The organism is Pseudoalteromonas lipolytica (assembly GCF_003515105.1).
Taxonomy (GTDB): Bacteria; Pseudomonadota; Gammaproteobacteria; order Enterobacterales; family Alteromonadaceae; genus Pseudoalteromonas; species Pseudoalteromonas lipolytica.
In genome coordinates, this window is the sequence record NZ_CP032090.1 from 1,477,501 (window position 1) to 1,535,171 (window position 57,671).

The following is a 57,671-nucleotide window of genomic DNA, read 5'->3' on the forward strand; positions in this document are numbered from 1 at the left end:
AAATCTATTTAGGTAGAGCCTCGGACGAATACTTACGGGGGTAGAGCACTGTTAAGGCTAGGGGGTCATCCCGACTTACCAACCCTTTGCAAACTCCGAATACCGTAAAGTACTATCCGGGAGACACACGGCGGGTGCTAACGTCCGTCGTGAAGAGGGAAACAACCCAGACCGCCAGCTAAGGTCCCAAAGTCATAGTTAAGTGGGAAACGATGTGGAAAGGCCCAGACAGCCAGGAGGTTGGCTTAGAAGCAGCCACCCTTTAAAGAAAGCGTAATAGCTCACTGGTCGAGTCGGTCTGCGCGGAAGATGTAACGGGGCTAAACTATGCACCGAAGCTGCGGATTCAAAATTTATTTTGAGTGGTAGGGGAGCGTTCTGTAAGCCGTTGAAGGTGACCCGGGAGGGTTGCTGGAGGTATCAGAAGTGCGAATGCTGACATGAGTAACGATAATGCGGGTGAAAAACCCGCACGCCGGAAGACCAAGGGTTCCTATCCCATGTTAATCAGGGTAGGGTAAGTCGACCCCTAAGGCGAGGCCGAAAGGCGTAGTCGATGGGAAACGGGTTAATATTCCCGTACTTGGTATAATTGCGATGGGGGGACGGAGCAGGCTAAGCAAGCATGGCGTTGGTTGTCCATGTGAAAGTGAGTAGGTTGAGAGTTTAGGAAAATCCGGACTCTTAAGACTGAGACACGAGACGAGCCACTAAGGTGGTGAAGTTGTTGATGCCATACTTCCAGGAAAAGCCTCTAAGCTTCAGATTATACCGAATCGTACCCCAAACCGACACAGGTGGTCAGGTAGAGAATACTAAGGCGCTTGAGAGAACTCGGGTGAAGGAACTAGGCAAAATCGTACCGTAACTTCGGGAGAAGGTACGCTCCGATTGGTGATGAGACTTGCTCTTTAAGCTGATTGGAGCCGCAGTGACCAGGTGGCTGGGACTGTTTATTAAAAACACAGCACTGTGCAAAATCGCAAGATGACGTATACGGTGTGACACCTGCCCGGTGCCGGAAGGTTAATTGATGGGGTTAGTTTTCGGACGAAGCTCTTGATCGAAGCCCCGGTAAACGGCGGCCGTAACTATAACGGTCCTAAGGTAGCGAAATTCCTTGTCGGGTAAGTTCCGACCTGCACGAATGGTGTAACCATGGCCACGCTGTCTCCACCCGAGACTCAGTGAAATTGAAATCGCAGTGAAGATGCTGTGTACCCGCGGCTAGACGGAAAGACCCCGTGAACCTTTACTACAGCTTGGCACTGAACATTGAACCTACATGTGTAGGATAGGTGGGAGGCTTTGAAGCACAGACGCTAGTTTGTGTGGAGCCGTCCTTGAAATACCACCCTTGTAGTTTTGATGTTCTAACGTTGGCCCCTAATCGGGGTTACGGACAGTGCCTGGTGGGTAGTTTGACTGGGGCGGTCTCCTCCCAAAGAGTAACGGAGGAGCACGAAGGTTGGCTAAGTACGGTCGGACATCGTACGGTTAGTGTAATGGTAGAAGCCAGCTTAACTGCGAGACAGACACGTCGAGCAGGTACGAAAGTAGGTCATAGTGATCCGGTGGTTCTGAATGGAAGGGCCATCGCTCAACGGATAAAAGGTACTCCGGGGATAACAGGCTGATACCGCCCAAGAGTTCATATCGACGGCGGTGTTTGGCACCTCGATGTCGGCTCATCACATCCTGGGGCTGAAGTCGGTCCCAAGGGTATGGCTGTTCGCCATTTAAAGTGGTACGCGAGCTGGGTTTAGAACGTCGTGAGACAGTTCGGTCCCTATCTGCCGTGGGCGTTTGAGAATTGAGAGGGGTTGCTCCTAGTACGAGAGGACCGGAGTGAACGAACCGCTGGTGTTCGGGTTGTCATGCCAATGGCATTGCCCGGTAGCTACGTTCGGAACTGATAAGCGCTGAAAGCATCTAAGCGCGAAGCAGGCCTCGAGATGAGTTCTCACTAGACTTTTAAAGTCTCTGAAGGGCCGTTGAAGACTACAACGTTGATAGGCAGGATGTGGAAGTGGTGTGAGCCATTAAGCTAACCTGTACTAATTACCCGTGAGGCTTAACCATACAACGCCAAACGCGTTTTATGACAGCGTAACAGACAGAAGTTAGTATACTAAAGTAGATTTACGATTATCAGAATTCCGAATTTTATGTAGGGTGAACCGCAGCGCTTAATGCGAAATCAGTTCACCTTGCGCAAAGGACTCGTAAGCGCGATGCGCTTTGTCGAGAATCCTTTCCACGCATTTTGCTTGGTGACAATAGCGTTTTGGACCCACCTGACTCCATGCCGAACTCAGTAGTGAAACGAAACAGCGCCGATGATAGTGTGGCATTTGCCATGTGAAAGTAGGACATCGCCAGGCTCCTAATTAGAAAAACCCGATTCGAAAGAGTCGGGTTTTTTGTTGCCTGTAGAAAAATAAAATACCCAACCAAGACCCCTACGACCTATATCTTTGTAAGCATCGTGTGGCATTGACCATGTGAAAGTAGGACATCCTACTGCGTAGCGCACCATGGCTCCTAATTAGAGAAACCCGTTGCAGCAATGCAGCGGGTTTTTTGCGTTCAGGGCTAAATCGTCCAGCACTATGCCGAGATTGCATACAGAGATAAAAGGCGCATAAGCGCAAGGTGAAGAGACGTAGGAGATGTATGGACTCCTCCCCTAAATAGGGTAAGTACGGTATAAAGAAATTGCAAAACCACTTTTACCAATAAGGAATCCATACATGTCAAAATTTAACTTAATTTGTATCGACTTGGCAAAAAATGTTTTTCAAGTCGGTCAATTTTTTCATCAAAAACTACAAAGTAATAAAGCGGTAAGCAGAAAAGAGCTACTGTCGATACTCACCACGTCTCCTCGTTGTAAAGTTGTTATGGAATCATGTGGCGGTGCTCATTATTGGGCACGCAAAGCGCGTAGTGTTGGTCATGAAGTCGTGATTCTAGACCCTCGATTTGTCAAAGCATTTAGGATTGGCCAGAAAACAGATGCAAACGATGTTATTGCAATAGCTGCGGCTTCTTTCTCACCCAATGTTCGCCCGTGTAAATCACTGACACAAGCACAGCAAAGCCTACAGTCGATAGAGCGAATGCGTGCGTTAGCTGAAAAGCAGAAACGGCAGTTGGCGAATCAAATCAGAGGCTTGTTACTTGAATTTGGAATTGTAATCAAGCAATCAGAATGCGCGTTTAGGCAGGCTATCCCTGAGATTTTAGAAGATAGCGATAATGGGTTAACCGCTGGTTTAAGGCAGTGTATAGCGCAGTGCTATGAATTATTTAAAGCCCAATCAACATTAAAAGAAACATTAAATGAGTTACTGACAGGCTTAGTAAAACAAGATGAGCAATGTGAACGCTTACTGGCTCTTGAGGGCGTAGGGCCTATCACTGCGGTTGGTTTATTAATTAGCTTAAGTGACACAACCCATTTTACGAGCGGACGTAATGCAGCAGCCAATATTGGCGTCACCCCACGTCAGCACTCAAGTGGTGGAAAAGTGCGAATAGGCCATATAGCCAAATACCGCGGAGAGATGATATTACGAAGTCACTTATTTCTGGGGGCCAGAGCGGTCATCAATCAGTTAAAGCATCGCGAGCCAAAAACGAAAAAAGAGCAATGGCTCAAAGCATTAGTTGAAAGACGCGGTGTGAAGTGCGCCGCCATTGCGTTAGCAAATAAAACAGTTCGGACGGCGTATGCCATGCTGAAAAAGGGCACGCGTTATGAACCAAGCCTACTAGCAAATTAACATTTAGTCTTCGATAACAGAAATAACTGTATTGACCAAGAACCTGCGTTAAGCGGTTAGACCCACCCTTGATAGCCTGTAAAGTGATTAGTGTGTTAAAACACCGAGTAGGAGAAGAGGCACAAGGGCGCGAAAACATCATAGGGCCGAGGTAGCTCCTCATTATGAGCCCGCATATAAGTACGCAGTCTAACAAAATTAACGAAGGGTATTGTGCAATAGGAGGAGTCCATATAAGGCACTTTAGTGCCGAAAGTGTCTGATATGCCCTTCATACAACACCCCTGACATTCACGGCTAAAGCCGTTCCCACGCTTTGTAATCAGATGTTTAATAACGATTCCCATGTTGTTTAATCATGATGACAAAAATGAAGGGGTTTATTGAATCACTCACTTTACGCTAAACTAATACCATTCCGCTTAAATATCTGATCTAATATAGGCTATATAAAATCACCGGTTAATAACATTGAACCAAAACATAGCTGAACAGCTTTTAGCGCTTTCGCGAAAAGAACCAAACGCACGAAAACGCATACGATTACTCGCAGTGTCATTATTTTATGGGAGTCCATAAATCTCCTACGGTGTTTAATCACGATGTATCGATCAAAGGGGAAGAGTGGGCTGAAATCTTTAAAGCTGTCTACTTCGCCTAGCGCTGATTCGTCCTTTATTAATGAGTCTTCTAACAGCGTTGTGCACGATGAATCACCTTATGATCAGCGACCGTTCAGTAAATTAACTTTGCTTTGTTTATGGCTTTGATTTAGGATCAAATGAGTTTAAAAGCAAGAACTAATAGCCAGTGTCTAGATTACTTATTTGTTTATTATTATTTTTTTCGAGTGCGTCAGTATTTGCAGTTGAAGTAACCAACTTATACCAAGATACCCTTAAAGTGGCTGATAAATCACGCGATGCTCGCCTAGCAGCAAGCCGTGAAGCGCTTCTGAATGTATTGGTTAAAGTGAGTGGCGACACGAGTGCGGATCAAAATCCAACCGCGAAAGAGCGCACGAAAGACATTTCAGATTACATGCTTAAATTCGAATACGACGAAAAAGCAGATGGCACTTTAAATCTCGTCGTAAAATTTGAAGCGAATAAAATCAATGCGTTAATTAAAGATTTAAATCTCCCACTTTGGGGGACTCGTCGTCCATTGGTGGCAATTTGGCTTGCAATTGAAGATAACTGGCGTCGCGAACTTGTGACACAAGAAAGTTACCCTCAGCTTGAACAGCTTATATATGATAAAGCAGGTCGCCGCGGTTTACCCGTTGTTGTGCCATTGCTTGATTTAGAAGATCGAGCCATTGTCGGTATACCAGAAGTATGGGGGAACTTTTCAGACCCTGTAGAGCGAGCTTCAAGTCGTTACAGTGCTGAAAGAAGTATTACTGCGCGCATGTATAAACAGCAGGATTCTGAAACGTGGGTGCTTGATTGGCGGTTTACCAATGATGAATTGTTTGAATCGAATCGCTTGGTGGGTGATAAGCAACAAATTGTGGCTGATATGGTAGATAGCCTAGCAGGCGGCTTAGCGCTTGAGTACGCCATTGATCCTACCATGATTGGGCAACTCGCAACCGCAACCTTTCATTTAAAAGGAATTACGAACTTTGTTGATATTGAGTTTGCAAAACGTCGCTTAGAAAGTTTAAGTGTTGTTACACAAGCACAAATTGCTGTTCGTACTCCTGACTCCGTACAATTTGTTGTGAACCACACTGGCAGTATGAATGATTTTAGAAAAGCATTAGAACTTGATAGTGCTTTTAAAGCCTACCAAAACCCAAGAGATTTTTATCAAGTCGTCAACAACGATGAACTAGAGTATCAATGGCAGGGGCTTTAACACTCGTGCAAGAACCTATGCAAATGGCATTGCCAGTAACGTTGCCTGATGATGAAACATTTACATCGTATTTTGGTGGTGAAAACTCGCTTGAAGTCAGCCACTTGAAAGATGCTTTTACTAAGTTAAATAGCAAGTTTCAATACACATATTTGTGTGGTTTAGGTGACTCAGGCAAGTCACACTTACTTTATGCAACCTGTATTCACGCGCAAGAACTGGGTCTATCAACGATGTTGTTATCGATGCGAGAGGTCATTGATTTTGGTCCAGTTGTGCTCGAAGGATTAGAAACGCTCGATGTTCTATGTATTGATGACTTGCACCTTATTGCAGGGAATGATGCGTGGGAAAAAGGCCTTTTTAACTTTTTTAATCGCTTTAACGAGCCGAGCAAGTTTTTAGTGGTAACGGCTGATTTGCTTCCAGACATGTTGCATATTAATTTGCCCGACTTGGAGTCGCGTTTAAAGTGGGGCACAACGTTGCAAATTCGTTCTATGAGCGATGATGATAAAGCAGAAGCGCTAGTACGTCGTGCTCATATGCGTGGCCTTGAATTAACCGATGAGTGTGCCCGCTTTTTATTAACCCGATTAAGTCGTGATATGCGAGCATTATTGGATGTATTGGACAAACTTGACCATGCATCGATGGCTGCACAAAGAAAATTAACTATTCCTTTCATAAAATCAACGTTAAAGCTTTAGTAGGGCTAGAATCTAGTCCTTGCTTTCAGTTATCATTAGCTATTACAAAATCCTCTGTGAAAAACCAGGTACTCAATGAACTTAGAAAATATTTTAGCGCAAGCACTTGAGGCTGTAGCCAGTGCGAGTGAAATCGCGCAATTAGAAGATATCAGGGTTAATTACCTTGGTAAAAAGGGTGAAATCACCAACTTACTTAAAACGCTTGGCAAGATTGCCCCTGAAGAGCGTAAAGAAGCGGGTCAAGTGATTAACCAAGCAAAACAAGAAGTACAAACAGCAATCAACGAAAAGCGTGAGTTACTAGCAAGTAAGGCTCTTGAAGAAAAGCTAGCCGCAGAAACGATCGACGTAACATTACCCGGTCGTGTCATGCCAACAGGTGGCTTACACCCAGTAACTCGTACAATTGAGCGAATTGAGAGCTTTTTCGGCGAATTAGGTTTTGCGGTTAAATCAGGTCCTGAAGTTGAAGACGATTTTCATAACTTCGACGCATTAAATATTCCTGAGCATCATCCAGCGCGTGCGGATCACGATACTTTCTATTTTAATCCTAAGCTTGTGCTACGTACGCAAACAAGTGGTGTGCAAATTCGTACTATGGAAACGGAACAGCCGCCATTGCGTATTATCTCTCCTGGTCGTGTATACCGTAACGATTATGACCAAACGCACACGCCGATGTTCCACCAAGTGGAAGGCTTGATGGTTGATACAGATGTTAGTTTCACAGAGTTAAAAGGTATTCTTCACGATTTTCTACGTAACTTCTTTGAAGAAGATATGGAAATTCGTTTCCGTCCATCTTACTTCCCATTTACTGAGCCATCAGCAGAGGTTGACGTAATGGGTAAAAACGGTAAATGGTTAGAAGTACTTGGTTGTGGCATGGTACACCCTAACGTTCTTAAATCAGTAGGTATCGATCCTGAAAAATACACCGGCTTTGCATTCGGTATGGGTGTAGAGCGCTTAACAATGTTACGTTATGGCGTAAATGACTTACGTGCATTTTTCGAAAACGATTTAAAATTCCTAAACCAGTTCCGTTAAGAGTGAAGAAATAAAATGAAATTTAGTGAAAAGTGGTTAAGAGAGTGGGTTAACCCAGCAATCGACACGCAGGCTCTTTCGGAACAGTTATCAATGGCTGGTCTTGAAGTGGATGGCGTGGAGCCCGCAGCGGCAGAATTTACCGGTGTTGTCGTTGGTGAAGTTGTTGAATGCGGTCAGCACCCAGATGCAGACAAACTACGTGTGACTAAAGTAAATGTTGGCGGTGATGAGCTTCTTGATATCGTGTGTGGTGCACCAAACTGCCGTCAAGGACTAAAAGTAGCTGTCGCCACGGTTGGTGCAGTTTTACCTGGCGACTTTAAAATTAAAAAAGCCAAGCTTCGTGGTCAACCCTCACATGGTATGCTGTGTGCATTCGTTGAATTAGGGATCAGCGAAGAAGGCGACGGCATCATGGAATTGCCAGCTGATGCACCAATCGGTACAGATTTACGCGAGTATTTAAACCTAGATGACAACATCATTGATGTTGACCTTACACCAAACCGTGGTGACTGTTTAGGCATAAAAGGTCTTGCCCGTGAAGTGGGTGTTCTAAACAGTATTGATGTTAATACACTTGATATTGCGCCAGTTGCTGCAACGATCGACGACAAAGTTTCAATTGAACTTGTTAACGATGATGCCTGTCCTCGTTATTTAGGTCGTGTAATCAAGGGAATTAACTTAGATGCACAGACACCACTTTGGATGGTAGAAAAGCTGCGCCGCAGTGGTATTCGTTCAATCGACCCAGTGGTTGATGTAACAAACTACGTGTTATTAGAGCTTGGCCACCCAATGCACGCATTTGACTTAAATGCGATTGAAGGCGGCATTAAAGTTCGCAGCGCTCATGCGGGCGAAGAGTTGGTCCTTCTTGATGGCAACACAGCTAAACTGAATGAGTCTACGCTTGTTATTGCAGATCACAACAAAGCGCTTGCTATTGCAGGTATTTTTGGTGGCGAAAAGTCAGGTGTGACAGAATCAACCTCTGATATTTTATTAGAAAGTGCGTTTTTCAACCCAGTTGCTATTGCGGGCCAAGCACGTAGTTACGGTCTTCACACAGATGCATCACATCGCTATGAGCGCGGTGTTGACTTTGCCTTGCAAAAAGATGCAATGGAGCGTGCAACAGCACTGTTACTTGATATTGTAGGTGGCGAAGCAGGTCCAGTCGTTGAAGCGGTTGCAAATGATAAATTGCCAAAAGTAACTGAAGTGCGTTTACGCCGTGAGCGTTTAGACCGTGTCATTGGTTATCACATTGATGATGCAAAAGTTACTGATATCCTAACGCGTTTAGGCTTAGACGTGAAAATTGTCGATGGTGTATGGAGCGCTGATGTACCTAGTTACCGCTTTGATATCCGTATCGAAGAAGACTTAATTGAAGAAGTGGCGCGTGTGTTTGGTTATAACAGCATTCCAAACGTAGCGCCGACAGCTAAGCTAAAAATGACTAACCACAATGAATCACATGTTGCGGTTACTAAATTCCGTAATACTTTAGTGACACGTGGTTATCAAGAAGCTATCACATACAGCTTCGTAGACCCTAAAGCACAAGCAATTCTGCATCCGCAAAGTGATGCATTGATATTACCTCACCCAATTTCAGTTGAAATGTCAGCGATGCGTGTAAGCTTAATGCCTGGCTTGTTGGCATCATTGGTGTATAACCAAAATCGTCAGCAACCGCGTGTTCGTTTGTTTGAACATGGCTTAAAATTCTTACGTGACGAACAGGCCGAAAATGGGGTAAACCAAGTTGCGGTAATCGGTGGTGTGATTTCGGGTCTTGCTCACGGTGAACATTGGGTTCAAGAAAAGCGTCCTGTTGATTTTTATGACTTAAAGGGCGATGTTGAGGCACTTTTAGCTATTAGCAACGATATGTCACGTTTTGAGATAAAAGCAGAACAGTCAGATGGCTTACACCCTGGTCAATCTGCCGTTATTTATGCTGATGGTAAAAAGGTTGGTTTCTTTGGTGCGGTTCATCCACAAGTACAAAAGTCGCTAGATATCAATAACACAGCATTCGTGTTTGAAATTGAAATGTCGGCTCTTGAAAAAAGAAAATTACCTGAAGCAGTTGCAGTGTCGAAATTCCCGTCAAACCGCCGTGATATCGCGATTTTAGTGGAAGATCACGTGAAATCGGGTGATATTTTTAAGGTCATAGAAAAAGTTGGCGGAAATCAATTGGTTGACCTAAACTTATTCGATGTGTATAAGGGCAAAGGTATTGAGCCAAATTATAAGAGTTTGGCGATTGCTCTAACACTGCAAGCGGTTGATAGAACGCTCGAAGAGAAAGATATCAATCAAGTAGTTGATAATGTGGTGGCCGCATTGGCCGAACAATTTAACGCATCGTTGAGGGACTAGATATGGCGCTTACTAAAGCCGACATAGCTGAACACCTATTTGAAAAACTCGGGATCAATAAAAAAGATGCCAAAGATTTAGTTGAAGCGTTTTTTGAAGAAATCCGCTCAGCGCTAGAAAAAGGCGAGCAGGTTAAGCTCTCTGGATTTGGTAACTTTGATCTTCGAGATAAAAAAGAACGTCCAGGCCGTAATCCGAAAACAGGCGAAGACATCCCTATTTCGGCACGCCGAGTTGTGACCTTTAGACCAGGTCAGAAGCTTAAAACTCGTGTGGAAGTTGGTACAAGCAAATCAAAATAAGAAAAGGCAGCATTCGCTGCCTTTTTTATTTTTAAAAGCCTCGGGGCGAGACAAATTCGCCAGCTTGAATGCTGTCGTAAGTTTTTTGTGCGAGCTCATTGAGGCTGTCGAGACTTTTACCAGAAACGGTGAGCTTGTGCTCAATCGGCAAAATATCAACATTTTCAAACCCTGATAATTGTGCAACACGTGCGAATGTGTAAGCGTGCTTATATTTTTCGTGTTTGTAAAATAAGCTTACAAGTGTTGGATAAATTTCTGGGTTAGGTGTTTGACCCGCCTTATTAAGCTCTAATGTTTTGTAGAGCAGATCAATGGTTTTTTCATCGTCAAACTTGACATAGTAACTGGCTAAGAAAAATTGTATTTCTGCATTTTCTGTTACGCGTTTATCTTGTTTGTTCTCTAAAGCAAGTAATTTTGATAACGCTGATTGGTCGTTATTACGTGACCAATGGTAATAGAGTAGCCCTGGATGATTGGTATCTTTAGTGTCTTGGAAGATACGTGTCATTTCTTTAATACTGGTTAAATGACCTTCCACACGAGATGTGGTTTTTTCTTTTAATTTAATATGCTCAATTTTTGCTGCCAAAGACACACATTGATTATATTTTTCAAAGTCTTTCAATAATTGATATTTGTTTTCGTCAGTGGGTGACTTATATTCAACATAACGTTGAATTATCACATCGGCACGTTGTTCTTTGCAGTGGCTATCTTTGTTTAGATCACTACAAAAACCCGGTGTTTCGTCGCACACTTTAGCCAGTGTAAGCGGATCTTCACACCCTGTTAATGCCAATAAACCAAGCAAAACGCTTGCTCTTAGTAACATTCCTTAACCTCGAGTTAATAAATACGACTTTATTCTAGCGCAATGAATTGTTCTGTAACAGTGGAGAATCATTTGAGTTTAAATTAGAATACCCCTGCCTGAGATGTGTTGCTCTCAAATCACAGCATATTTTTAAGGCTATCCGTTCAAAATTGTTTAATTAGGTAAAAAAAATGACCTCATCTCACGAGTTAGAATACACAAACAGCTGGCAAGAACGCCAAGATTACGCAGAAAGCATGCAACCAATTATTGGTCGCCTATACCGTAACCGCGGTATCGAAATTGCTGTTTATGGCCGCCCGCTTGTTAATGCTAGCCCTATCGATATCATCAAAGCCCACAAAACTGTTGCTCAGTTTGAAGGCACTAAATTACGTTTGCGCGAGAGCTTCCCATTTTTAGAAGCCATCAGCAAAATGGATTTAAACTCAGCACGCATCGATATTGGTAAATTAGCATACGGTTATTTATATAACGATGCCGCTAAAGGCCGTTCTGTTGAAGAGTATTTAACTGAAGAGCTTGCTGAAATTGCGAATGCAGAGCGTAAAGAGCCACGTGACGTTGTTTTATATGGTTTTGGCCGAATTGGTCGTTTGTTAGCTCGTTTATTAATTGAAAAATCAGGTCCTTATGCAGACTTACGCTTACGCGCGATAGTTGTACGTGGCGGTAAAGACGGTGACCTTGAAAAGCGTGCAAGTTTATTGCGTCGTGACTCAATCCATGGTCCTTTCAATGGTTCTATTACGATTGATAAAGAGCGCAATGCAATTAAAGCGAACGGTAGCTACATCCAAGTTATCTATGCTAACTCACCTAACGAAATTGATTACACTGCATACGGTATCGACAACGCGCTTATCGTTGATAATACTGGTATCTGGAAAGACGAAGCAGGTCTTGGACTTCACCTAGAATCAAAAGGCGCTTCAAAAGTACTTTTAACTGCGCCTGCGAAAGGTAATATTAAAAATATCGTTTACGGTGTAAATAACAAAGATATCAAACCTGAAGATAAAATTGTCTGTGCAGCAAGCTGTACAACAAATGCAATCACACCAACGCTTAAAGCATTAAACGATAAGTTTGGTATTAAGAATGGCCACGTTGAAACGGTTCACTCTTATACAAATGACCAAAACTTAATCGACAACTACCACAGTGCTGAGCGTCGTGGTCGTGCTGCGGCACTTAACATGGTTATCACTTCGACAGGTGCAGCTAAAGCTGTATCAAAAGCATTACCTGAACTTGAAGGTAAACTGACGGGTAACGCTATCCGTGTACCTACACCTAACGTATCAATGGCTATCTTAAACCTTAACCTTGAAAAAGGCACAACCGTTGAAGAGTTAAATGCTTTCTTACGTGATACTGCGCTGCATTCAGATTTACGTGACCAAATCGATTACACTGCATCAACAGAAATCGTATCTACAGACTTAGTGGGCAGCCGCTATGCAGGTGTTGTAGATTCACAAGCGACGATTGTTGATGACAACCGTGTTGTACTTTACGTTTGGTACGATAACGAGTTTGGTTATAGCTGCCAAGTAGTACGTTGTATGCGTGATATGGCTGAAGTAACGTTCCCAAGCTTACCTCGCTAATACCTAACGTGATAAATTTAAAAGCCAGCATATTGCTGGCTTTTTTAGTCGTGAAAGTTTTTGCAAATTTTCTGCATGTGGTAGGCTGTATTTAGTCTGCTACATATTACTAACAAAACGTCCTAATCGGTGCGTTGACTTAATTCTTATCGAATGACTACGCCGTTAAGAATTATTTTTAAGCAATAGGTTTATAGAATGAAAATTACCAGCAATTTTGACAGTGGTAACATCAAGGTTATTGAAGCCGTTGACCCGCTGAATATTCAATTAGAAATCAATAAAGATAATCAGTCTGATTTTTTCCAGTGGTTTCACTTTCGTCTAGAAACAACCCCATTTCAAAACCACAAGTTACATATCAACAACTTAGAAAATTCAGCCTACCCAGATGGTTGGGAAGGTTACCATGCTGTTGCGTCTTACGACCGTCAAACGTGGTTCCGTGTCCCTTCAGAGTACGCAAATGGCACACTATCATTTGAAATGGAACCAGAGTGTGGCTGCGTGTATTTCGCGTATTTTGCGCCATACAGCTATGACCGTCATTTAGATTTATTAGCATGGGCACAAAGCCAGCACGCTTGTGAGCTTGAAACACTCGGCGAAACGTTAGATGGTCGTGACATGAGTGTGCTACGTGTTGGTATTCCAAGCAGTGATAAGAAAACAATTTGGATTACTGCACGCCAACACCCAGGCGAAACGATGGCTGAGTGGTACGTTGAAGGTTTACTACATAAATTACTTGATGATGAAGACCCACATGCCGCTGCACTTTTATCAAAAGCGGTGTTCTACATTGTGCCAAACATGAACCCAGATGGCAGCGTTCGTGGTCATCTGCGTACCAATGCTAAAGGCGTGAACTTAAATCGTGAATGGCAAACGCCAAGCATGGAAAATAGCCCTGAAGTATTCTTAGTGCTAAATAAAATGCGTGAAACAGGCCTTGATATGCACCTAGATATTCATGGTGACGAAGCTATTCCATATAACTTTGTTGCGGGCAGCGAAGGTATTCCGGGATACGATGACCGCTTAAAAGAGCTTGAAGACAGCTTCAAAGCAGCGCTATTAACAGTGACACCTGAATTTCAAGATGAGCACGGTTATCCGAAAGATGAACCAGGCCAAGCGAACTTAACGGTTGGTTCTTCTGCAGTTGCTCATGAGTTTAATGCTTTGGCGTACACTGTCGAAATGCCATTTAAAGATAATAACGATTTACCAGATCCTGACTATGGCTGGTCAGATCGTCGCTCGTATCAATTTGGTCAAGATACACTAGCGGCCATTGTTAACGTTGTCGATAAATTACGATAACGAGTCTAATCCAATGACGGGCATCAGCGAATACTGATGCCCGTCCTTGTTTCTGCTACATATCACGTAATTAGATTTGTTATATTGAAAATTAACTGTTAACAAGGTTGGTTGATTTAAGTTAATATTCAATACGTTTAGCTGAGAAGTAAATTAATCTTAGTATTTATTTCTCGCATCTATATGTATGTCGCGCATTCTCACAAGCTAACGCCGAGTATCGTAACTAACAATAAAAAATATAATCATAGAGGATATCCATGGAAGCTTTTGTAAGCGCCGTTAATGACGTAGTCTGGAGTAGTGCACTCATTTATTTATGTCTTGGCGCAGGTCTGTTTTATTCCGTTTTAACCCGTTTTGCTCAAGTTAGACATTTCAAAGAAATGTGTAAGTTGCTACTAAGCTCAAACAGTTCTAATACCGGTATTTCATCATTTCAAGCTTTGGCAGTTTCGTTATCAGGCCGTGTTGGTGTTGGTAACATCGCAGGTGTAGCTGCAGCAATTGGTTTTGGTGGCCCCGGTGCTATTTTTTGGATGTGGGTCGTGGCATTTTTAGGAGCCAGTACCGCGTATGCAGAATCAACACTAGGTCAAATTTATAAATCAGAAGAAGATGGCCAGTATCGCGGTGGCCCTGCTTATTACTTTGATCGTTGCTTACAACAAAAGTGGTTAGCAGTGCTATTTGCTGTGTCGGCAATTATCGCATGCGGTGTATTTTTACCAGGTGTACAAGCGAATGCGGTAGGTAACGCATTTACCCAAGTGTTTGGCGAAGGTACATTAGTGAGCACAAGTTTTGGTGATGTTGGTAGCTTTAAACTGGTTGCACTTGCGATCATTTTGATTGTGTTAGCGTTCATTATTTTTGGTGGCATTAAACGTATTGCCAACTTTACTCAAATCGTTGTGCCATTTATGGCTCTTGGTTACATTGTTCTTGCTTTAATCGTGGTATTTATAAACCTTGATAAAGTACCGGGTATTTTTTCACTTATTATTACTGATGCATTTACGGCTCAAGCGGGCTTTGGTGCAGCGATAGGTTGGGGTGTAAAACGTGGTATATACTCAAATGAAGCGGGTCAGGGTACGGGGCCGCATGCTGCTTCAGCCGCTGAGGTTGATCACCCAGCACAACAAGGATTAGTGCAAGCTTTTTCAGTCTATGTTGATACTATCTTTGTATGTACAGCAACGGCATTAATGATTTTAATTACTCAACAATATAATATCGTAGGTGAATTACCTGAAGGGCAATTCATTGTTCAAAACGTTGATGCAGCAACTGAAATTGGCTCAGCAGCCTTTACGCAAATGGCATTATTTAGTGTGTTTGGTGGTTTTGGCCAGGCGTTTGTTGGTATTGCGTTATTTTTCTTTGCATTTACGACAATTCTTGCTTATTACTATATCGCAGAGACAAACGTTGCTTACTTAAATCGTTACTTCAAGGGGAGCATTCCACTTGTTCTTGTAAAGCTCGTTATTATGTTTATGGTGGCATACGGTATGGTTAATAGCTCTGGGTATATCTGGGCTATTGGTGATATCGGTGTTGGCTTAATGGCGTGGATTAATATTGTGGGCATTTTAGCTATCTTTTTCGTGGCTAAGCCTGCGCTTAATTGTTTACGCGATTATGAAGAGCAAAAGAAAGCCGGTGGCGAAATTACATTCGACCCTATTAAGTTAGGGATTAAAAATGCCACATTCTGGGAAAAACGCCTTGAACAAAAGGCAAAAGATAAATTATAAGTTGCTAAAGCAATAAACTTAAAGTGTGGGTTAGAGCGTCTTAGTTATTACTATTTTCGAATCTTCACGATTGAATGCAATTCGAAAAAGACATCGACTCATAAAACAAGTACAATAAAGGGCGCCTAAAGGCGCCTTTTTTATGCGTAGTATGGAGAAAGATATGGCGATTATTAGTTGCCCGCAATGTGCAAAATCAATATCTGACAAACATAAACAATGTCCTCATTGTGAGTGCCAAGTCACTGAGCTGAGCAATGAGCAGTTGCAGCAAATGCAAAAAGAAACGCGCATTCGTAAACAGCAAAAGTTTATGAATCATTCTTTCCTCGCACTGATTTTATTTTTAGGGGGCTTTTTCTGTTATTACTTTATTCACCCTGAAGCAGAATCTTTAGAGTGGTATGCCTATTCGGCAGCCATGGCAGTAGGCTTTGTATGGTATATTGTAAGCCGTATCTATTTAGTTGTTTTAAAAAAGAAAAAGTAACATGAATATTGATCACATCGTTAAGAATATCACCCCAGAAGTATTTGAACGTCTTCAGTATGGCGCATCAACAGGCAAATGGCCTGATGGCACGGTATTGACTGAAGAGCAAAAACAACAAACCGTTCAACTCGTGATGCTTTATCAAGCTAAAGTTTCGCAGACCAATGAGCAGTTTACCATTGGTGCCAATGGTGAAATGGTGCAAAAGAGCAAAGCTCAATTGCAAAAAGAATTCGCATCTGAAAATGAAATAGCTAGGTTTAGTGAAAATGATCTTTAAACACCTATTTACACCGAAATGGAAACACCCTAAGAGCCAAGTTCGTTTGGCTGCTGTTGAACGCCTTGACTCAGAACGTGATGTCAACATTTTGAATAGCATCGCGCTTGAAGACAGTTCAGCAGAAATCCGTAAAAAAGCATTGAATAAAGTAAATGATATTGTTTTATGGTGGCAAGTATATAAACAAGATCAGGCATTAAAAGAGATTGCCGAACAGCATATAAATCAAGCGGTGTTAAACACCGACAGTCAGCTTGATGAGAGCATAAAAAACGAATTCATTGAACGTTTTGCACCCGTTAAAACACTTGAAAAACTCGCGTTTGCAGAAAAAGAAATTCAAGTGCGTGTTAAGTTACTAAAACGCTTAGCTAACCCAAACCTAGTTGATAAAGCTTTCAAAGAAGGAAGCGAAGAGTTACAGCTCAAATTAGTTGAACTTGTAATTCAACACCAACTGTCTAAACCACTTTTGAAACATGCTAAAGGTGAAGCGCATACGCAACTTGCTGCCCATTTAGAAAATGAGCGTTTAGCCGCTGAAATGCCGGCTAAAGTTGAAGCTGATACCCGAATTGTACTTGCTAAACTTAATGCACTGCGTGAAAAAAGTGATTTCAACCTAGTATCTCAGCAACATGCTGATTTACTACAGCAATGGCAGGCCATCGAGTTAAAGTGGCTAACGGATGAACAAGTCAACTTATTAGATAAAAAATACTCAGCCATTATCGCAAAGTTAGATACACATCTTGCGGTGCTTAGCAAAGAGCATGAGGCGCAGCAGCAAAAGCTTGCAGAGCAACAGCGTCAAGTGTTGGCACTGGCTACTTTAGAAGCGCTAGGCGAAGAAATTGAAAATGCATTACAGCTCGGTCTAGAGACCCCAGAACAAATACAGCAAGATTGGCTTGAAGCGAAAGTAAGTCAAGCAAAAGAGGCTCTTGCTGAGACTGAGCTTGCTGACAATCAAAATGTACGTGATGTGAAACAGCATTTAGCGAATTTGTTTAAACAAGTGGAGCAGTTACCACAGTTAGTTGCTGCGATTGCTGACTATAAAGCGGCATTCGATGCTTTATCTGCGGTTACGACAAGCGACGATGAAACACAGTTTGATACGCTAAATAAAGAGTTTGAGCAGAAAAGCAAATTCGCGCGAAAAAAACTCTCGCATATCCCGTCTCGCCTACAAGGGCGCTTTAAAGCTAACTTAACGGAATGTGTGAAAGCGTGGCAACATGCTATGTTGCCATTAACGAGTAAGTTTGACAAAAACCAACAAGCCGCGAAGCGCAAAGCACGTGATGTTAAACGTTTGATTGATCAAGGTCGTTTTAATGTTGCCTTTGGTGTTTTTAAAGGATTTGAAGAGTTATATGAGACATTAACCGAGTCTTATAAGCAGCCATTAAATACATTAAAAGCAGAGCTTGAGGCACAGCTAGCAGAAGCGAAAGACTGGCAAAAATATGCATCGGCGCCGAAGCGCGACGCTATTTTACAAGAGGTCAGTGAGCTTGTTGCAACGCCATGTACCGATCCTAAACAGCGTGCTGAGCAAGTTAAACAATTACGCCGTCGTTGGAATGAATTAGGTCGTTTAGATACTGATGCCGAAAAACAGCAGGGTGAACTTTTTGATCAACACATTGAAGTGTTGTTCACGCCTTGTCGTGAGTATTTTGCAGAGCAAGAGCAGTTGCGCGAGCACGCAAAAACACAGCGTTTAGATATTATTGCACAAATGCAGCAATTAGCTGAGCTTGATGCACAGACCGATGATTTTGACTGGAAACAGTTTGAAAGTAAGTATAACCGCATCAGTAAATCATGGCGTTCTGCGGGTAATGTAGACCCTAAAACGTATCGTGAATTACACAGCGAGTTCAAAACGGTTCAGTCGCAAGTGAATGCGAAGTTAGCTGCATTTCACAAAGCCAATGCGGAACAGAAAAGTGCCCTCGTTGAGCAGGCAACACTACTTTCTCAATCTGACGACCTTGCAACCGCATGCCAGCAATTAAAGGCATTGCAACAAACATGGCAAACAATTGGTTTTGCTGGCATGAAAGCAGAAAACACGTTATGGCAGCAATTTAGACGTGTCAACGATGAGACATTTGCAAAGCGTAGCGCAGAGTTTGAAATACAAAAGCAAGCTCAACAGCAGAATGATGAAGTCGCTGCAGTGGAATTAACCGAGCTTGAGTCTGCGTTAGGCAGTGTGGTTCACTTAGCACAACTTAAAGACTTAGCGGCTAAATTATCGGCATTAGACTACTCTAAATCACTTAGTGGTCGAGTTGCGCAATTAGAAAGTGCCATCGCGGCGAAAACAGAGGTGCTTGGTAAACAAGCTGAACAATCAAAGCTAGCTGCTTTGTTTAGTGCCCTAGAAGAGGGCAGTACTATACCGGCTCAATTTCAGGCTTCGTTAACAACAGCATTAACTGCGCAGCAGTTGTTGACACGTATTGAAATTTTAGCAGGGGTTGAATCAGCCGATAGCCAATTACGTATGACAGAGCAAGTTGCAATGCTTGATGATAAGCATCGTGGCGAACAGGCTGATGTTTACTACTATCTAAAACAACTTTTAGCGGTCAGTGAAGGTTCAGTTTCACCTGACACACTAGCTAGGCTTAAAGTTATATTCGCAATTTAACGATTAATAGCAATCGATTAAGGTATTTAGTTTTCTCTCAAGATAAGTGGGGTGTCATATCCTACTTATCTTGATTATTGAAAGATTAAATAAGTTAACATGGTTGATTTAAGCCGCTTTTAAAGCGGCTTTTTTGAGGAAAAAAATGAGAATTTTAATATTACTTACGTGTTTATTTTTAGGGGCGTGTAAGAGCACAGATCAAGGTGTCTCTGTTTATTCATTTACAAATTCAGAAATAGAAACTGCACTTGCAAATCAGTTACCAAAACTCAGTGAACAAATTAAGTTGATGGGTTTGCCAGTTGATTTTTCAGTAAATGACTTAAGTGTTAACGTTGGTCCAGATAAACGCGACGTAGTCGTTTTAGGCGCAGACTCAAGTGCAGTGATTAAAGCGTTTGCACTTAAATACCCAGTAAGATTAAAACTAAAAATCGAAGGCAGTCCTTTCTATGACAGTGAGAAAAAAGCGGTGTTTCTTCGTAATGTGAAATTAATAGACACCACGGTCGATACTGCTGGGTTTAAAGGTAATTTAAACTTACTAGATGAGCAAGCGATGCAAGTTATAAATAGCTTTTTAGCCGTTAATCCAGTTTATAAACTAAATATAAATGACCCTAAAGTGGCACTACTAAGTAAGTTACCTTTGGATATGAAAGTATCACAGGGTGAAATTCTCTTAGTACCTACTCTCTAGAAAGGGTATCAGCAAGCAGTGTAAAAAGCGGCAAAATGCCGCTTTTTTAATGTATTTAGTGCGTCAATTTAAAAATAGTTAAGTCGTTTTTCTGAAAACGTCAGTGTAATTTTGTAAACGTCAAACTTAGTCGCCAACTGACTATCACCAATCCGTAAAAATAGATAATCATTTTGAGTGATAAAACCTGTGCCACCTGCGACAAAAATGCCTGATTTACGACTGCATGGATGCAGGGGGGAGAGCAATGCAGGAGCAATTGCCGAAAACAACTAAATAGCGACATTTTTACCTTATTATTGACGCGGTTTTATTGCCTAAACATAGACCACTTAATTAAGCCAATTGGTATAACAGTCCTTTATTACTTTACTTGTTTGCTAATTAAAAGCTTGTCATAATGCTCGTGATATTTCGCGAGTGGAGCCTATGTATGATTAAGGAATTTTTAAACGACCCAACATTATTACTCAATGCGGTAGGTGAAGGGATTTATGGCTTTGACTTATCGGGCAATGCGGTGTTTGTTAACCCTGCCGCAGAGCGCATGACGGGGTGGCATGCCGATGAGTTATTAGGTAAAAAAATTCACCAATATCATCATCATACTAGAAAAGATGGCTCGCCTTATCCTGCCGACGAATGTCAGATATATTGCACCATGTTTGATGGCAAGCATCGGCATGTAACCGATGAGGTGTTTTGGCGCAAAGATGGAAGCCATTTTGCAGTAGAATACACCTCAACACCTGTCTATAAGAATGGTGAGCTGATAGGGGCTGTCGCGATTTTTCGCGACGTTTCAAAACAACAGCAAACCGAACTCGCTTTGCGTGATGCATTGGCGCAAGTACAGCATTTATCTGAACAATTACAAGAAGAGAATGCTTATCTTATTTCTGAGTTAAATGAAGATTGGCAAGATTCGGGTCTTGTTGGAAAAAGTCACTCATTTCAGACGATGCTTGAACAAATTACCCTTGTCAGCCAAACAAACAGCACAGTGCTTATTTTGGGGGAGAATGGCACAGGTAAAGAACTTGTCGCACGTAACTTACATCGTTTGAGTACGAGAGCTGAGCAACCTTTTATCAAAGTAAATTGTGCTGCATTCTCAGCAAATTTGATCGAATCTGAATTATTTGGTCATGAAAAAGGGGCGTTTACAGGCGCGAATGAACGCAGGAAAGGTCGCTTTGAGTTAGCTGATAACGGAACGCTTTTTTTAGACGAAATAGCAGAGCTACCGCTTGAATTACAGAGTAAACTTTTGAGAGTATTACAAGAACATGAGTTTGAGCGCGTAGGGGGAACACACACTTTAACTGTGAATATTCGTGTTATTGCAGCCACAAATCGAAACTTATGGCAGATGGTAGAGCAGGGAAGTTTCCGTATGGATCTCTATTACCGATTAAATGTATTTCCTATTCGCGTACCAGCATTGCGTGAGCGAAAAGAAGATATCCCCTTGCTTGCTGCTAATATTATTAACCAGCTTAATAAGCGTCTTGGCAAACACTTTAAAGGTCTTACAAAAACAACCTTGGCACAGCTTGCTAACTACGAGTGGCCTGGCAACATTCGTGAATTACAAAACATACTTGAGCGTGAAGCAATTCTATCAAAACAAAATGTTCTGCAATTATCATCTGCGTTGAGTGATAAAGACCCTGCTTCTGGTGTGGTACTTTCACTCGATGCCGCGCAAAAACAGCATATTTGTACTGTACTCAAGCAGTGTCATGGCAAAATTTCTGGTGAGGATGGTGCTGCGACATTACTTGAGTTGCCAGAAAGTACTCTGCGCTCAAAAATGAAAAAGCTAGGTATTAAATACTAAGGCGCGAAATATCACGCAAGCTCGCGGTATTTCACGAAATTAAGGCGTCCTATATATTTAATATCGTTATTTTTCAATGTGTTATGTGTGTTTTGTTGTTGGCCTGATTGTTGCTCTTACTTGTTAGAACCGAGACTAACAGTAAGTAGCAAAATGAAATTAGAAATCAAAGAGCAAGACCTAATCATCAAGCCCTATAATCAAGAGGGTCCCATTTATATTCGTGAGCAAAAAGGCCGTTTTCAACGTATTCGTCGATACCTTGGATGGGTTTTAATGCTTATATTTATAGCGATTCCATGGATACCTTATAAAGGTCACCAAGCAGTGCTATTAGACGTTGCGAGTCAAAAGTTTAGCTTGTTTGGCCTAACGCTATTACCCCAAGACTTTATGATTTTAGCTATGTTATTTATGACTGGTGCATTTGCCTTGTTTTTCGTTACGAATTGGTTAGGGCGAGTATGGTGTGGCTACACCTGTCCGCAAACAATCTGGATGTTAATGTTTACATGGGTTGAGCAAAAAATAGAAGGATCGAGAAACCAACGTATAAAAATGGATAAGGCACCTTGGTCGGCAACAAAAGTACAAAAAAAAGTGATTAAACATGCTGCGTGGTTACTTATTTCATTAATCACATCGATGTCTTTTATGGCGTACTTTATTCCTGCAAAGTCGTTATACATGAGTTTATTTACGCTTGAAATGTCAGGTATTGTAAGCTTCTGGGTGTTTTTATTTGCATTTTGTACGTATGGCAATGCGGGTTTTTTACGTGAAAAAATGTGTACTGTCGCCTGTCCTTACTCTCGTTTTCAATCAGTGATGTTTGATAAAGACACGTTAGTGGTAACTTATGACCAACAAAGGGGAGAAACACGTGGTGCACGTAAACGTAAAGCCGACCCTAAAGCACTTGGGCTAGGTGACTGTGTTGACTGTAATTTATGTGTTGAAGTTTGCCCTGCTGGCATCGATATTCGTAATGGCTTGCAATACGAGTGCATCAACTGTGGGTTATGTATTGATGCTTGTGATAGTACTATGGAAAAATTTAACTATCCAAAAGGGTTAATAAAATATGCTTCTGAAAAGCAAATGGATGGTGAAACGACAAATCCATTTAGGTTGAAGCTACTTGGTTATGGTGGTCTAACAGCTTTGTTTATTTTAGCTATGGTTGTATGGACAGCAATGCGTACGCCAATCGAAGCATCAGTGATAAGGGATAGAAACGCTTTATATCGGGTTAACTTTGAAGGGCTAGTTGAGAATCCTTACACGTTGTCGATTATCAATAAAACACAGCAGCCGTTAAATTATACGATTGGCATTTCAGGAATTGATGGGGCAGTGTTGCAAGTACCAGAGTCAATTTTAATTGAAGCCGGTAAAATGAAGCGAGTGCCAGTGACCGTTGTTGCAGATGGCTATGGGTTAAAATCAAAAGTGACATCAATTCGTTTTCATATACAAGCACTGGAAGATGCGAGTATTGGCATAACGAAAGAAAGTAAATTCTACAGAGATTAAACAGTGGCTACCAATACCATTGTGCTTAATTAAGTGGTCTATTTTGAGGCAATAAAACCGCGTTGATAACAAGGCAAAAATTTAGTTATTTAGTTGTTTGAAACCAGACATTTTTAACGCAGGTAGCGACTGGTTTAATCACTCAAAAAGATTAAGTATTTTTGCACATTGGTATTAAATGGCTTGTTTTTAACAAGCCATTTCTGCTAACTCTAGTTGTTTTAGAACATAGGCCTTTGCACTGTCTAAATCATCATATAAACAGTCTAGAATTTGAATCGGTGATTGTGCTTGCGCAATTACACGCTTCATTTGGTTTAGCACAATGGATGAGCTAAATATAAACGCGGTGGCTTTACAATTGGTATCTTTCAACTCTTTTAATAAGCTGACAAAACCGTGCTCAGCATCTGGGGTAGTTGCATATAAATTTGTTGAATGACTAATGTATGCCCACGGTTTTCCAGCTAAATCGCAAATATGTTTTTTTAATCCAGCCGCGAAGTCGTTGACCAAACGTGCATTAATATTACCAGAAAATTGCCCAATAATAATGGGGCCATCAGTGATTATAGCGACACTGCCATAGTGATTCTTAAAATTCAATTTGCTTCCCTATCTAATTAAAAGAGCGCGAATTTTATACAATCTGCAGTGCGTGTCTAGCGATTTTTTGAACAATAGCGAAAAAGCATAACTTTTTCGCTATTGTTTATTTTAATTAATAATTTACCTGCATTACGTCCGTATGTGTATAATTTATATGCAACATAATTGATTTATAACTAACTAATTATTAACAACGTAATCAAGTGCTCCGGTAATAGAAGCGACTTGAGCATTGATGCAAATTGTATCGTTAGCGTGTGGGCTGTCAGGGTATACCTCTGTGGTAGTAACATATTTTGCATTGGTTAAACCCATGCATAAACCCAATTTTTTCGCCTCGTAATTTATGACGCCAAATTGAGTTTGTACAACACCAATGAGCTGGTTGTTTTCATCGCTTGGAGCAATATGTGTTACCTTTTCAACGGCTTTAATGATTGCGGTTTGAAAGGCATCCTGCGGTCGTTCACTGTCTGCAACAAGGTAAAAACCATCAGGAATGTTCCAATTATCGTGGGTTTTTGCATCTCGGGCTGCCAGCGCTGGACGAAACTCACTGTTATCGGTATCGGTTGTTTCATGCAAATCAACATGCACTAACGGCGCGATATCATGCTCTGCTAAAAAAGACATAATAGCTGCTGATTCTTCTGCGGGGCTATTTTTATAAAATGAACGATTAGGATCTGTTGCGTTCGGATTCCAGCGGTTGATTGTTTCATAACCCCATGGGCTAATACACGGCGCAACCAATATATTAAAATGTTCAAGGTAGTCAGCTGCTTTTGTTTTAGCAAAGGCTAGTGCACCATGAACGCCACTTGTCTCATAGCCATGAACACCTCCGGTTATCAGCACACACGGTTTATCTGCTTGCCAATGCTTACTTTTTAGAATGTAAAGAGGGTAGTTTTCGGTGTCATAACTTAGTGCACCATACTGCTCAATATCGAAGTGAGCTGATAAGGCGTCTAATTGTGAAACAACATCATCTTGGTAGCTTCGCTTGACAGATTGTAACTCAAGCCATGCTTTTTTATCTGCGTCGTTCCATGGCTTACCAGGGGTTCCGATAGGATAATTCATAAAATACCTTTTTGGATTTAGGTGCAAAAAAGCCAAGCTTAACGAAGCTCAGCATAGCCTGCAACTAGATAAGGTCAGTGGAAATATTTTCCTCTTCATACAGTTTTGCATGATGATGCTTATGAATATCAAACAAGTATTGACGCATAGCGTCTTCACCTTCGCAAATTTTTTCTATTTTAGCTGCAACGCCATTACTTGTGACACGCACAGGTTTTGCACTAATGACGACATGCTCATTATTCGGCAGATTAAAAGCGAGTAAAATTTCTTTATCGAGCGTTTCCTCAGCATTTTTGGGTTGCAACAATACGCCCGTGCTAGACAGTGAAATAATCAGGTATTGTTCTGTTTGCAATTCTAGGTTGGGGGTACGCCAGCTGCGTTCAATTCCTTTTGTATCGATCACTTCGGGGGCACTTAACGTGGGGGTAACTTGCCCTTTGTCGTCAACAATAAACTCAAGTGGAAACCACAATTGATAAATACCCACTTCAGCAAGTAAGGTTAGCTTGGCATTGTTTAACAGACCATTCAGCTTGTCGGGTAAATTAAAGTTAACAGATATTTTAGTGTCGGTTGTTAAATCTTTTACACCGTGTTCTGCCTCAAATAGGCTGTTGAAAAAAGAGAGCTCTTGTTCTGATAAATGTGACATTTATAACTCCTTTTAAGCGCCTTCAACGCATGGTAACTCAATATTATAATTTGTACAAATTTCGTACATATGCTAAGCACTTATTATGCCAAGTGCGTTGTGATTTATTTTGTTGCTCATTTCACTTACACTGGGGGAAATAGTTTACAAGGATTTTATTTTGTCGAGTTTGACGGGTGTTAATAAGAGTTTAGTGATATTTGCTGCATTAGTTATTGTTCTAGCAGGAATTAAAGCTGCAAGTGTGATTGTTATTCCATTTGTCTTGGCGGCATTTATTGCCATTATATGTAATCCCTTAATTCGTTTTTTTGCCCGATATGGCATCCCCAAAGCGATAGCAGTGATATTTGTAATGATGATAATTGTTGGTGTGGGGATCAGTCTTGCCGGGTTGGTTGGGCAATCGATGACAGATTTCTCGAAAAATCTCCCAGAATATAAAGCGCAATTAAAAGAAGAATTTGTGTGGGTAGTCAATGTTGCCGCGCGTTACAACATTTTGATAGACAAAGAACAAATAATATCACTGTTTGATCCAGGTAAAATAATCGATGTTGCCACTAACATGCTAACGGGGCTGGGTGGTGTAATGGCAAATCTATTTTTGATTATTCTAACCGTAGTATTCATGCTGTTTGAAGGCCCTATGTTGGGCAAAAAGATACATTTGGCATTAGATGACCCCGAAATGAAAATGAAGCAAATTGACCGTTTCTTAGACTCAATTAACTCCTATTTAGCCATAAAAACGATGGTGAGCCTAGGCACGGGTCTGCTGGCTGGTTTTATGCTTTGGGCGCTTAATGTTGATTATTTTGTGCTGTGGGGTGTTGTTGCTTTCATGTTTAACTACATTCCTAATATAGGGTCGATTATTGCCGCGATACCTGCAGTATTATTGGCGCTGATAACCCAGGGCCCGCTGGTGGCCAGTTTTATTGCCGGTGGTTATCTTGTTATTAACACTGTAATGGGAAATATTGTTGAACCAAAATTTATGGGTAAAGGCCTTGGTTTATCAACGCTGGTGGTTTTTTTATCGTTAATATTTTGGGGATGGCTCATGGGTACTGTAGGTATGTTGTTGTCGGTACCGCTTACGATGATCGTTAAAATTGCGCTAGAGACAAGTCAAGAAGGGCGCTGGCTTGCTACTTTGCTTGGTAATGGTGAAGAGTTAAAACTAGAAGATTAATAAAGGCGCTTAAGCGCCTTTTTTAATTTAATGGTCGTTGTAAAACTTTAATATGATTTTCTAAAATCTCAATCTCACAGTGTTTATAGGTAATTGCCGCTGTTGTTGCATTTGGCATTTTTTGTAAGTAGCGCCAACGACAGCTGTCTTCTAAATAACGTTCTTGGTTTTTTAAACTACGCTGAAAAATAGGCAAAAGTTGACTATTACCTGTCTCTTCTTTAATTTTTTCGATATCCATTGTAAGTTTGTTGACCCACATTTTATGGTCACGTTGTAAATCTTCAATGGTTTGATCTAAGCATTGAATATAATGCCTAGTTTCATCAGGGTGATTGCCTTTAAGCACACAGATTTGATCTGCGATTGCATGCGAGCTGAGGGCGAGTAAGCTTATTAGGGCTGATGAACTGATTAAAGAAGCTCTATTTTTTATCATGATAATTAAACTCTAAGATAAACTCTGCACCACCTAGTTTTTCAGCATCGCTGATTGTTAGTGTGCCATTGTAGGAGTTTACTAAATCGGAAACGATGGCCATACCCACCCCATGACCGCTTTCGTAAGTGTCTAGACGTGTGCCACGTGTTAATAACGATTCACGCTTATCGTGTGGGACACCCGGGCCGTCATCACAGATACTCACTGTTAACGTTTTATTTTGTATAACCTTTATATCGACCTGAGAACGGCAGGCTTTACATGCATTATCAATTAAATTCCCAAGTAGCTCCATTAAATCAGTTTTATCCCCTAAGAAGTAATCTTTTTCGCTCACCTCTGAAGTAAAAATAATATCTTTATCACGATACACTTTAGTCATTGCACTTAGGATAGAATCAATAACAGGTTTGATGTGGGTTTGCTTTTTCCACGTGTCAGATGCTCCCGTTGCAGCGCGTTTTAATTGATGTTCGATCATCACATTTATGCGGTCTAGCTGTTCTTGTGCATCTGCGTCATTGGCTAAAGGGCTCGACTTTAATACAGCCAGCGGTGTTTTTAGGGCATGCGCCAAGTCGCTGAGTGAAGCACGGTAACGTTCTTTTTGTCGCTGCTGTGATTCAAGCAAAAGGTTTAAATCGGCTTTGATTGTTTGTAGCTCAACAGGGTAAAGCCCTCTTATTTGTTGATTATCACCCGATTCAATCGCTTTAATTTCTTTATCTAACCGTTGTAAAGGTCGCGCACTCCAAACAAAGCCGATTGCCATCAATGCCGCAATGGCTACCCCCATTACATACATCCAATTGACGAGTGTTTGTTTAAAACCATCCATTAAACGCAATAGGGCGTCGTTGCGTTTGAGCAAAATGAAGCGAGCATGTTCTGATTGATCGATGTTTTCTAATATAACGGTGAGCGTTAATTGCCAGTACACAACATTATTGTACTCTACACGGCGAAAATCAGCGGAGCCTGCAGGCGCTTCAAAGTTATCGGGAATAAAATTAATATTTGTGGCTGACTCAGAATACCAGACGGGTAAATCACCTCGGTAAATCATTGCATAGGTATCTGAATTTAATCGGTTTAATTCTGGCGTTAAAATTGTGCTTGGCATCACAATACCACGCTCGGTGAAATCAACTTCAGAGATCAATGAGTAAAGGTGAGCTTCAAGGGTTTTTTCGGTCGCTTCGACTAAGGAGGCATAATAAGCTTTACCAATTGAGAAAAATAAAATGGGTAAAGCGACCAATAAAACAAAGACAAGGATAAATCCTTGCCTTACTTTAAGCGGAATTTGCGATGCTACCACTGACTTTTAAGCCTGTAACCACGGCCGCGTAATGTTTCAACAGGGTTCAATGTACCCTCAGGGTCAAGCTTTTTACGCAAACGTAAAACAAAAACTTCGATAACGTTTGAGTCAAGGTCAAAGTCTTGGTCGTATATATGCTCAGTTAACTCAGATTTTGAGATCACTTTTTGCGGATTAACCATCAAGTACTCTAACACTTTGTATTCGTATGCCGTTAAGCTTAATTCTCTGTCATTAACCCAGACTTGTTGTGAGCGGGTATGGATTTTTATCGGGCCCGCTGTCATTTCTGGGTTTGCTTTACCTGCACTGCGGCGGATAAGTGCATTACAACGGGCAATTAACTCTTCAACATGAAATGGTTTTGTTAAATAGTCATCTGCGCCAGCATCTAAGCCTTCTACTTTATCTTGCCAACGGTCACGTGCTGTTAAAATCAAAATAGGGATTGTAATACCCTGAGCACGTGCTTTGTTGATTAGCTCAATACCATCAATTTTTGGTAAGCCAAGATCGACCACAGCCATATCAAGCGGGTACTCTGTAATATGAAATAAACCAGCTTCACCGTCGTGACAAAGGTCTACACTATAACGCTCTTTTTCTAGAGCATTACGAAGGTTGTCTGCTAAATGTAAATCATCTTCAATTACTAAAATTCGCATTCTTAATCCTTTTTCACTTCGCCAGTTTTTTTGTTCACGTGGACATCAACCACATGGCCGTTCGTTTTTAAAATTCTCACGGTATATATTTTTTCTTGCTCTGTGATCTTGAGGGTTCGGCCATCTTCAGCTTTTTTAGCTATAACAACAGCTTGCTTTTTAGTCACCTCAGCAGGTTGCTTGTTATTTGCAGCAGCTTGATAGCTTGAAAGTGCAAATAGTAGGCTAAAACTGAAGGCTAACAATATGCGCATGATGGGGAACTCCTAAACCAGACCCTTTTAGTTTAATTAACCAATTAACTAAAACTCAAGTAAAAACGTTAAATTAAGTGATTCAACGAGCAAATTTTAGTTAATAAGCAGTGAACAAACACTGAATTGTTGCTTCAGTTAAGTTCAGGCCTAAAAGGGCTTAACCAAATACTTTTTTAAACGGCTTAACCACAGAATTATCATAAACGCCCGCAGCGATATAAGGATCGTTGGCTGCCCATTCGCGAGCCGCTTCTAATGATTCAAACTCTGCAACGACTAAAGAGCCAGTAAATCCAGCTTCGCCAGGATCTTCATTGTCAGTTGCTGGCAATGGGCCCGCAGTGAATAATCGGTTTTGATCGGCTAACTCTTGCAGGCGAGCTAAGTGAGCAGGACGTGCAGACTTACGTGCCTCTAAACTATTTTCAACATCTGTTGAATAAATCATATACAACATGGTGTGTTCCCAAAGTAATTTTTGAAAATAGTAGCATATTCTTGTCAATAGACGAGAAGTTATTCGCGTAATAATCTTTACAGCTGGGCATATAGCTTTAACTTATAAAGCTTGAAATACGCGGTGTAACACTGGTAGAGTCGCGGGATTGAAAAAATAATAATAAGGTTTTTAAATGAGCGAAAAACGCGAGCATTTTAGCTCCCGCCTCGGTTTTATTTTAGCGGCAGCGGGTTCTGCTGTAGGAATTGGTAACTTAGTGGGTTTTCCAGTTTCGGCAACTAAAAATGGCGGTGGCGCTTTCCTTTTAGTTTATGCACTGTTTGTCATTTTTATTTGTTTACCGGTAATGATGGCCGAAATGGCAATGGGTCGCAAGGCGCAAAAAGATCCCCTTGGTTCGTACAAGCTTTTAGCGGGTAATGATCCTAAATGGAACTTTGCAGGCTTTTTAGCAGTATTAACGCCATTTATGATTGCTGTTTTTTATATGGTAATCACAGTGTGGATTTTTGGTTATTTATCGCAAACCGCATTGGGTAATTTAGATGCACTCGCTCAGCCAGATAATTTTGGCACGTTTATAAACAGTTATACTGTGTTTGGTTACATGGCTGTTGTCGCCATTATTGTCAATTTAATTCTGGTGGGTGGGGTTAAAGAAGGTATTGAAAAAGCCGCGAAGTTTATGATGCCAGCGCTTTTTGTACTTTTAACGGCCTTAGTTGTTTATGTATTAACCCTTGATAATGCTATGGCGGGTGTTAAATATTACATCGTTCCAGATTTTAGTAAAATGGATGCTAGCGTATTAAATGGGGCATTGGCTCAAGCGTTTTTCTCTTTATCGTTAGGTATGGGTATCTTAATGACCTATGCGTCGTATATTTCTAAGAAAGATGACATTGTTGGCAGTGCAAAGATGGTCGCGGTCACGGATTCATTAGTGGCATTTATTGCTGGTCTTATGGTGTTACCTGCTATTTTTAGTTTTAATCCAAATACAGATCCAAGCACGTTATCAGATTCATCAGTATCAATGATTTTTGTGTACTTACCCAAAATTCTGTTAGCTCTTCAAGCTGACATCGGATACTTTGGTGCGTCGGTCGTTGCTTTTGTATTTTTCTTATTGGTGTTTTTTGCCGCAATTACGTCATTAGTTTCAATTGTTGAAGTACCAACAGCAACGCTAAGCGATCGTAAAGGTATTAGCCGTAAAAAAGCGTTAGCTATTTTAACGCTTTCAACAGGTGTTTTAACGGTTTTATGCACCATGTCGTTTGGTATGGTGGAGTCGTTAACGTCGTTTGTAAATTATGGTGGCGCAGATAAAAGCTTATTCGATATTGTTTATGACGTGTTCTACGATACTATTTTGCCGCTGAATGGTTTAATGGTGTGCTTGTTCGTTATGTATCGCTGGAAAAAAGCAAATCTATCTGAAGAGTTAAGCCAAGGTTGTGAAGGTTATATAGGCAGCTTTACAGAAAAGTATGTGAACTTCTCTTTATCAACATTTATTCCGGCTATTTTACTGCTTATATTTGTAAATACTGTCGCAACGAAGTTCTTTGCATTTAGTATTTTCGGATTTTAAAAAACCGTTCGTTATTGAGCCGCGCACCTTGCGCGGCTTTTTTATATTCGCTAAATAGCCCCTGCATCTAAAACATCACCCAGTCCCAAAGTAAACATCCAAAGCCCCCATAAGCTGTGCTCGATAACACAAACAAAAGTGGAGCGGCTTTTCGCATATGTATAGGAGAACAACAGGCCGCCCATAAAGGCAAGCAGTACCGCAAGTACATTGGCATAGACAATATGAGCGAGGGCAAAGACTGAAGCACTCACAAAAATCCGCACTGTTTTGCTTGGCATAATGCGTTTATAACGGTGAAAAAAATACGTCCTAAAAATCAGCTCTTGTGGCATCACAGATAAAATAGGATAAAGCAGCAACAATAACAGCCAGTCGTTGAATGAGTTTCGGGGTAATGAAAACCAATTTTCTTGATTTATGATGCCGTAAAACATACCTGAAAAGAGTGCACCTAAAAAGAAAAAGCTAAATAGTCTGCGCTTAACGGCACTAAATTGACCAAGACTGGTTAAACGAAAGCGCTTAAAGTGGGGGTCTGATAACAGTAACATCCCACACACACTCATTAAAATGATTAGGGCGGGTATCAGCCAATTCGCAAGGTGTGCGCGTAACAAGAAGCCTAAAAGCGGAAGCGAAACAAATATGAGGGTAAATTCAAACCAGCGGTATTGATTGGCGTTCAATGTCGTCTCAGCGCGTTTTTTGTTTACGTTACCAAGCTAAGACGACAGTTTTATGACATTACAGCTCTTTCGTATCGGTGTTTTCGTCATCTTCAGGTAAGTATTTGAACAGCAAGATAATGGTCGCAAGTACGCAAACAAAGGTGATACCCATTAAACCAAATACTTTAAAGTTAACCCAAAAATCGAGTGAAAAATTATAAGCAATATAAATATTAAGTGCTGAGATACCCGCTGTAACAGCCACCCAGAATAAATTTAGTTTATTCCACAAGGAGTCGGGAACAATGACTTCTTGTTTACTTTCTGAGGCATTTTCTAAAATTGAACTCAATGCTTTTTTTACGAGGTTTTTACCAAGTACATAACGGCTAAATAATAAGGTGAAACTTAAAATTGCGTATACAATTGTGGCTTTCCATTGTACAAATTGCTCATCATGGAAAACTAACGTTAATGTTCCTAGCACGACGGCAATAGCAAAAAAGACCCAGTGGCGATTCGGTACTTTACCTTCCTTAAAATAACAATACGCAACTTGTATCAAGGTAGTTAGCATAAGTACTGCTGTTGCCCAGTAAATATCAACGAGTTTGAAAACCGCAAAAAACAGAATCAGCGGAATATATTCAATAATTGCATGCATAGATTTTGAAATGCTCTCATTTAAAAAGATAATGGGTTGTATCAATATATTGGCTAAGATACAAGGTTGACTTAGCTTTCCTTAACGCTTAGCCTGCCGAGCCAATTTGACCTAAACCCGTGTTTAGGTTGTTTTACCTTATCTTTTTCCGCTTAACCTTAGATGATTAAGCGGCGTATTTTGGAGCAGTTTATGAATAAAGCCGCCTTAGTGTCGCAAATGGCAGCCCACAGTGAATTAACTAAAAAAGACACCCAAGCAGCGCTGAATAGTATGTTAAATGCCATTGAAAAATCACTCTCAGAAGGTGACCAAGTACAAATTAACGGGTTTGGTACCTTTGCTTTAAGTTATTACCCAGCACGTAAAGGCCGCAATCCACAAACGGGTGAAGAAATTGAAATTGAAGGCGCAAATAAACCTGTTTTTAAGCCTGCTAAAGCCTTAAAGGATATTCTTTAAGTAGGATTTGCAAAGGCACTGTAGTATTTACAGAGCTTGCCGCAACTCATTTAATTTAATTTCAATAATATCAATGCATTAAGCTTGGCATGTTGTCTGCTTTTACTGGTGTAGTTTCACAGTAATAAGGAGGTAACATGTCAGATTTAAACAGCCAACTTAATGGTAAAAAGATTGCAATTCTAGCCACCAATGGCTTTGAACAAAGCGAACTACTGTCACCCCGAAGCGCTTTATTAGAAGCTGGGGCGCTAGTCGAAGTGGTATCTCTTGAACGTGGGGATATTACAGGCTGGAATGAAAATCAATGGGGGGAGCGTGTCACTGTAGACCGTGTTGTGAGTGAAGCTGACTCAACGGAGTATGACGCGTTATTACTGCCAGGTGGATTATTTAATCCAGATACGTTACGACAAGATAGCGATGCAAAAGCATTTGTGGATGGCTTCTTCAGTGCCGGTAAGAACAAACCGATTGCGGCGATATGCCACGGCCCATGGTTATTAGCCGAGATTAACAAATTACGTGATCGGAAAGTGACCTCTTATCCGAGCATTAAAACCGACTTAATTAATGCTGGTGCCAATTGGGTTGACCAAGAAGTGTGTGTCGACGAAGGGATTGTAACAAGCCGCAGTCCTGCTGACTTAGAGGCGTTCAATCGTAAGTTTATTGAGGAAATAAAAGAAGGCGTTCATCGTCATCATTAGTCATAAGAAGCAAAAAAGGGCCACAGGGCCCTTTTTTAATATTGGTTGCGCGTTACTTCGTTGCCGCTTTCATACTGGCAACAAACGCCTTTAAACCACTTAGCATTGCTGCTTGGTCGTCAAGGTTTGCTTCGATGATTTTTACAACCGCAGAGCCTGAAATTGCACCAGCAGCACCCGATTCAAGCGCCGATTTCACATCATCAGGTGTTGATACACCAAAGCCGAGCAAAGCAGGGGCTGCATGGTACTCTTTTAACTTTTTAACCAATGAATCAGCAGGCATTTGTGCTTTGGTTTCAGTGCCCGTAACCCCCGCGCGTGAAAGCAAGTAGGTATAACCACGGCCATAAGATGCACACTGACGTAAGGTGTCGTCATCGGCATTCGGGGTTGCGATAAAAATTGGGTCAATGCCATTTTTCATTGCCGTTTGACGAAACAGCTTTGATTCGTGCAGCGGCACGTCAGCCACTAAAATTGAATCAACACCGGCGTCTTTTGCATCGTGATAGAACTTTTCGATGCCCCGTTTAAACACAAGGTTTGAATACAGTAATAAACCGATGGGAATGTCGGCATTGTATTCACGTACTTGTTTAATAATATCAAAACAGTCTTGGGTATTTATGTTCTCATCAAGTGCGCGAATGTTCGCTGCTTGAATAACTGGGCCATCGGCAATTGGATCTGAAAACGGGATACCTAGCTCAAGCGCATCTGCGCCGCCATCTATCAAACTTTTGATGATTTCTACACTGAGCTCTTTATTAGGATCGCCAATGGTGACAAAGGGCACAAACGCACCTTGGTTTGTCTCGTTTAATGTGGCGAACATGTGTCCGTAACGATTAGTTTGGCTCATAGCGCGCCTCCTTCTGATAAAACACTGTGAACGTGAGCCAAATCTTTATCGCCTCGGCCACTTAAATTAACCACTAAAATTGTGTCTTCGGTTTGTTGCTCGGCATATTTCAGTGCATAAGCCAGTGCATGACTCGATTCTAGCGCAGGGATGATCCCTTCATTTTTAGCAAGGAGCTGAAATGCTTCAAGTGCTTCGGTATCGGTAATACCGACGTACTGAGCTCGGCCTGTTTCATGTAAATGAGCGTGTTGAGGACCCACCGCAGGGTAATCAAGGCCAGCAGAAACAGAGTAAGACTCTTCAATTTGGCCATCATTATCTTGCATAATGTACGTATAGGTGCCGTGTAAAATACCTTTCGTGCCTTTACATAAAGTAGCACCGTGCTGGTGGGTATCTAAGCCTTTACCCGCAGGCTCTACACCAATGAGTTTTACACTTGGCTCATCGATAAAATCAGTGAACATACCAATGGCATTTGAGCCACCCCCTACACAGGCTAATACGGCATCAGGCAAACGGCCTTCTGCTTTTAATACTTGCTGTTTTGCCTCTTCGCCGATCATTTTTTGGAACTCGCGAACCATGGTCGGGAATGGATGCGGACCTGCTGCTGTACCTAGCAAATAATGGGCATCTTTGTAGTTTGCAGACCAATCACGAAGTGCTTCGTTTACTGCGTCTTTTAACGTACCAGAACCGGCTGTTACAGGTATAACTTCTGCGCCCATTAACTTCATACGAAACACGTTAGGCTGCTGACGCTCAACATCTTTTGCACCCATATAAACGCGGCATTTTAAACCAAGTAGGGCACACGCAAGTGCTGTTGCAACACCGTGCTGACCAGCCCCTGTTTCTGCAATCACTTCTTTTTTACCCATGCGTTTTGTTAATAACGCTTGGCCCAGTACTTGGTTGGTTTTGTGTGCACCACCGTGAAGGAGATCTTCACGCTTTAAATACAATTTAACCTTGGGGTTTTTTATTAAGTTTCGGGTTAACGTTAATGGCGTTGGACGACCTGCGTACTCATTCAATAATTTTTCAAATTCTGCCTGAAAAGCAGGATCGTTTTGTGATTTATTAAACTCTGCTTCTAATTGCTTAAGTGCTGGTACAAGCAGTTGTGGTACGAACATACCACCAAATTCACCGAAATAAGCTGGATTTTGCATTCTAACCTCAATAATTTCTGATATGCGAAAACGCATTGTGTAATTTTGTTGGGCATTTTTTACCTGCTGACGCTTCTACGCCAGAATTTAGGTCAAGCCCCTTGGCACCGCGATAAAGCGCTGCATGAATATTCTCTGGATTTAAGCCGCCCGCTAACATAAATGGCACTGTGGCTGTGTCTAATATTGACCAATCAAAGGCTTCGCCAGTGCCACCTTTTTGGGTTTTGCTGTATGTGTCGTATAAGTGGCGGTCAACCCCTTCAAGCGGTTTTGGTAACGTGCCATTTACCGCTTGCGCTTTCCAAATCTCACAGCCAAGTGGCAACTGCTTTCTGAGACTTTGAATATACTCGCTATTCTCATCGCCATGTAATTGGACGGCGGCTAATTTTAGGCTTTGTGCGTAGTCAACGACTTGTTCAAGTGGTGCGTTAACAAACACGCCAACATAGGCAAGCGGGGCACTTTGTGTCACTTGTTTTGCGCAGTCAATATCAACATAACGAGGCGATTTAGGGTAAAAAATTAACCCTCCATACACCGCACCACTTTGATAAGCAGCCTCAGCATCTTGTGAACGGGTTAAACCGCACACTTTATTTTCACCTAAAATCACCTTGCGGCAAGCTGCGTCTAAATCGCGTTCAGCCATGAGTGAACTGCCAATTAAAAAACCGTCACATAAAGGAGCAAGGCGTTTTACATCGTTGTGTGTGTATATACCAGACTCTGAAATAACTACTTTGTCGTTTGGTATTAAGGTGCGTAAGCGTTCAGTGGTTGCCAAGTCCGTACTTAAATCACGCAGGTCTCTGTTGTTGATGCCAATCAAACGAGCATTCAGTGCAAGTGCACGGCTCACTTCTTCTTCGTTGCTAACCTCAGTCAGCACCGACATATTTAAAGTATCTGCGACGTTATGCAGTGCTAAGTATTGCTCATCATTGAGTACTGACAGCATTAATAAAATGGCATCACCGCCTGATAACCGTGCCAAATACACTTGGTACTCATCGATGAAAAAGTCTTTACAAATAATCGGCTGCTCAACCTGACTGCGCACATACTCAAGGTAGTGATAGCTTCCTTGAAAATATTTCTCGTCGGTTAATACGCTTATACAGGTTGCGTATTTTTTATAGACCGCTGTAATTTCATCTAAGTTAAACGGTTCACGGATAAGCCCTTTAGAAGGCGATGCTTTTTTACATTCTAAAATAAATTGTGTGCCTTTTGCTGCCAGCGCACCTTCAAAATCACGGGTGGTTGGCACAACATCCGCAATGAATGATGTAAGTGGACGCTGTGCTTTTCTGGTTTCAAGTTCGATACGTTTGTCGGCAACAATTTTGTCTAATACGTTAGCCATGACTTACCTCAATAATTGCGTTCAATGTGTTCATCGCGCTGCCAGATGCTAACAACTCGGTTACGTGTTTCGCGGCTGTTTTTAAGTCGCTTGCTTTGCCTGTTAGGTAAAGTAGCGCTGCAACGTTGGCAATAATGGCTGCGTTGTGAGCGTCTTCCCCTTGGCCTTGTAAAATCGCTAAACTGGCTTTCGCATTATATTCTGGGCCTTGACCTGCTAATTGTTCAAGTGAATAGTTTGCAAGACCAAAATCGTTTGCTGTCAGCGTGTACTCGGTTAGTTTGCCATCATTGAGCTCAACGACCTTGGTTTCGCCGTGTAGCGCAATTTCGTCGGTACCGGCTCCATGCACTACCATAGCGCGACGCGTGCCGAGGGTTTTTAGGGTTTCGGCCATCGGTAAGCAAAGAGATGCATCGTAGACACCAAGCAATTGCACGTGGGGGGCGGCTGGGTTGGCAAGCGGACCTAAAATATTAAAAATAGTGCGACTTTTCAGGGCAGTACGTACCCCCATCGCATGACGCACACCGCTGTGATAATGCGGGGCAAATAAAAATGCAAAGCCAGTGTTTTCTAAGCATGTGGCAGCTTGCTCTGGGCTCATATCAATATTGATGCCCAAGGCTTTTAGTAAATCAGCTGACCCCGAGTTACTCGATACGCTACGGTTGCCATGTTTTACCATATTGATACCCGCGGCTGCGGCAACAATGGCAGCCGTGGTACTTATATTAATCGTATTTGAGCCATCGCCACCGGTACCGCAGCTATCGGCTAACAGTGTTTTACTGGTGGTAAATGGCACTGCGTTGGCGCGCATAGATGCTGCAGCGCCAGCGATTTCGTCGCTCGTTTCACCTTTAAATTTTAACGCGATAAGTGCAGCAGTTAGCTCTATATCATTTAATTGGCCATTCATTATTGCATCGAATAAGGCACTTGATTGCTCAAACGATAAGTGTTGATTGGCCAATAATTGGTTTAACGGGGATAGGGTTGTTGCTTCCATGTTATTCCTCTACTGCACGCGTGCGGTTAAAAACTCAATACTTTGCTGTAATAGCAAGGCGCCGTTTGGCGTTAAAATCGATTCTGGATGAAACTGGTAACCAAGTGCATTATCTTGCGGGTGATAAATTGCCATTGGAATATTTTCATACGAGGCAATGACATCGACTGCGTCTGGCACTTTAGTTGCCATGAGTGAGTGATAACGCGCTACTGGCATTTTTTCACCCATCCCTGCAAATACAGGGTGATCAGACAACGCAATAATCGACGATTTACCATGAACGGTTTCACCTGCATGGCCAATCACGCCACCATAACTTTGTGTTAATGCTTGTTGGCCTAAACAAATACCTAGCATTGGGAAACGTCCCTTACAAAGCTCAATTAATGCCATTAAGCAGCCCGCATCTGAGGGGGCTCCCGGCCCAGGTGATAACACGAGTAATACTGGCACAGTTTCTTGGCACATTTTGTTATAAATGCTTTGTGCACTGATATTGTTACGGTATACCACTAACTCGCACCCTAACATAGAAAGTTCATCGACTAAGTTATAACTAAATGAATCAAAGTTATCTAAAAAGTAGATTTTATAGGCTGATGGTGTGTTCATTATTGTGCCTCATAAGTCGATTGAATTGCGGTAATCACTGCTTGTGCTTTAGCGCGCGTTTCATTGGCTTCTGACTGCGGGTCTGAATCAAACACCACGCCAGCACCTGCCTGTACATAAGCCATGCCGTTTTTCACAAAGGCTGAGCGAATAACAATACAGCTGTCCATCGCACCATCACCGGTTAAATAACCAACTGCACCACCGTAGCTACCACGGCGCTTTTGTTCTGTTTGACGTACAAGTTCAGCGGCTCGTACTTTGGGAGCACCGACTAAGGTGCCCATATTCATACATGCTTGATACGCATGCAGGGCATCAAGTTCAGGTTTTAATGTACCGACCACGCGTGAAACTAAATGCATCACTTGTGAGTAGCGGTCTACTTTTAATAGCTCTTTGGCATGGCGTGTACCCGGCACGCTTATACGGGCGACATCGTTACGGGCTAAATCAACCAGCATTAAATGTTCAGCGCGCTCTTTTTGGTCGTTACGTAGTTCAAGTTCAATGCGGCTGTCTAAATCTGGGTTTATTTGTCCATTGGCAAATTTACCGCGTGGGCGAGTACCTGCAATTGGATACACTTCAACTTGCTTGCTATCAACACAATATTTAAGTGCTGACTCAGGCGATGCACCAAATAACACAAACTCTTCGTCGCGCATGTAAAACATGTAAGGACTGGGGTTTTGTTGCTTAAGTTGGCTGTAGGCATGAAGTGAATCTGGGCAGGTAAGAGAAAAAGTACGTGATGGTACGACTTGGAAGATATCGCCATCGACAATGTTCTTTTTTAATTTGATGACATGCTCGCAGTATTGCTCATCGCTGACATCAACCGAGACAGAGCTTGCACCGCTTTGCTTTTGTCCTTGGTATTGCGCTGCGTTGTCACATACGCTGTTCAAGCGTTCTAGCTGCTGACCGACTTCGAAGCAATTGGCGTGCACTTCTGGGCCGTTAAACACATTACCAATCAACTCGGTGGTTTTGGCTTGATGGTCAATTATCACAAGTGTTTCGGCTAAATAGAAAACATAGTCTGGGCAGCTGTTTTCACCTTCAGGTACGTCAGACAGCGTTTCAAAATTTGCGACCATGTCGTAGGCAAACACCCCGCCAAGAAAGACTGAAAAAGGGTTGTCTGTGGTGCTTTTTATACTGTTTATACAGCTACGAAGAGCGCTAAAAGCATTGTCGGCAATCAGTTTGCTGGCTTCGTCAATATCGCTCGCTACTTCGTTGTAGGTCAATGTGAGTGTGTCTTCAATAAGCACTGCATCGCAGTTTTGCACATGGCTTTGTAAATAAGGTAGTAATTGTTTGCCGTTATTTGACTGTGCTGTCAGTGTGACGTGTTTACCATGGCAAACAATACGTAGCGCTGAGTCAACCAAAATTAGGCTTTTGACACTGTCTTTAGAGTCAATTTCTGCAGACTCTAACAGCAGTGAATTGGGTTTATCGAGTAAACTGTATAACGCAAGTGGGCTACTAATGTAGTCACGCACTTGAGTGATACTGGTCACCTCACCCGGTGTCGTTGTTATATGACTAAAAATCAAACCTTATTCTCCCTCATTCCCAAAAATAAAAACCCCGCAAAGCGATGCTTAAGCGGGGTTCGTATAATAATGTCTATAAATTAGATAGACCCTTACCGTCCCGCTAAGCCAGGCGCCACCACCAATGATGTGTAAGAGTTGCTATGTTATTCATTTATAAAACCTTAAAATTTAGATATAAAAAAACCCGCTACATGAGCGGGTTTTGAAATCGTATAGACACGACAATTCGTCACCCGCTAGTTACGAGTGCCACCACCAAATTGTGATTTGAATTGTTTTGTTCATTGTTATTTCTTTTTCAACGTGTCTTAAAGTGCATACAGTAAAGCGTACCTGAGCCGATACTGTCAAGCATTAATTTACAACAATTAGTATAAAATCTTTGTTATACTCCTATCAATGATTCAAGAACTTACGTTAAGCAGTCTTTTCCTTTGATAAAATACGATTTACATAGCCACACCACATATTCTGATGGTCAGCTATCAGTCGAGCAACTATTACACCGCGCGGTTGAAAAAAATATAGATGTGTTCGCAATTACCGATCACGACACATTGGCGGCGATAGCCCCTGCACGTGACATCATTGCGAATGACGATTTACCGCTTAAATTAATTGCCGGTGTTGAAGTGTCAACTAAGTGGGAAAGCTTTGAAATTCATATTGTTGGTTTAAATATCGACGATGAGAATGAAGCCTTGATTTCGCTATTAAGCTCGCAACAGGCGAAGCGTGAAGAGCGTGCCATCGAAATAGGTCATCGCCTCGCAAAAAATGGTTTTGAAGGTATTTATGACGACGCGAAAGCATTTGCCGACAATGCCCAAATTACCCGCGGGCACTTTGCTCGCGCACTCATTGAGCGCGGCGTAGCCAAAAACTTTCCAGGTGTCTTTAAAAAATACCTAGGCCGTGGCAAAACAGGCTATGTACCAAGTTGCTGGTGCGATATGCAAACGGCGATAGCGGCTATTCATCAAGCGGGTGGGGTGGCTGTTCTGGCGCATCCTGGTCGTTATCAAATGTCGAATAAGTGGTTGCGTAAGTTGATAGTCGAGTTTAAAAACGCGGGGGGCGATGCAATGGAAGTTGCACAACCCCAGCAAGCACCGAGTGAACGCCAGTTTTTAGGTGAGCTTTCTAGAGAATATGATTTACTCGCCTCACAGGGGTCAGACTTTCATTTTCCTACAAGCTGGTTGGAGCTGGGAAAAAATTTATACTTACCCAAAGATTGCCAAGGTGTTTGGCAAGCGTGGGAAGGGCAATAGGAGTGTGTAATGAGTCAGTTTTTTCATATCCATCCAGATAATCCACAACCGAGATTAATTAGTCAAGCTGTTGATATTATTAAACAAGGTGGAGTTATCGTGTACCCAACTGATTCGGGTTATGCGATTGGTTGCAGTATTGGTAATAAACAAGCAAAAGAGCGCATAGAACGTATTCGAGGCATTGAAAAACACCATAATTTTACCTTGGTATGTCGCGATTTATCTGAGCTCTCAACATATGCACGTGTAGACAATCAGCTGTTTAGGCTGATTAAAAATAACACACCAGGACCGTACACCTTTATTTTTAAAGGAACCAAGGAAGTTCCTAAACGTTTACTAAACGAAAAGAAAAAAACCATTGGTATTCGCGTTATTGAACACCCGATTACATGTGCCTTATTGGCTGAATTAGGGGAGCCGTTGATGTCGTGTTCCTTAATTTTACCGGGTGAGCAATTCACCGAAGCTGATCCCGATGAAATTCGTGATCGCATCGAAAAGCAAGTTGATTTAATTATTCATGGTGGTTATCTTCCTGAACAGGCCACTACAGTGATTGATTTATCAGATGATGATATCGAAATTTTACGTGTTGGTTGTGGCGATACTAAACCGTTTGAAATATAGAGACATCATTGACAAGCTCAGAGCGTAATGCCCCAAACGACATACAAGAGCCAGTGCAGCAAAAGCTGCCACTGGCTTTTTTGCATGGTAAAGCGGTGGTCGACAAGCCTGAAGATTTATACATTCCACCCGATGCACTTGAGGTTATTTTAGAGACCTTTGAAGGTCCGCTCGACTTACTCTTGTATTTAATTAAAAAGCATAAATTAGATGTACTAGAGCTGTCGATTTTTAGTATTACGGAACAATACGTTCGCTATGTTGAAATGATGAGTGAGTTTCAACTCGAGCTTGCGGGTGAATACCTAGTGATGGCAGCCTTGTTAGCACAAATTAAATCACGATTGCTGTTACCAAAACATGAGGAACTGGAAGAAGACGACGATCCGCGCGCAGAGCTAGTCAGACGCTTACAAGAATACGAGCAATTTAAAAAAGCAGCAGAAAACCTTGACGAGATCCCTCGAGAAGGTCGTGATATTTTTGTAGCAGAGGCATTAGCCCCCGAGTTTAGCGAGCGTGAAGCGCTATTACCAGACGTCGAAATGAAAGACTTATTACTTGCATTAAGCGATGTAATGGCACGTGCTAAAACATTTGAACATCATCATATCACCGCAGAAGCACTGTCTACTCGTGAGCGCATGAGCTTAATTTTAGACAAGCTATCCGAAGCCCAATCACAATTACCATTCCATACGCTGTTTACCGTTGAAGAAGGCCGAAGCGGTGTCGTTGTAAGCTTTATCGCTATGCTAGAGCTGGTAAAAGAAAACCTCATAAGCTGCTTTCAAGTTGATGCCAATAGCCAGATTTACGTAGGGCTGGTGGAAGAAAGTTAAAGTTTAAAGCTGTCAGAGTTTAGACACCCGTTTTACTGAGAGAAGCTTTTAATCCACTAACCACTGACTATTCTAATGTTACTTGTGCGTATACGCACAGAAGCTGTTTGTTTTACGCTATTTTCATTGTATTACAGCTGAGCTAAGCTGTGTTTAGTTTCATGGTTCTCATGGGAAATGAGTATGTTAAAGAATTCAAAGTCAAGTTACGGCTGGGTAGCTATCTTACTTCACTGGTTAATGGCACTTGGGGTATTTGGTCTGTTTGGCTTAGGTGTCTATATGGTTGAGTTAACCTATTACGATACGTGGTACAAAGGCTCTCTTGATTTACACAAAAGCGTTGGCATTACCTTAGCTGCTTTATTATTGTTTCGATTTGGCTGGCGTTTATTAGGCACGCAACCAGACCCTGTTGCAGGAAGCTCTAAAGCGGTAAACATGGCTGCGCACTCTGTACATAAATTAATTTATTTAGCCCTTATTGTCATTGTTACATCTGGCTACTTAATTTCGACGGCTGATGGCCGTGCGATCGACGTATTTAACTTATTTGCTGTTCCGGCTTTACCCGAGTCGGTGGCTAATCAAGAAGATATTGCAGGTAAAATTCACTTTTATGCCGCGTATGGGCTTATAGGTGTTGTTGTTTTACATGCTTTAGGGGCACTAAAACATCATTTTATCGATAAAGATAAAACCTTAATTAGAATGATCAAACCATTGAAGGATGATTAATATGAAAAAATTATTATTAAGCACAGCACTAAGCGCTGCACTTTTATCTACTGCGAATGCAAATGCCGCAGACTATGTGATTGATACAGACGGTGCTCACGCATTTGTTACATTTAAAATCAAACATTTAGGCTATAGCTGGTTACACGGTCGTTTTAATACGTTTTCAGGTGATTTTAGTTACGATGACAAAGCACCGGATGCATCAAAGATCAATGTCACTATTGACACAAAAAGTATCGATTCGAACCATGCTGAACGTGATAAGCACTTACGTGGTAAAGACTTCTTAAATGTAGATAAATACCCTACAGCGACGTTTAAAAGCACATCAATCAAGTTTGATGAAGAAGGCGATGAAGCCGATGTAACTGGTGAGTTTACACTTAACGGTGTAACAAAAACGATTACTTTTGAAATTGATAAAATTGGCGAAGGTAAAGATCCATGGGGTGGTTACCGTGTTGGCTTTGAAGGTGAAACAAGCTTAAAACTGGCTGATTATGGTATTGATTACAACTTAGGCCCAGCATCAACTCATGTTGATATTGGCCTGTTTATCGAAGGTATTCGTAAGTAACGACTACACGAAACGTGCCGCTTAATGAGCGGCACTTTCATTTCTATCTCTTAACCTTTTTTCTAAGATTGGTTTTAAGTTATCTGGCAACCATCGTACTAAGATATCTTCAAAATTTTGTGTATGCGCTATTTCCTCCAGCGCTTTATCTAACAAGGTAATCATTGCATGGCCTTGTTCATTGTTTGTGCAGCCAATATAACCAACACTTAATTTAGGCGCTTCAGAGAGTGTTAGTTGGGTTAATTCATTCTCGAATCCCATCGAGTGCGCCAAATAATAATGCTCACTTGGGTATCCTAATAAAATATCAATGCGCTTTTTGTGTAGCATATAAGTTAAGCTTGCAAGGGTATCGCGGCCTGGTCTTGAGATAATATTTGCATCATGGCTTGAGTTAATTACGTTATCTATATTACTGCCAAATGAGCGGCTCATTGATACACCTAATGCAAGGTGTTTGTCGTTAAGTAATGACTTTAGTGATACCGGCTTAGAGGGATCTAAATTAAGTTTTTCAATTAGCTCTTTACGAATCGCAATGGAGGGTGACAAACCTACAGTGGACGTGTGTGTTGTAAATGCAATGTGTTGTTTGCGATGTTCGCTTTGATATAGAGACAACATGCAGTAATTATTGTGTGGATTTGATAGCTCATGAATGGCACGACTAGCAGGCAATAAAGTGCGTGTGAAAGTGTAATCGGGTAGAGCATTTTTAAGCAGTTTAATGACACTTTCGTCACGTCCCATACCTTCGTAACGGTCATTCATTATGTAGTAGGGGGCAAAATCAACTACGATCCATTCAATCGTTTTAGATTGATTAGTTGCATTTGCAAAAGGGCACAAAAAAAATAGTAAAAAAAACCATGCCAAACGCATTTTCACTACCTATTCGTAGGTTAAAAATATAAGTGTAGCAGGAATTTAGATAAGCGTACGAAAGTTAAAAACTAAAACGCCAGCGTGGTATGCTGGCGCTTTTTCGGTTTGGGTTTAGTTGGCCTTTAACCATTTTACAAATTGGCGTGCATCGCTCGCCTTTTGGAAGATGGCATTCTTTAGGCCTTGCGTGTCGCTAAAAATTACACGCTGTTTGTTAACCGAAATTGATTGCACTGGATGTGCTATTTGGATCAAAGATCCATTGTATTTGTATGACATAATAAAACTCACTCTTTCTTTTTGTCAGTGTTCTGTAGAGCTTTGTAAGGGAACTTATAATACAGACTGACATTTGTTGTCTTGCCTACAGTGTTGACTATATTTGTGACAGTTTGGTGATAATTTTAAAATTCATCAAAATGTCATTGAGTCACACAGGTGCAAGTATTTATACGAATATGCGGGAATTACTGGATCAAGGTAAGGGGTTAACCGCGAGGTTTATAAAAACCAGACGAGTAGACTACTGCAATAAATATTTAAACGCAAGTATTATTTTTCTGGATGTTTATTTGAAACACGCGTATTCTTTACGGGCACAATAATAACAACACAGAAGTACATAAATGAACTACCTTTTGGTGTCAGATATATTCGGAAATACAGCACATTTATCACAGCTTGCGCAGCAGCTTAGTGGCAAAGTCAGTTTGTGTGAACCTTATTTAGGAGAAATACAAACACCGGTTTCTGAGCACGTTCAATATCAACACTTTTTGAATCAGTGTGGTCACGACACCTATCTTGAGCGAGTCTACATTAAAATGGCCGCTGTTAAGCGACCAACTACGATCATTGCCTTTAGTGCGGGGGCATCAGCAGTTTGGCGAGCGCAAGCAGAATTACAAAACCCCTACATAAAGAAAATTATTGCATTTTACCCATCACAAGTTAGAAATCACCTTGATTTATCGGCGACAGTGCCTTGTCAGTTTATTTTTGCGCACAGTGAAGCACATTTTGATATTGCACCAGTGGTGGCTACACTCAGAGATAAACCGAATGTCAGCTGTGAAGTATCACAGTATGCCCATGGTTTTATGAACCCGTTATCTGATAATTTTGATCATGCTGGTTACCAAGCATATATAGAGCAACTTTTCACCAAAAAATGCAATGAACAACTTGTAACGAACTAGTAAAACTAGTCTATAGTCATGAGTAAACAACAATTTAGTTAATGACTATGACTAACCCATATAAATACTGCCACTTTTTATCAAACCCCGTTGCTAAGCCGCCATGCCGCATGATTAACGCGGCAATGTATGGTTTTTTCGTGTCTGCTTGTGAGCAAAAAATGCAGCAATATGTCGATGCGACACTCAATACAGTTGCAAATGATTCTGTGTCATTCAATGTGTTAGGCAGTGTGTGTTTACTCACGTTTACTGATATTGAAAAAATATCGTCTCTGACCCCTCCGTTTTCTGAACAGGGCTGGATGCAAGAAACCGACATTATTATTTGGTTACCTGTTTCTAAAGTGGTTAATGGTGATATTGCCCACCTGTATTGGTATCCCGCCTTCATTAGTGTGAATAATATTTATGCGCTAATAAATGGGCGTGAGGTATGGGGTTACAACAAATATTTATGTGACTATGACATGCCCACACCGGCGAACAAAACATCACGTTTTTCAATTTCATTGCCGTGTTTTGATGTGTTCTCGGCTAATTCAAAGCTTGCAATGCATGAACTATTATCAATTGAACAAGACAATATCAACACATCAGAAAACTTATTAGATAACCTTGCTCTTTTTTCGAAGCGAGTGGCTGATTTTTTTGATGATGAAGTTAAAGGCGTGGATTTTTCATTAATTAAGCAACTGTTTGAGGGGGTTATTCACCCGCAAATGGATCAAATATTGTTTAAGCAATTCCCAGATGGAGAGGGTACAAGTGCCGTTTATCGCTCTGTTGTGCATTCTCCATCAGTGATAAAAAAAATTCACCAACTTAAGTTGTTAACTAATAATTTTACCCTTGATGTGAAGTCAGTAGCGAGTTTTCCGTTGCACGATATGTTTGGTATTCAATTAGGAAGCCAAGCGGTACATTTGCCTTTTTACATCAATATGGACTTTGATCAACTTGGCGCAAGCCAGGTTTTACCTGCGTAAAGGATGACCATGAGCAAAGAAAAAATCACAATCGTAGGGGGTGGCGTTGCTGCAATGACTGCCGCGGTGTATTTAACCGAGCAAGAAGATTGGCAGCAACATCGCGAAATAACCGTTTATCAACAAGGGTGGCGCTTAGGAGGTAAAGGCGCAAGTGGTCGTAATCAGCACTTTGGTCAACGTATTGAAGAGCATGGCTTGCATGTGTGGTTTGGTGCTTATGTAAATAGCTTTCGCACTTTGCAAGGGGTCTACAATAATTTGGACAGGCCAGCGAGTTCCCCGCTTGCAACTTGGCAACAGGCGTTTAAGCCGCATAGTTTTATTGCATTACAAGAGTTTATCGATAACGAGTGGCAAACATGGCCGATAGATTTCCCAACCGTTGCGGGTAATCCAGCAGATGGAAGCTTGGATATTACAGTGTGGGATTTTGTTACGATGACACTGGCTTGGCTGAAAAAATGGACCGAAGACATTGAAGATGTCTGTGAGCAACACGCAAAAACCACATTAGTTACTAAAAAGCCACGAGATCAGTTTTTACTAAAGCACCTCTATCAGCAAATAAAAGCGAATATTGATACTCAGGTTACCTCGGCAAAACAGTTTATTGATGACATTGAATCGGAGGCGGCCGAGATTATCTCCACTCCTCGCTCTTTACTTACGCACTTACAACAGTTTACCGCACAGCAAACAACCCACACAGACAAGCAAGCTGATCGTTTAGTGATTTGGTATATCGTTCGCAAATTAAAGCGTTGGTTTAAAGAGCAAGTAATAGAGTTACTGGATGATAATGCACAACTGCGCAGGCTATATATTTGTGCCGATCTGGCTATTGCGATGCTGACAGGTCTGATAAAAGATAAAGTTTATCGCGATGGTTTTGGGGTAATTAATTGTTATGATTTTCGTCAATGGCTCGAAAAAAATGGTGCAAATAGAGCCTATAGCGTTAATTCTGCTCCTGTACGAGGTTTTTATGACTTGGTGTTTGCATACCCCAATGGCGACTTTAACAAGCCTAATGTTGAGGCCGGTGTTGCAGCACTTGCCATGCTAAGAATTGGCCTTTGTTATAAAGGGGGAGTGATGTGGAAAATGCAAGCAGGCATGGGAGATGTCATTTTTGCTCCTATTTATGAGCTACTCAAAAAACGCGGTGTAAAATTTAAATTTTTCCACCAGCTTACACAATTAACGCCGGGTCAAGATTCTCATGGGCAAGCTGTGGTATCGCATATTGAACTGCGTCAGCAGGTCAGCTTAAATTCGGATGAATATGCGCCGCTTATCAATGTAAAGCAGCTGCCTTGTTGGCCAAGTGAGCCGCTCTTAGACCAAATAAACCCGCTACAAGCGCATTTGTTGCAAGAATATCAGGTTAATTTAGAGTCGTTCTGGAGTGACTGGCCAGAAGTATATGAAGCGCATTTTAAGCAGCCACTTCCAAGTCTTACGTTAGTGCATGGAGTTGATTTTGATACCCTAATATTGGGGGTATCTGTTGCTTCGCTTGAGCATGTGGCGGCAGATTTACTTAGCGACGATAATGCCCTTGCTTTACAAGCAAATAAAGTGAAGAGTGTTGCGACACAAGCTTGCCAAGTTTGGTTGAATAAAACTGATCAACAACTCGGCTTTACCGATACCAATTCGGCTCAAGAAGGGCCTATATTAAGTGGTTTTGTTGAACCCTTCGATACATGGGCTGCAATGAGCAATCTCGTTGACAAAGAGGCGTGGCCAGACAGTGATCCGCCCGTTAATATTGCCTATTTTTGTAGCGCTTTTACGTGTGAGCATTATCCACCGGCTACGGCATATCATTTTCCTGAGCAAATGAAAGCTGAGGTGAAACATAATATGCAGTATTTATTCAGCATTGATATGCAAGCATTGTGGCCGCACGCTTATACCAATAATAAGTTTGACTGGCAGGTGTTTTATCAAGATCCGCACAGTATTTTGCCTGTTTTAGAGCAACAGTATTGGCGGGTAAATATTGATCCCAGTGAGCGTTATGTACTCTCTGTTACAGGGTCAAGCAAATTTAGATTAGCGACTGATGGCAGCCACTATAAAAACTTACGCCTTACTGGCGATTGGATAAAAACAGGCGTTAATGCTGGCTGTGTTGAAGCGGCGGTGATGGCTGGCATGCAAACGTCACGCTCACTCTGTGGCTTTCCAAGTCAAATTAGCGGCGAACACGCTTTTGAAAAAGGGTAATGTTTAGTCAACAGCGACTTTAATGTGGCATAAAAGCCGTTAACCCTCTGCTTTTTATGCGACTTTACAGCGTTGTTTGGTCTATACTTACTGGAAATTACAATAATTTAACATACGTCCCTCTTTTTAAGGTCTAAAAACGAATGAAACGTCCTTATCAATTCAATCCTAAACTCACTATGCTTGCGAGTAGCTGCTTAGCGGCATGTGTCATGGGTAATGCCTCAGCGCAAAATACAGAGGCTGAAAAGGACATGGAAGTTATTAGTGTCTATGCACAGAAGCGTCCGCAATCAATTCAAGACGTCAGTGTTGCGGTAAGCCAAGTGAATGGCGAACTTTTAAAAACGCAGCATTTTAAAGATTCAACCGAAATAGGGTTATTTGCACCGAACGTGAAAATAACGCAAAACGCGGCCGAGGGCACACCTCCCGCCGTCAGTATTCGGGGAATTGGCTTACTTGATTACAATACTGCGAATACATCGCCTGTAGCTATGTACCTTGATGGCGTGGCGGTTGGTTCGGCAAATAACCAAATTATTAACCTGTATGACGTAGAGCATGTTGATATTTTGCGTGGCCCGCAAGGCACGTTATTTGGTCGAAACTCAACCGGTGGGGCAATTTTAATCCGCACAAATAGGCCTGAGTTTGAGCAAGCAGGGTCGTTAACACTGGGTATTGCCAACAATAACGCCAGTAGCTTAGAGGGGATGTGGAACCAACCGCTGGGCGATGAAACGGCGATGCGGTTAGCATTCAATTATCAAGATTATGACTATTCGACACAAAATAATTTTTCTGCATCACCGACCGCGGGCATGGAGCAAAAAAATGCACGGCTGTCACTGTTAAGTCAATGGGATAACGTAGAGCTTTACCTGCAAGCACATATTGAAGATTGGGATGGCATTTCGCAGCCAGTGGGGAGTATCGGTATTATAGCAAACCCATTAACGGGTGAATTATGTTCGCCAGCCGATGCGGGTTCAACACGTTGCTTTGATAGCTTTGGGTTTAACGATGGGAGTGACGACTTTTTTACTGTGAGTGTTAATAATGACTCACCGCATAAATCAGACGGCTATGGCTTTATCGGCGAATTAAATTGGCAGTCGAGTGATAACACAACGGTGACTTCCGTAAGTAGTTTTAATAATTTAGAGCGAAGCCATGCATTTAATTGCGATGGCTCACCTGCTAGGTTATGCGAAGGAGTGTTAGGTTTAGACACCCATTTATTCAGTCAAGAGTTTAGGGTCCTTAATGAATTTACTCATTACACGCTGACCAGTGGGGTGTATTTTGCTGATGAAACGATTAAGCAAGATAACATCAATGATATTTTACGCGACTTTCGTGGTATTTTGCCTGCAGATTTAACGGCCACATTTTATTACGATAATCATATCGATACACAAAACGTAGCGCTATTTAGCCAAATTGAAGTGCCATTAGCCACGCGTTGGTTGCTCACTGCAGGTCTACGTTACGATTATGAATCACTTGAATACAGCTCTACATCAACTTTAAATGTGGTAGTCAACCCCAATGATTTAGCAGGGGTTTTAGTGCCATTTTACACGGTTTCTGATAAGCAATCCGATAATGGCATTACCGGTCAGTTTGCTCTCAATTATACGTATTCTGACACAGCGAACCTGTATTATCGTTTTGCTAATGGCAGCAAAAGTGGCGGGTATAATGGCGGCTTTTTATCATCTGAAGAACAAGCAATCTTAGCTGATTACGGCAAGGAGCGTTTAAATGCCCATGAGGTTGGCCTGAAAACGTATTGGCCGGAACAACGGTTACGAATGAGCTGGGCTGCGTTTTATTATGATTATAATGACCAGCAAGTGTTTATGAATCAAGCCTCTGAAACACCGCAAATGCCGCCTGTTCAATTACTTGAAAATGTAGCCGACTCTATAATTTATGGTCTCGAAAGTGAAATAAATTATCAGCCCACCCAACAACTCGCTATGCAGTTATCAGTGGGCTATATTCCTCATGCAGAGTACGAAGAGTATGTCGATCCATTGGGTAATAGTATCACCGATAATCAATTACCTTTTACTTCAAAATGGAATGTATCGGCAGGGCTGCAGTATGATACGCGGTTAATGAATAACCCGTTTTCAGCCAATGTGATGGTTGACTATCAGTCAGCATTTTACTTTGATCAAAATATGAACCCGTACGCCCGTCAAGAAAGCTACAGCCTTGTTAATGCACACTTTAAATATGATGTAGATAACTGGTCGTTTATATTATGGGGAAAAAATTTATTTGATACAGAGTACAGTCAGTTAAAATTCGATTTGAGTTCATTTCTGGGTATGTTAGAAGACTTTAAAGGAGAAGGGCGACGTTATGGCTTTGATGTGGCTTTTCAATTTTGATGATTTATGACTTTTGTTTATTAGGGGCGCTGTGAATGCGGTTAAAGCTATTCTTAGGCAGTTTGCTTTTTCTATTTTATTCAACGTATTCAGTGTGCGCCGAACAAGCGTTTATATATACAGACGCATCTTTTGAGCAGAACCTACATGATGTCGGGCAAATATTAGCTGCGAGAGACAATCGATTTCCTCAATCTGCGGCTGATATTAAACGCTGGCGTGCCTCAAAAAGGCCACAATCACGTATCAGTTCGATTGGGGGCGGTTACTGGTTGATTGTCGATATAGAAAATCAAAGTGATATCGAAGACCTTGTCCTGTACCCCTACAATACCTTGGTTTCAAAAATAGAAAGTCGGATTTATGACCTAACCGATGTTTCTCAACCTGTACGAAGTTTTGTGACAGGTGGCGTCGAAAAAAACCAATTTGCATTTCACTATGGAAACCGCCTAAACCTTGAAAAAGGCAAGCGCTATACGTTGATCACACATTTTGAAAGCGATTATTTTTATACTCCTGCAAAGTTAGTGTTAACGCCGTATCAAGATTATTTCGAAATTATCACGCTCGAAAATGTAATCATCATGCTGTGTTTTGGGGTCGGTATAGCGCTTGGTTTGTATAACCTGTTAATTTATTTAGTGTCTAAAGACGTCACGCATTTATATTATGCTTTATTCACCGCTTCGTGGGTGTTCGCATGGAGTCATTTCTTTCATATTTCGGATCAATTGTTTGGGTATTACAACCCGCACTTACATTGGCTAGGTTTTGCACTCACGCCACTGACCAACATTTTATTTTACAATAATCTCCTTAAGTTAAAGGAAACGTTTCCGAAATTATCGCAGCTGTCTCTGACTGTCGGGGTTATCGCAACATTGGGGATCCCATTTTGTGTTGTGTGGCCTAGCTTTGGTTTTTATTGGTCAACATTAGTAACGGGTGTCGCTTTGTGTTTAGGCTTGTATATCGGTGTACGTTGTATGTTGATAGGCTTCAAACCTGCACGTTATTTTGTACTGGCCTATGTTGCCATGATGGTGCCTAACATGGTGGGTAATCTTACAAACTTAGGATTATTGCCTGCCACGTCGATGAATTTATATTTATTAGGACTGATTGGCACCGCGATGGATGCCATGCTACTAGCGTTTGCTGTCGCTGATAAATTTAGGTTGTTGCATGAGGATAATGTTGAGCTTAATAAAAATCTCGAGCAAAAAGTACAGTTAAGAACACTTGAACTTGAAGAATTAGCCGATGAATTACGAGACGCAAATGAAGCTAAAAGTCGCTTCTTAGCCAATATTAGCCACGAAATACGCACACCCATGACGTCGATTATTGGCTATGCTGATGGCATTATGCTTGGTGATATTAAGCCTCATGAACGAAATCATGGCATCGGTGTCATTTTACAAAATAGTCGCCATGTACTCGGCCTTATTAATGATATTTTGGATATGTCGAAAATAGAGGCGAATAAGCTTGAAATTGATCTAATTGAAACCGATTTATTTGCCACGATAGCGAATATTGAATCACTTATTGGTAAGCAAATACGTGATAAAGGCTTAAAATTTAGCGTTGATTATCAATTCCCTCTGCCTGATTACATCGTGACCGATCCTAGCCGATTAAGGCAAATATTATTAAACTTGACGACCAATGCACTAAAATTTACTCAGGTTGGGCGAATAACGCTTACGGTGAGTTGTGAGAATAATATCTTAGCGATCAGTGTGAAAGACACCGGTATTGGCATGACAGATTCTGAACAAAAGTCGTTATTCAGTGCCTTTTACCAAGCGGATTCGAGTATTTCTCGTCAGTATGGTGGCACAGGTTTGGGTCTTAATATTTCTAAAAGTTTAGCGCTAAAACTGGATGGTGATATCAGTGTAAAAAGTTACGTTGGCTCAGGTAGTGAGTTTACTTTAACAATCGCTGTGTACACAACAGACAATACGCGTTGGCTCAATGATATGAGTGAAGTTAGATTAGTCGAAACCTCTCCGTTTAGTAAACTTGATGCGCCAGAAAATTTAAAAGGTCGGGTGTTACTCGCTGAAGATCACCCTGACAACAGACGTTTATTTGCACGTATTTTAGAGCGTATGGGGCTAACAGTCACAACGGTTGAAAACGGTAAAGATGCCGTGCAGCAAACGCTTGAGAACACATTTGACCTAATATTACTTGATATTCAAATGCCAATTATGGATGGTCAAGAAGCACTGAAAATGATGCATGCGACGGGGATCTCGGTGCCCATTATTGCTTTAACCGCGAACACGATGAAGCATGAGGTAGAGCGTTACATGAACCAAGGTTTCACCGATTTAATTGCAAAGCCCATAGACCGTAATGCATTTAGTCATAAAATTGCCAGTTACCTAGACTGCGATGAGTTGGCTGATATAAAGCTACCTGAACACGAATTCCAACTGCTTAAGGATGACTATATCAAAGGACTTAAAAATCAATATGCCGATATGCGTAAGCAATATAAAAAAATGGATATCGAAGGCTTAAGTCGAAATGTGCACATGTTAAAGGGCGCAGCCAACATGTTTGAGTGCGAGACGCTTTATATCAAAGCACTTGCTGTTGATAGTGCATTAAAAAATGACACCGTAACGCTAGACACGCAGTTGTTTGCCTCGCTATTTAAGGCCATGGAAGACGAAATAGACAAAGTGTGTCATTAATGATTTGAATAATGGGTATTTCCATACATACGCAGACAGTGCAGACAAATCTTGGTATTAATAGATACTCACAAAGCATAATCAACCGACTAGTTGCTAAAACGTTATGATGCAGTATCAACATATTTCAGTGCCAGAGCAGGGTGAACAAATCACTATCGATAAAAATGGCCAGTGGTGTATTCCTGACAATCCAGTAATCGCTTACATTGAAGGGGATGGTGTTGGGCAAGATATTAGCCCCGTTATGCGAAGTATCGTTGATTCTGCTATTGAGGCGGCTTATCAAGGAGAGCGTCGGATTCACTGGATGGAAGTGTTTAACGGTGAAAAAGCGGCCGCACTCTACGACGGAGATTGGTTTCCACAAGAAACACTCCATGCCGTAAGGCAATTTAAAATTGCCATAAAAGGTCCTCTAACCACTCCTTTGGGTGGGGGCTTTCGTTCTTTGAACGTCGCACTTCGCCATGAAATGGATTTATTCGTTAATATGCGGCCTATCCGCAGTTATCCGCATTTACCCTCACCATTAAAAGAGCCTGAAAAAACCCACATAACCGTTATTCGCGACAGTTCAGAAGATGTTTACTCGGGTATTGAATGGCAAGCTGGCAGTATTGACAACGAGCGAATGCTCGACTTTTTATGTCAAGAAATGGGGGTGACACGATTACGTTTTGATACCCAGTGTGGGCTTGGCATTAAAAATAGTTCAAAAGAAGCGGCCGAGCGTTTGATGCGATATGCACTCAATTATGCACTAAAACAACAAAGTAAATCTTTAACTGTGGTGCATAAAGGGAATGTATTAAAGTTTACAGAAGGGGCGTTTAAACGCTGGGCCTTTGCGGTTGCAGAGCAAGAGTTTAATGCTGTTGCCCATGAGAATGGCCGTTGGTTGCTAGTAAAGCGTGACAATCAGGACGATTTAGTCATTAAAGAAGTGATTGCCGATAATATGCTTCAGCAGGCGTTGCTTACACCAGAACAATTTGATGTAGTCGTAACCACCAATCAAAATGGTGATTATTTGGCCGATATGTTGACTGCACAAGTCGGTGGCGTTGGTATAATGCCAGCAGCAAATTTAAATAATGAGGTGGCTTTTTTTGAGCCAACACATGGCACTTTTAACCGGATAGCGGGTGAAAACACGGCGAACCCAAGCAGTAGTATTTTAAGTGCGGTAATGATGCTGCGTTTTATGGGGTGGCAGGAGGCTGCACAAAAAGTGGAATCAGCTCTGGAAGAAACATTATTGGCAAAAGAACTTACCTTTGATTTGGCTGAGTATGTCACCGGTGCGACGATGCTTAATTGCAGTGATTTTGCAACAAGCATCATCGCTCGAATAAGTAACTCAAAGTAATGCGCATATTATGCAGCGTGTGCGTTATTGATGGCGTAGACGCATGGTTTACCTGTCAGTGCCGCGGCACGTTGGTAAATGTGCTTTGCACCAGGCTCGTCGCTTGTAATACCTGTTAGCGTATCCATAAGAGCAACTACTAAAATAGCCGGTACTTGGCAGCAATACTCATCAAGTACCGCCGGCGTCGTTTGAGCATCTACATGACAATGTGGATGAGTGCGTACAGAGCTGTAGGCAGTTAACAGTGTTTCGGTTGGTAAAACATCATCTGCTTGGTGTTTCGTTTTACGACACTGACACCCAAATTCATCAACAAGTGTTGCAAGAATCTGGTATATCTCGTCACATGCAATTTCGCTTTTTTTACAAAGTTGCTGTTCAATAAAAGTGTGTAATTGACCATTAATGTAAAGGCCGTCTTGTTGAGTGAATTGTGCTGAAGTTTCCATATCAAGTTCTCTTTGTTTATGTGCTTAACTTCACTCTAGCCTGTCACTCATTATTAATGAAATTGTTGTTTTCAATAACTGATATTGATTTTATCAATATTGTTAATTTGTTACCTGTCGGCCACTGTATTTGCAAAAGCTAATAGTTCTCGACGCAGCCATTGGTGCGGGTTTGCATGGTGTAATAATGGACTCCACAGCATTTTCACTTCAATGGGAACAATTTGAAATGGCACTGGACTTATGACTAAATCGGTGTGTTTTGCGAGCAACATCGCTTGACGTCGGGGCAGCGTGGCTATTAATTTAGGCGATTGGCAGAGCAAGCTTGCGACCATGTAATGGCGAGTGAATACACGAATATTACGCGTTTGTTCGAGCTGCCATAATGCTTCATCTACCCAGCCTAATTTTTGACTTCCGGATTTATTAGTCACCGCTGCTTCAACCCCCCAGCCAGCCCTATTTACCCAAATATGCTCTTGTGCAAGGTAGTTCTCAAGCGTTTGCTGTTGTAGATAAGGATTGTCAGGGTGACTTAAGCAGCAATAGTTATCGCGCCAGACACTGGCTTGGTGAAATGAACGGGGTAAACCATTAAAGCGGTTTATAGCTAAATCGATTGTGCCTTTTTCCATATCTTGTAGGTTGACGTCGCTTGGACTCAAAATATCAAAATTAAGGCCGGGGCTTTTCGCCAGTTGTTGGGTGATAAAAGGGGCTATTAA

General features: G+C 41.6%; 50 protein-coding genes and 2 rRNA genes (2 of these 52 only partly in view). 32 read left to right on the top strand and 20 right to left on the bottom strand.

Features of this window, described 5'->3' with window-relative positions; translation table 11 throughout:
- From D0907_RS06755 to ihfA, 8 genes are all read left to right on the top strand, one after another.
- Positions 1 to 2,082: ribosomal RNA gene (locus D0907_RS06755) — 23S ribosomal RNA — on the top strand; it begins 802 nt to the left of the window's first position.
- Positions 2,083 to 2,269: 187 nt separating this feature from the next.
- Positions 2,270 to 2,384 (top strand): 5S ribosomal RNA (gene rrf, locus D0907_RS06760).
- A 369-nt stretch (positions 2,385 to 2,753) separates the two neighbouring features.
- The gene (locus D0907_RS06765; RefSeq protein WP_118843859.1) at positions 2,754 to 3,788 is read left to right on the top strand and encodes an IS110 family RNA-guided transposase; all 1,035 of its coding nucleotides are present in this window, start codon (positions 2,754 to 2,756) and stop codon (positions 3,786 to 3,788) included.
- A gap of 810 nt (positions 3,789 to 4,598) precedes the next feature.
- Positions 4,599 to 5,654, top strand: coding sequence for a DUF2066 domain-containing protein (locus D0907_RS06770; protein WP_036969039.1), 1,056 nt, complete (start codon positions 4,599 to 4,601; stop codon positions 5,652 to 5,654).
- Positions 5,639 to 6,364, top strand: a complete 726-nt coding sequence (hda, locus tag D0907_RS06775; RefSeq protein WP_213019300.1) for a DnaA regulatory inactivator Hda — start codon at positions 5,639 to 5,641, stop codon at positions 6,362 to 6,364. The genes D0907_RS06770 and hda overlap by 16 nt, the downstream gene beginning before the upstream one ends.
- 75 nt (positions 6,365 to 6,439) lie before the next feature.
- Positions 6,440 to 7,420 carry a phenylalanine--tRNA ligase subunit alpha gene (pheS, locus tag D0907_RS06780; RefSeq protein WP_074988360.1) on the top strand — a complete coding sequence of 327 codons (981 nt, stop codon included), beginning with the start codon at positions 6,440 to 6,442 and terminating at the stop codon, positions 7,418 to 7,420.
- 15 nt (positions 7,421 to 7,435) lie between these two features.
- Positions 7,436 to 9,823: a phenylalanine--tRNA ligase subunit beta gene (gene pheT / locus D0907_RS06785; RefSeq protein ID WP_075593673.1), complete on the top strand. Its 2,388-nt coding sequence runs from the start codon at positions 7,436 to 7,438 to the stop codon at positions 9,821 to 9,823.
- Positions 9,824 to 9,825: 2 nt separating this feature from the next.
- Positions 9,826 to 10,125: an integration host factor subunit alpha gene (gene ihfA, locus D0907_RS06790; protein ID WP_036969033.1), complete on the top strand. Its 300-nt coding sequence runs from the start codon at positions 9,826 to 9,828 to the stop codon at positions 10,123 to 10,125.
- A gap of 31 nt (positions 10,126 to 10,156) precedes the next feature.
- On the opposite strand, the gene D0907_RS06795 is transcribed toward ihfA, so the two are convergent.
- On the bottom strand, positions 10,157 to 10,963 hold the full coding sequence (locus D0907_RS06795; RefSeq protein ID WP_036969031.1) for a DUF2989 domain-containing protein: 807 nt from the start codon (positions 10,961 to 10,963) through the stop codon (positions 10,157 to 10,159).
- A 173-nt stretch (positions 10,964 to 11,136) separates the two neighbouring features.
- Here D0907_RS06795 and D0907_RS06800 point away from each other — a divergent pair, with 173 nt between their 5' ends.
- The 9 genes from D0907_RS06800 to ccoG all read left to right on the top strand — a co-directional run bounded on the left by D0907_RS06800 (position 11,137) and on the right by ccoG (position 23,194).
- Complete coding sequence (locus D0907_RS06800; RefSeq protein WP_036969029.1) at positions 11,137 to 12,579, top strand: glyceraldehyde-3-phosphate dehydrogenase; 1,443 nt, start codon at positions 11,137 to 11,139, stop codon at positions 12,577 to 12,579.
- A gap of 198 nt (positions 12,580 to 12,777) precedes the next feature.
- On the top strand, positions 12,778 to 13,905 hold the full coding sequence (locus tag D0907_RS06805; protein WP_036969027.1) for a M14 family metallopeptidase: 1,128 nt from the start codon (positions 12,778 to 12,780) through the stop codon (positions 13,903 to 13,905).
- A gap of 260 nt (positions 13,906 to 14,165) precedes the next feature.
- A complete protein-coding gene (locus D0907_RS06810; protein ID WP_065979799.1) occupies positions 14,166 to 15,668 on the top strand; it encodes an alanine/glycine:cation symporter family protein in 1,503 nt (500 codons plus the stop codon).
- A gap of 163 nt (positions 15,669 to 15,831) precedes the next feature.
- Positions 15,832 to 16,158 (top strand): hypothetical protein, encoded by a 327-nt coding sequence (locus tag D0907_RS06815; RefSeq protein WP_036969280.1) that lies wholly within the window; start codon positions 15,832 to 15,834, stop codon positions 16,156 to 16,158.
- Position 16,159: 1 nt separating this feature from the next.
- On the top strand, positions 16,160 to 16,441 hold the full coding sequence (locus D0907_RS06820) for a YeaC family protein (protein ID WP_036969024.1): 282 nt from the start codon (positions 16,160 to 16,162) through the stop codon (positions 16,439 to 16,441).
- Positions 16,431 to 19,112 carry a DUF349 domain-containing protein gene (locus D0907_RS06825; RefSeq protein WP_118844197.1) on the top strand — a complete coding sequence of 894 codons (2,682 nt, stop codon included), beginning with the start codon at positions 16,431 to 16,433 and terminating at the stop codon, positions 19,110 to 19,112. Before D0907_RS06820 ends, D0907_RS06825 begins: the two co-directional genes overlap by 11 nt.
- A 145-nt stretch (positions 19,113 to 19,257) precedes the next feature.
- Complete coding sequence (locus tag D0907_RS06830; RefSeq protein WP_118844198.1) at positions 19,258 to 19,815, top strand: YceB family lipoprotein; 558 nt, start codon at positions 19,258 to 19,260, stop codon at positions 19,813 to 19,815.
- 433 nt (positions 19,816 to 20,248) lie between these two features.
- Positions 20,249 to 21,658 carry a sigma-54 interaction domain-containing protein gene (locus D0907_RS06835; RefSeq protein WP_036969017.1) on the top strand — a complete coding sequence of 470 codons (1,410 nt, stop codon included), beginning with the start codon at positions 20,249 to 20,251 and terminating at the stop codon, positions 21,656 to 21,658.
- A 153-nt stretch (positions 21,659 to 21,811) separates the two neighbouring features.
- Positions 21,812 to 23,194, top strand: a complete 1,383-nt coding sequence (gene ccoG / locus D0907_RS06840; protein WP_036969016.1) for a cytochrome c oxidase accessory protein CcoG — start codon at positions 21,812 to 21,814, stop codon at positions 23,192 to 23,194.
- A gap of 189 nt (positions 23,195 to 23,383) precedes the next feature.
- Here ccoG and D0907_RS06845 read toward each other — a convergent pair whose 3' ends face one another.
- The 3 genes from D0907_RS06845 to D0907_RS06855 all read right to left on the bottom strand — a co-directional run bounded on the left by D0907_RS06845 (position 23,384) and on the right by D0907_RS06855 (position 25,547).
- The gene (locus D0907_RS06845) at positions 23,384 to 23,800 is read right to left on the bottom strand and encodes a hypothetical protein (RefSeq protein ID WP_036969014.1); all 417 of its coding nucleotides are present in this window, start codon (positions 23,798 to 23,800) and stop codon (positions 23,384 to 23,386) included.
- Between the two features lie 183 nt (positions 23,801 to 23,983).
- Positions 23,984 to 24,889, bottom strand: a complete 906-nt coding sequence (locus D0907_RS06850; protein WP_065979803.1) for a M14 family metallopeptidase — start codon at positions 24,887 to 24,889, stop codon at positions 23,984 to 23,986.
- A gap of 64 nt (positions 24,890 to 24,953) precedes the next feature.
- Positions 24,954 to 25,547, bottom strand: a complete 594-nt coding sequence (locus D0907_RS06855; protein ID WP_065979804.1) for a hypothetical protein — start codon at positions 25,545 to 25,547, stop codon at positions 24,954 to 24,956.
- Positions 25,548 to 25,707: 160 nt separating this feature from the next.
- On the opposite strand from D0907_RS06855, the gene D0907_RS06860 reads away from it, so the two are divergent.
- On the top strand, positions 25,708 to 26,745 hold the full coding sequence (locus D0907_RS06860) for an AI-2E family transporter (RefSeq protein WP_036969008.1): 1,038 nt from the start codon (positions 25,708 to 25,710) through the stop codon (positions 26,743 to 26,745).
- 22 nt (positions 26,746 to 26,767) lie between these two features.
- Here D0907_RS06860 and D0907_RS06865 read toward each other — a convergent pair whose 3' ends face one another.
- From D0907_RS06865 to D0907_RS06885, 5 genes are all read right to left on the bottom strand, one after another.
- Positions 26,768 to 27,184, bottom strand: coding sequence for a hypothetical protein (locus D0907_RS06865; protein WP_118844199.1), 417 nt, complete (start codon positions 27,182 to 27,184; stop codon positions 26,768 to 26,770).
- Positions 27,171 to 28,508 (bottom strand): ATP-binding protein, encoded by a 1,338-nt coding sequence (locus D0907_RS06870; RefSeq protein WP_074988346.1) that lies wholly within the window; start codon positions 28,506 to 28,508, stop codon positions 27,171 to 27,173. Before D0907_RS06870 ends, D0907_RS06865 begins: the two co-directional genes overlap by 14 nt.
- The gene (locus D0907_RS06875; RefSeq protein ID WP_036969002.1) at positions 28,502 to 29,176 is read right to left on the bottom strand and encodes a response regulator transcription factor; all 675 of its coding nucleotides are present in this window, start codon (positions 29,174 to 29,176) and stop codon (positions 28,502 to 28,504) included. Before D0907_RS06875 ends, D0907_RS06870 begins: the two co-directional genes overlap by 7 nt.
- A gap of 2 nt (positions 29,177 to 29,178) precedes the next feature.
- The gene (locus D0907_RS06880; RefSeq protein ID WP_074988345.1) at positions 29,179 to 29,430 is read right to left on the bottom strand and encodes a PepSY domain-containing protein; all 252 of its coding nucleotides are present in this window, start codon (positions 29,428 to 29,430) and stop codon (positions 29,179 to 29,181) included.
- Positions 29,431 to 29,590: 160 nt separating this feature from the next.
- Positions 29,591 to 29,890: a YciI family protein gene (locus tag D0907_RS06885; protein WP_036968998.1), complete on the bottom strand. Its 300-nt coding sequence runs from the start codon at positions 29,888 to 29,890 to the stop codon at positions 29,591 to 29,593.
- 175 nt (positions 29,891 to 30,065) lie between these two features.
- On the opposite strand from D0907_RS06885, the gene D0907_RS06890 reads away from it, so the two are divergent.
- Positions 30,066 to 31,490 (top strand): sodium-dependent transporter, encoded by a 1,425-nt coding sequence (locus tag D0907_RS06890; protein WP_036968996.1) that lies wholly within the window; start codon positions 30,066 to 30,068, stop codon positions 31,488 to 31,490.
- A gap of 50 nt (positions 31,491 to 31,540) precedes the next feature.
- Here the strand turns inward: D0907_RS06890 and D0907_RS06895 are convergent, their stop codons facing one another.
- A complete protein-coding gene (locus D0907_RS06895; RefSeq protein WP_036968994.1) occupies positions 31,541 to 32,179 on the bottom strand; it encodes a CPBP family intramembrane glutamic endopeptidase in 639 nt (212 codons plus the stop codon).
- Positions 32,180 to 32,237: 58 nt separating this feature from the next.
- On the bottom strand, positions 32,238 to 32,825 hold the full coding sequence (locus tag D0907_RS06900; protein WP_118844791.1) for an inner membrane-spanning protein YciB: 588 nt from the start codon (positions 32,823 to 32,825) through the stop codon (positions 32,238 to 32,240).
- Between the two features lie 192 nt (positions 32,826 to 33,017).
- On the opposite strand from D0907_RS06900, the gene D0907_RS06905 reads away from it, so the two are divergent.
- Together D0907_RS06905 and D0907_RS06910 are read left to right on the top strand one after the other, a co-directional pair.
- Entirely contained in the window at positions 33,018 to 33,287 is a 270-nt protein-coding gene (locus D0907_RS06905; protein ID WP_065979805.1) for an HU family DNA-binding protein, read from the top strand.
- 137 nt (positions 33,288 to 33,424) lie between these two features.
- Positions 33,425 to 33,997, top strand: coding sequence for a type 1 glutamine amidotransferase domain-containing protein (locus D0907_RS06910; RefSeq protein WP_036968990.1), 573 nt, complete (start codon positions 33,425 to 33,427; stop codon positions 33,995 to 33,997).
- A gap of 52 nt (positions 33,998 to 34,049) precedes the next feature.
- On the opposite strand, the gene trpA is transcribed toward D0907_RS06910, so the two are convergent.
- From trpA to D0907_RS06940, 6 genes are read right to left on the bottom strand one after another with little or no spacing between them, the layout of a single operon-like run.
- Positions 34,050 to 34,862, bottom strand: coding sequence for a tryptophan synthase subunit alpha (trpA, locus tag D0907_RS06915; RefSeq protein ID WP_036968988.1), 813 nt, complete (start codon positions 34,860 to 34,862; stop codon positions 34,050 to 34,052).
- Complete coding sequence (gene trpB, locus D0907_RS06920; protein ID WP_036969276.1) at positions 34,859 to 36,043, bottom strand: tryptophan synthase subunit beta; 1,185 nt, start codon at positions 36,041 to 36,043, stop codon at positions 34,859 to 34,861. Before trpB ends, trpA begins: the two co-directional genes overlap by 4 nt.
- 7 nt (positions 36,044 to 36,050) lie before the next feature.
- Complete coding sequence (trpCF, locus tag D0907_RS06925) at positions 36,051 to 37,415, bottom strand: bifunctional indole-3-glycerol-phosphate synthase TrpC/phosphoribosylanthranilate isomerase TrpF (protein WP_118844200.1); 1,365 nt, start codon at positions 37,413 to 37,415, stop codon at positions 36,051 to 36,053.
- Entirely contained in the window at positions 37,408 to 38,427 is a 1,020-nt protein-coding gene (gene trpD / locus D0907_RS06930) for an anthranilate phosphoribosyltransferase (RefSeq protein WP_118844201.1), read from the bottom strand. Before trpD ends, trpCF begins: the two co-directional genes overlap by 8 nt.
- A gap of 9 nt (positions 38,428 to 38,436) precedes the next feature.
- Positions 38,437 to 39,042, bottom strand: a complete 606-nt coding sequence (locus D0907_RS06935) for an aminodeoxychorismate/anthranilate synthase component II (protein WP_065979808.1) — start codon at positions 39,040 to 39,042, stop codon at positions 38,437 to 38,439.
- A complete protein-coding gene (locus tag D0907_RS06940) occupies positions 39,042 to 40,610 on the bottom strand; it encodes an anthranilate synthase component 1 (protein WP_118844202.1) in 1,569 nt (522 codons plus the stop codon). Before D0907_RS06940 ends, D0907_RS06935 begins: the two co-directional genes overlap by 1 nt.
- 437 nt (positions 40,611 to 41,047) lie before the next feature.
- Between D0907_RS06940 and rnm the strand changes: the two genes are divergently transcribed.
- The 5 genes from rnm (at position 41,048) to D0907_RS06965 (ending at position 44,680) form a co-directional block, all read left to right on the top strand.
- On the top strand, positions 41,048 to 41,887 hold the full coding sequence (gene rnm / locus D0907_RS06945) for an RNase RNM (RefSeq protein ID WP_036968979.1): 840 nt from the start codon (positions 41,048 to 41,050) through the stop codon (positions 41,885 to 41,887).
- A gap of 9 nt (positions 41,888 to 41,896) precedes the next feature.
- Positions 41,897 to 42,520 carry an L-threonylcarbamoyladenylate synthase gene (locus tag D0907_RS06950; protein ID WP_036968977.1) on the top strand — a complete coding sequence of 208 codons (624 nt, stop codon included), beginning with the start codon at positions 41,897 to 41,899 and terminating at the stop codon, positions 42,518 to 42,520.
- Between the two features lie 8 nt (positions 42,521 to 42,528).
- Positions 42,529 to 43,362 (top strand): segregation and condensation protein A, encoded by an 834-nt coding sequence (locus tag D0907_RS06955; protein WP_268260788.1) that lies wholly within the window; start codon positions 42,529 to 42,531, stop codon positions 43,360 to 43,362.
- A 183-nt stretch (positions 43,363 to 43,545) separates the two neighbouring features.
- Positions 43,546 to 44,100, top strand: coding sequence for a cytochrome b (locus D0907_RS06960; protein WP_036968975.1), 555 nt, complete (start codon positions 43,546 to 43,548; stop codon positions 44,098 to 44,100).
- Between the two features lies 1 nt (position 44,101).
- Positions 44,102 to 44,680: a YceI family protein gene (locus D0907_RS06965; protein ID WP_036968973.1), complete on the top strand. Its 579-nt coding sequence runs from the start codon at positions 44,102 to 44,104 to the stop codon at positions 44,678 to 44,680.
- 21 nt (positions 44,681 to 44,701) lie between these two features.
- Here D0907_RS06965 and D0907_RS06970 read toward each other — a convergent pair whose 3' ends face one another.
- Positions 44,702 to 45,565, bottom strand: a complete 864-nt coding sequence (locus D0907_RS06970; protein WP_118844203.1) for a TIGR02285 family protein — start codon at positions 45,563 to 45,565, stop codon at positions 44,702 to 44,704.
- A 629-nt stretch (positions 45,566 to 46,194) separates the two neighbouring features.
- On the opposite strand from D0907_RS06970, the gene D0907_RS06975 reads away from it, so the two are divergent.
- The 6 genes from D0907_RS06975 (at position 46,195) to icd (ending at position 56,491) form a co-directional block, all read left to right on the top strand.
- Positions 46,195 to 46,767 (top strand): dienelactone hydrolase family protein, encoded by a 573-nt coding sequence (locus D0907_RS06975; RefSeq protein ID WP_118844204.1) that lies wholly within the window; start codon positions 46,195 to 46,197, stop codon positions 46,765 to 46,767.
- A gap of 47 nt (positions 46,768 to 46,814) precedes the next feature.
- A complete protein-coding gene (locus D0907_RS06980) occupies positions 46,815 to 47,756 on the top strand; it encodes an acetoacetate decarboxylase family protein (RefSeq protein ID WP_118844205.1) in 942 nt (313 codons plus the stop codon).
- A gap of 9 nt (positions 47,757 to 47,765) precedes the next feature.
- A complete protein-coding gene (locus D0907_RS06985; RefSeq protein WP_118844206.1) occupies positions 47,766 to 49,994 on the top strand; it encodes an NAD(P)-binding protein in 2,229 nt (742 codons plus the stop codon).
- Between the two features lie 143 nt (positions 49,995 to 50,137).
- On the top strand, positions 50,138 to 52,402 hold the full coding sequence (locus D0907_RS06990; protein WP_118844207.1) for a TonB-dependent receptor: 2,265 nt from the start codon (positions 50,138 to 50,140) through the stop codon (positions 52,400 to 52,402).
- Between the two features lie 35 nt (positions 52,403 to 52,437).
- Complete coding sequence (locus D0907_RS06995) at positions 52,438 to 55,119, top strand: 7TM diverse intracellular signaling domain-containing protein (protein WP_118844208.1); 2,682 nt, start codon at positions 52,438 to 52,440, stop codon at positions 55,117 to 55,119.
- Between the two features lie 109 nt (positions 55,120 to 55,228).
- On the top strand, positions 55,229 to 56,491 hold the full coding sequence (gene icd / locus D0907_RS07000) for an NADP-dependent isocitrate dehydrogenase (protein WP_118844792.1): 1,263 nt from the start codon (positions 55,229 to 55,231) through the stop codon (positions 56,489 to 56,491).
- Positions 56,492 to 56,499: 8 nt separating this feature from the next.
- Here icd and D0907_RS07005 read toward each other — a convergent pair whose 3' ends face one another.
- Entirely contained in the window at positions 56,500 to 56,943 is a 444-nt protein-coding gene (locus tag D0907_RS07005) for a hypothetical protein (RefSeq protein WP_118844209.1), read from the bottom strand.
- A gap of 110 nt (positions 56,944 to 57,053) precedes the next feature.
- On the bottom strand, positions 57,054 to 57,671 hold the 3' portion of the coding sequence (locus D0907_RS07010; RefSeq protein ID WP_118844210.1) for a LysR family transcriptional regulator. 330 nt of this gene lie beyond the right edge of the window; 618 of the gene's 948 nt are visible here — the last part of the coding sequence; its start codon lies off the right edge, out of view — the gene reads right to left on this strand; its stop codon occupies positions 57,054 to 57,056.

What these genes read in the sequence shown, in the direction of transcription:
- D0907_RS06765 (WP_118843859.1), top strand. Translation starts at nt 2,754, where the DNA reads ATGTCAAAATTTAACTTAATTTGTATCGACTTGGCAAAAAATGTTTTT.
- hda (WP_213019300.1), top strand. Translation starts at nt 5,639, where the DNA reads ATGGCAGGGGCTTTAACACTCGTGCAAGAACCTATGCAAATGGCATTG.
- pheS (WP_074988360.1), top strand. Translation starts at nt 6,440, where the DNA reads ATGAACTTAGAAAATATTTTAGCGCAAGCACTTGAGGCTGTAGCCAGT.
- pheT (WP_075593673.1), top strand. Translation starts at nt 7,436, where the DNA reads ATGAAATTTAGTGAAAAGTGGTTAAGAGAGTGGGTTAACCCAGCAATC.
- ihfA (WP_036969033.1), top strand. Translation starts at nt 9,826, where the DNA reads ATGGCGCTTACTAAAGCCGACATAGCTGAACACCTATTTGAAAAACTC.
- D0907_RS06795 (WP_036969031.1), bottom strand. Translation starts at nt 10,963, where the DNA reads ATGTTACTAAGAGCAAGCGTTTTGCTTGGTTTATTGGCATTAACAGGG.
- D0907_RS06800 (WP_036969029.1), top strand. Translation starts at nt 11,137, where the DNA reads ATGACCTCATCTCACGAGTTAGAATACACAAACAGCTGGCAAGAACGC.
- D0907_RS06805 (WP_036969027.1), top strand. Translation starts at nt 12,778, where the DNA reads ATGAAAATTACCAGCAATTTTGACAGTGGTAACATCAAGGTTATTGAA.
- D0907_RS06810 (WP_065979799.1), top strand. Translation starts at nt 14,166, where the DNA reads ATGGAAGCTTTTGTAAGCGCCGTTAATGACGTAGTCTGGAGTAGTGCA.
- D0907_RS06815 (WP_036969280.1), top strand. Translation starts at nt 15,832, where the DNA reads ATGGCGATTATTAGTTGCCCGCAATGTGCAAAATCAATATCTGACAAA.
- D0907_RS06820 (WP_036969024.1), top strand. Translation starts at nt 16,160, where the DNA reads ATGAATATTGATCACATCGTTAAGAATATCACCCCAGAAGTATTTGAA.
- D0907_RS06825 (WP_118844197.1), top strand. Translation starts at nt 16,431, where the DNA reads ATGATCTTTAAACACCTATTTACACCGAAATGGAAACACCCTAAGAGC.
- D0907_RS06830 (WP_118844198.1), top strand. Translation starts at nt 19,258, where the DNA reads ATGAGAATTTTAATATTACTTACGTGTTTATTTTTAGGGGCGTGTAAG.
- D0907_RS06835 (WP_036969017.1), top strand. Translation starts at nt 20,249, where the DNA reads ATGATTAAGGAATTTTTAAACGACCCAACATTATTACTCAATGCGGTA.
- ccoG (WP_036969016.1), top strand. Translation starts at nt 21,812, where the DNA reads ATGAAATTAGAAATCAAAGAGCAAGACCTAATCATCAAGCCCTATAAT.
- D0907_RS06850 (WP_065979803.1), bottom strand. Translation starts at nt 24,889, where the DNA reads ATGAATTATCCTATCGGAACCCCTGGTAAGCCATGGAACGACGCAGAT.
- D0907_RS06855 (WP_065979804.1), bottom strand. Translation starts at nt 25,547, where the DNA reads ATGTCACATTTATCAGAACAAGAGCTCTCTTTTTTCAACAGCCTATTT.
- D0907_RS06865 (WP_118844199.1), bottom strand. Translation starts at nt 27,184, where the DNA reads ATGATAAAAAATAGAGCTTCTTTAATCAGTTCATCAGCCCTAATAAGC.
- D0907_RS06875 (WP_036969002.1), bottom strand. Translation starts at nt 29,176, where the DNA reads ATGCGAATTTTAGTAATTGAAGATGATTTACATTTAGCAGACAACCTT.
- D0907_RS06880 (WP_074988345.1), bottom strand. Translation starts at nt 29,430, where the DNA reads ATGCGCATATTGTTAGCCTTCAGTTTTAGCCTACTATTTGCACTTTCA.
- D0907_RS06885 (WP_036968998.1), bottom strand. Translation starts at nt 29,890, where the DNA reads ATGTTGTATATGATTTATTCAACAGATGTTGAAAATAGTTTAGAGGCA.
- D0907_RS06890 (WP_036968996.1), top strand. Translation starts at nt 30,066, where the DNA reads ATGAGCGAAAAACGCGAGCATTTTAGCTCCCGCCTCGGTTTTATTTTA.
- D0907_RS06900 (WP_118844791.1), bottom strand. Translation starts at nt 32,825, where the DNA reads ATGCATGCAATTATTGAATATATTCCGCTGATTCTGTTTTTTGCGGTT.
- D0907_RS06905 (WP_065979805.1), top strand. Translation starts at nt 33,018, where the DNA reads ATGAATAAAGCCGCCTTAGTGTCGCAAATGGCAGCCCACAGTGAATTA.
- D0907_RS06910 (WP_036968990.1), top strand. Translation starts at nt 33,425, where the DNA reads ATGTCAGATTTAAACAGCCAACTTAATGGTAAAAAGATTGCAATTCTA.
- trpA (WP_036968988.1), bottom strand. Translation starts at nt 34,862, where the DNA reads ATGAGCCAAACTAATCGTTACGGACACATGTTCGCCACATTAAACGAG.
- trpB (WP_036969276.1), bottom strand. Translation starts at nt 36,043, where the DNA reads ATGCAAAATCCAGCTTATTTCGGTGAATTTGGTGGTATGTTCGTACCA.
- trpCF (WP_118844200.1), bottom strand. Translation starts at nt 37,415, where the DNA reads ATGGCTAACGTATTAGACAAAATTGTTGCCGACAAACGTATCGAACTT.
- trpD (WP_118844201.1), bottom strand. Translation starts at nt 38,427, where the DNA reads ATGGAAGCAACAACCCTATCCCCGTTAAACCAATTATTGGCCAATCAA.
- D0907_RS06935 (WP_065979808.1), bottom strand. Translation starts at nt 39,042, where the DNA reads ATGAACACACCATCAGCCTATAAAATCTACTTTTTAGATAACTTTGAT.
- D0907_RS06950 (WP_036968977.1), top strand. Translation starts at nt 41,897, where the DNA reads ATGAGTCAGTTTTTTCATATCCATCCAGATAATCCACAACCGAGATTA.
- D0907_RS06960 (WP_036968975.1), top strand. Translation starts at nt 43,546, where the DNA reads ATGTTAAAGAATTCAAAGTCAAGTTACGGCTGGGTAGCTATCTTACTT.
- D0907_RS06965 (WP_036968973.1), top strand. Translation starts at nt 44,102, where the DNA reads ATGAAAAAATTATTATTAAGCACAGCACTAAGCGCTGCACTTTTATCT.
- D0907_RS06970 (WP_118844203.1), bottom strand. Translation starts at nt 45,565, where the DNA reads ATGCGTTTGGCATGGTTTTTTTTACTATTTTTTTTGTGCCCTTTTGCA.
- D0907_RS06975 (WP_118844204.1), top strand. Translation starts at nt 46,195, where the DNA reads ATGAACTACCTTTTGGTGTCAGATATATTCGGAAATACAGCACATTTA.
- D0907_RS06980 (WP_118844205.1), top strand. Translation starts at nt 46,815, where the DNA reads ATGACTAACCCATATAAATACTGCCACTTTTTATCAAACCCCGTTGCT.
- D0907_RS06985 (WP_118844206.1), top strand. Translation starts at nt 47,766, where the DNA reads ATGAGCAAAGAAAAAATCACAATCGTAGGGGGTGGCGTTGCTGCAATG.
- D0907_RS06990 (WP_118844207.1), top strand. Translation starts at nt 50,138, where the DNA reads ATGAAACGTCCTTATCAATTCAATCCTAAACTCACTATGCTTGCGAGT.
- D0907_RS06995 (WP_118844208.1), top strand. Translation starts at nt 52,438, where the DNA reads ATGCGGTTAAAGCTATTCTTAGGCAGTTTGCTTTTTCTATTTTATTCA.
- icd (WP_118844792.1), top strand. Translation starts at nt 55,229, where the DNA reads ATGCAGTATCAACATATTTCAGTGCCAGAGCAGGGTGAACAAATCACT.
- D0907_RS07005 (WP_118844209.1), bottom strand. Translation starts at nt 56,943, where the DNA reads ATGGAAACTTCAGCACAATTCACTCAACAAGACGGCCTTTACATTAAT.